Source organism: Streptomyces tauricus (assembly GCF_014650955.1).
GTDB classification, from domain to species: Bacteria; Actinomycetota; Actinomycetes; order Streptomycetales; family Streptomycetaceae; genus Streptomyces; species Streptomyces tauricus.
Genome location: NZ_BMVY01000023.1, coordinates 1 through 56837 on the forward strand (window position 1 = coordinate 1; position 56837 = coordinate 56837).

A 56837-nucleotide genomic window follows, 5' to 3' on the forward strand; every position below is an offset into this window, starting at 1 on the left:
CGGGTGCGAGGGGAGCGGCGGGCGCGCCCGCCGCGACCGGCGACCGCCCGGCACGACGGACCCGCACGGCGGCCGGCGGCTCGGCAAGCCAAACCCCGCCACCGCCCCCGCCTCCAGCGGCGTCGCCGGAGCCACCCACTCCGGTCGAGCCACGCACTCCGACCGAGCCGAAGACGCCCGCCGAGCCGAAGGCACCTGAGGCGTCCCGCGGTTCGGACGCCCCATGGCACCAGGCCCGCCCGGCTTTCGAAGAGCCGGAACAACCGGCGAGCGCACAACCGGGCAAGCCGGAGTCGGAGTCGGGTCCGGGTCCGGAGTCGGGTCCGGAGCCGGGGCCGGAGCCGAAGTCCGAGGCGACCCCGGCGCCCGAGGAACCTTCGCCCAACGCTGACGCCCCCAACGTCCCCAACGCCCCCACCGACCCCGACAAACCCGAAAGCCCCACAGGAGGCGCGCAGTGAACGACGCGCTCGACGTCGCCCTGCGACTCCTCGTCGTCTTCGTCGTGTTCCTGACGTTCCCCCTGATCGTCGGTCAGGCCGAGCACAAGGTGATGGCCCACATGCAGGGCCGCCTCGGCCCCATGTACGCGGGCGGCTTCCACGGCTGGGCCCAACTCGTCGCGGACGGCGTCAAGTTCGCCCAGAAGGAAGACGTGGTCCCGGCGGGCGCGGACCGCCGTATCTTCCAGCTCGCCCCCGCCGTGGCCCTCCTGCCGTATCTCATGGTCCTCCTCGTCATCCCGATCGGCCCGGGCGAGGGCGCGGTCGGCGAGGTCGTCGACGCGGGCGTCTTCTTCGTCCTCGCGGTGATGGGCGTCAGCGTCCTCGGCTCGCTCATGGCGGGCTGGGCCTCGGCCAACAAGTTCTCCCTCCTCGGCGGTCTGCGCACCGCCGCCCAGCTCCTCGCGTACGAACTCCCCATGCTGCTGACCGCCGCCTCGGTCGCCATGGCGGCCGGCACGGTCTCCCTCCCCGGCATCGTCGACGCCTTCGAGTGGTGGTGGCTGCCCTGGCAGATCGTCGGCGCGATCGTCTTCTTCGTGGCGGGCCTCGCCGAACTCCAGCGCCCGCCCTTCGACATGCCGGTCGCCGACTCGGAGATCATCTTCGGCGCCTACACCGAGTACACCGGCCTGCGCTTCGCCCTGTTCCTCCTCGCCGAGTACGCCGGGATCGTCGTCCTGTGCGGCCTGACCACCGTGCTCTTCCTGGGCGGCTGGCACGGCCCGTGGGGCGCCGACGGCCTCGGTTGGGTCTGGACCCTGCTGAAGGCGGCCGTCCTCGCCTTCGTCGTCATCTGGCTGCGCGTCACCTACCCCCGCCTGCGCGAGGACCAGCTCCAGAAACTCGCCTGGACCCTCCTCGTCCCTCTCTCCCTCGCCCAGATCGCCCTCACCGGCATCGTCAAGGTGGTGATCTCCTAACCGTGTCCCCCATTCCCGGCTCAGGTCTGGCCAAGGGCCTGGCCGTCACCCTGCGCACGATGACGAAGAAGACCGTCACCGCGCAGTACCCCGACGCCCAGCCCGAACTCCCGCCCCGCTCCCGCGGTGTCATCGGGCTCTTCGAGGAGAACTGCACGGTCTGCATGCTGTGCGCCCGTGAGTGCCCGGACTGGTGCATCTACATCGACTCCCACAAGGAGACGGTCCCGGCCGCCGCTCCCGGTGGCCGCGAGCGCAGCCGCAACGTCCTCGACCGCTTCGCCATCGACTTCTCCCTCTGTATGTACTGCGGTATCTGCATCGAGGTCTGCCCGTTCGACGCCCTCTTCTGGTCCCCCGAGTTCGAGTACGCCGAGACCGACATCCACGAACTCACCCACGAACGCGACAAGCTCCGCGACTGGATGTGGACCGTCCCGGCCCCGCCGGCCCTCGACCCCGGCGCCGAGGAACCCAAGGAGATCGCCGCCGCCCGCAAGACCGCCGAGAAACTGGCAGCCGCACAGGCGCAGGCCGCACCCCTGCCCGACCCCACCGACCCGCCGCAGGGAGGCGCGTCATGACTCCCGCCGCGGCCACCGTCACGGCGGCACAGGCCACGACCACCACCGCCGCCGAGGCACACGGCTTCCTCTCCCCGACCGGCGTCGAGATCGCCTTCCTCCTCGTCGGCCTGGTCACCTTCGGCGCCGCGATCGTCACGGTCACCACGAAGCAACTGGTGCACGCCGCCCTGTGGCTGGTCGTCGCCCTCGGCGGCCTCGCCGTCGAATACCTCCTCCTCACGGCCGAGTTCATCGCCTGGGTGCAGGTCCTCATCTACGTCGGTTCCGTCGTCGTCCTCCTCCTCTTCGGTCTGATGCTCACCAGGGCCCCCATCGGCCGCTCCCCGGACGCCGACTCCGCCAACCGCTGGGCCGCCCTCACCGTGGCGCTCGCCGCTGCCGCCGCCCTCGTCTGGGTGGTCGTCGACGCCTTCCGGACGACCTGGATCGACCTGGACGGCCCCGCCGCCGGCTCCACCGCGGTCACCGGCGCGAGCCTCTTCCAGAGCTGGGTGCTCCCCTTCGAGGCGCTGTCGGTCCTGCTGCTCGCCGCGCTGGTCGGCGCGATCGTCCTCTCCCGCAAGGCGAAGGAAGCGGCGAGGGGAACGGCCACCGCGAGCCCCCGGAGCGCCGCCCTCGGAAGCGCCGCCCCCCGGAGCGACAGCGACAAGGAAGGCGTCCGCTGATGCACCTCGCCTACCCGGCCGTACTCTCCGCCCTCCTCTTCTGCACCGGCCTCTACGGCGTCCTCGCCCGCCGCAACGCGATCCTGGTCCTGATGTCCGTCGAGCTGATGCTCAACGCCGTCAACCTCAACCTCGTCGCCTTCGACGTCTGGCTCAGCAAGACCGCCCAGGACACCCTGCATTCCGGCCAGGCCCTGACCCTGTTCACCATCGCCATCGCCGCCGCCGAGATCGGTATCGGCCTCGCGATCGTCCTCGCCGTCCACCGCAACCGCGGCACCGCGGACATCGACAAGCTCCGCGACACCGCCGAGCACGGCGATGACGACGACCCCGACGACGACTCCGATACCGCCCGGAGTGAACCGGCCGAGAAGGCTGAGGCCACCGCGTGACCACGACCACCCTCGCCGTCCTCGTCCCCCTCCTCCCGTTCCTGGGCGCCGTGGCCGGCCTGCTCCTGGGCCGCACCGCACCCGGCTTCGCACGTCCGCTCGCCGTCCTGCCCTCCGTCGCCGCCCTCGCACTCGCCGCGGTCGTCGCCGTACGCCAGGGCGGCGGCCAGGCCGTGGACGCGGCGACCGAACTCACCCCCACCGGTTCGGTCCCCGTCGAACTAGCCCTGCACATCAACGGCTTCGCCGCCCTCGTCGCGATCCTCGTCGGCCTGGTCGCGACCTGCGTGCAGATCTACTCGACGGGCTACCTGCGCCACGACCCGCGCTACACCTCGTACGCCGCTCTCGTCTCCCTCTTCACCTCCGCCATGCTGCTCGTCGTCTACTCCGGCGACCTGATGGTGCTGCTGGTCGGCTGGGAGATCATGGGCATCTGCTCGTACTTCCTCGTGGGCCACTACTGGGAGACCCCGGAGGCACGCGCCGCCTCCATCAAGGCCTTCCTCGTCACCAAGCTCGGCGACGTCCCCTTCCTGATCGGCCTGTTCGCGCTCGCCGCCGACACCGGTTCGTTCCGCATCACGAAGATCCTCGGCAACGTCGCGAGCGGCGGACTCGACCACCCGACCCTGATCGCCCTGCTGCTCCTCGCCGGTGTGGCGGGCAAGTCGGCGCAGTTCCCGCTCCACACCTGGCTCCCCGACGCGATGGCGGGCCCCACGCCCGTCTCCGCGCTGATCCACGCCGCGACGATGGTCGCCGCCGGTGTCTACTTCATCGCCCGGCTCCTCCCGGTCTTCGCCGCCTCCGCGGCCGCACTGGTCGTCCTCGCCGTGATGGCCGCCGTGACGATGGCCGGCTCGGCCCTCGCCGCGCTCGCCCAGGACGACATCAAGCGGGTCCTCGCCTACTCGACGATCGGCCAGCTCGGTTACATGACCGGCGCCCTCGCCGTCGGCGACCGCGGTGCCGCCGTCTTCCACCTCCTCGCTCACGGCGCCTTCAAGGCGCTCCTGTTCCTCGCGGCCGGCGTGATCATCCACGCCGCCGGCACCAACTCCCTGGCCGCCATGTCCCGGATGAAGGACCTGCGCGCCCGGGTCCCCGACGCCTACTGGACGATGACCGTGGCGCTCCTCGCGCTCGCCGCGATCCCGCCCTTCAGCGGCTTCTTCTCCAAGGAGTCCGTCCTCGGAGCCGCCGAGCACGCCGCCGTCGGCCACGCCGAGAGCGTCCCCGGAGCCGCCGGCTGGATCGTCCTCGTCTCCGGCCTGGTGACGGCCCTGCTCACCGCCGCCTACGCGATGCGCCTGTGGCTGCTCGCCTTCCACGGCCACGGCACCGAGGCCCCCGACCACGGCAAGCAGCCCGTCGCCATGAACTCCGTGCTGTGGCTGCTCGCCCTCCCGTCACTCGCCTTCGGACTCGCCACCGGGCTGCTGCCCGACTGGTTCGACGGCCGGGACCTGACCCCGACCCTCACCACCGCCGTCCTCGGTACGGGCGTCGCCCTGGTCGGCGGCATCGTCACGTACGGCGCGTGGCGGCACACCACCGCCATGGTCGGCCGGGTCCCGCTGGGCGCGGTCGCCGCCCACCCGGACGCCGACGGCGGCCTGGTCGAGGCCGAGGCCATCGCCAGCCACGAACCCGCTTACGGGAACGTGGCCTCCGCGCCCGACCCGGCGGATCCGGGACGCCTGCTGCTCGGCCCGCTGCACCGCCACGCGGCCGTCGGCTTCCACCTCGACGCCGTGTACGCGGCGCTGTTCGTCCGCCCGGTCCAGGCCGCGGCCACGCTCGTCCGGTTCCTCGACCGCGAGGTCGTCGACACCTACGTACGCGGCGCGGGCACCGCGCCCCGCTGGCTCGGCACCGCCGTCCGGCGCGCCCAGACCGGCAATCTGCAGACCTATGTGAGCGCGCTGCTCGCCGGCACCGTCGTCCTGGTGGTCGCCGTCCTCCTCGTCGCCACCGCGGGAGCGTGAGCAGGCGTGATCGATATCAGCGAGTCCGTGATGCAGTTCCTTCTGGCGTTCATCGTCGTCGCCCCGCTCATCGGGGCCGTCGCGGCTCTCCTGCCGGCGCCGCCCGGGCTGAAGGGGAAGTCGCCCGAGCAGGCCGTACTGCGGCACGGCACGACCGTCACCGGTGCCGTACTCATCGCCGCGATCGTCCTCACGCTCGGCTTCGACCACGACACTCCGGTCAAGGCACAGCAGATGCAGGCCACGACGGACATCAGTTGGATCCCCGCACTCGACGTGCGGATCCACCTCGGCGTCGACGGCATCTCCCTCCCCCTCCTCGTGCTGACCGCGCTGCTGACCTTCCTGTGCGCGCTGTACTCCTACTTCAAAATGCCGTCGGGCCCGTCCCCGAAGGCATTCGTGGCGCTCGTGCTCGTGCTGGAGTCCGGCACCCTCGCGACCTTCGCCGTCCTCGACCTGCTGCTGTTCTTCCTGGCCTTCGAGATGGTGCTCATCCCGATGTACTTCCTCATCGCCCGCTGGGGCGGTGAGCAACGAACCCAGGCGGCCTGGAAGTTCATCCTCTACACCCTGCTCGGGTCCGTCGTCATGCTGCTGGGCCTGCTAGTGATCGGAATCAAGGCGGGCACTTTCGACATGGTGGCACTCGCCACTGACAATCACCCCGCGCTGACCACATCGGTGCAGGTCATCGCCGTTCTGGCGATCGGGATCGGGCTCGCGGTCAAGACGCCGATGTGGCCGCTCCACAGTTGGCTGCCGGACGCGCACACCGCCGCCCCGACCGTCGGCTCGGTCCTGCTGGCCGGAGTCCTGCTGAAGATGGGAACGTACGGGTTCGTCCGGATCCTGCTGCCCGTCACCCCGGACGGCATGAGCACCTTCGCCCCGTATCTCGCGGCCTTCGCGGTCGTCGGGATCATCTACGGTTCGCTGGCCTGCCTGGCGCTCGCCAAGCAGGGCGCGAAGGGCGACCTCAAACGCCTCATCGCGTACTCCTCGGTCGGCCACATGGGCTTCGTGCTTCTCGGCATCGCGTCGATGACCCCGACCGGCGTGAACGGCGCGCTCTTCGCCAACATCGCCCACGGCCTCATCACCGGCCTCCTCTTCTTCCTCGTCGGCGCGCTCAAGGACCGCACGGGCACGACCGACCTCGACACCCTGGCCAAGACGACCGGGGCCGCGCTGTACGGCAGGGCGCCGCGCCTCGGCGGTCTGCTCGCCTTCGCCGCCGTCGCCTCGCTCGGACTGCCGGGCCTCGCCGGGTTCTGGGGCGAGATGCTCGCGCTGTTCGGCGCGTTCGACCCCGCCGACGGTCTCAGCCGGCCCGCGTTCCTGACGTTCATGGCGATCGCCGCGTTCGGCACCCTGCTCACGGCCGCGTACATGCTCGTCGTGGTCCGCCGCGTCTGCATGGGCGAGACCTCACAGCACTCGCCGCAGCAGGAGAGCCCGGAGCTCGCCGACGTCCGGACGTACGAGTTCGCCGCCTGGACCCCGCTCGTCGTCCTCACCGTCGTCGCCGGGCTCTGGCCCAAGGCACTTCTCGGCCTGACCGACCCGGCCGTGCAGCAGCTCCTCTCAGGAGGCACCCGATGAGCCCCCAGGCCCAGGACCAGGCCCAGTCGCTGGTCCAGTCCGTCGACTGGCTCGCGATCGCGCCGCCCACCATCGCGGCGGTCGTCGCACTCGCGGTGCTCGTGGCCGACTTCTTCGTGGACGGCAGGAAGAAGGCCCTGCTCGGCTGGGTCTCCGTCGCGGGCCTCGCCCTCGCCGCGCTCGCCCTGCTGCCCCTCCTGGACGGCGACCGCTCCACGTTCTGCCTGACGGGCGACGCGGACGTGTGCAGCTACACGGCGGACCGGTTCACGCTGGTCATCCAGTTCCTCGTCCTCGGCGGCGCGCTCCTCGCGGCACTCCTGTCGATGACCACCCTGAAGGACGCGAACAAGGAGGCGGGCAAGGACGCGGACACGAACGCGGGCAAGGACGCCGACAGGGCGCTTCCCGAGGGGGAGTTCTGGTTCCTGCTGCTCTCCTCGGCCGCCGGCGCCGCCCTGCTGCCCGCCTCGCGCGATCTCGCCACCCTGATCGTCGCCCTGGAGGTCGCCTCCCTGCCCGCCTTCGCCCTCGTCGGCATCAAGCACGGCGACCGCAAGTCGTCCGAAGCGGCCCTGAAGTTCTTCCTGTCCTCGGTCACCGCGACCGCCGTGAGTCTCATGGGCGTCAGCTTCGTCTACGCGTCGACAGGCACCCTGTACCTCACGGAGATCGCCACCAGGATCGAGGACGTCGATCCCCAACTGCACACGCTCGCCCAGGCGGGCGTCGTCCTCACCCTCGTCGGCTTCGCCTTCAAGACGGCCGCCGTGCCCTTCCACTTCTGGGTACCCGACACCTACGTAGGAGCCCCACTCCCGGTCGCCGCCTACCTGTCGGTCGTCGGCAAGGCGGTCGGCTTCTCCGGCCTCATCCTCGTCACCGTGATCGCCCTTCCGTCGTACGGGGACGTCTGGGGCCCGGCCCTCGCCGCCCTCGCCGCCCTCACCATGACGATCGGCAACGTCGGCGCCCTGCGGCAGCGGGCCACGCGCGCGTACAGCGCGGTACGGCTCCTCGCCTGGTCCTCCGTGGGACAGGCCGGCTACCTCCTGGTGCCGATCGCCGCCGCCGCGTACTCCGAGGACGCCCAGAAGGCCATCGGCTCCACCGTCGCGTACGCCCTCATGTACGCCGCGGTGAACCTCGGAGCCTTCGCGGTGGCCGCCCTGGTGGCCCGTACGAAACCGCTGAACCGGCTCAGCGACTACCGGGGCCTGTACGCCTCCCGTCCCCTCGCCGCGCTCGTCCTCGGCTTCTTCCTGCTCTGCCTGGCCGGTCTGCCGCCGGGCATCATCGGTCTCTTCGCGAAGGTCACCGTCTTCTCGGCGGCCGTCGAGGCGGGCCTCGGCTGGCTCGCCGTGGTCATGGCCGTCAACGTGGTGATCGCGCTCTTCTACTACCTGCAGTGGACGGCCCTGCTGTTCCGCGCCCCCGAGGGCGAACCGGAGTCCCACCGCGTCCCGGCCCCCCTGACCGTGGCGATCGCCCTGACCGCCGTCCTGGGCGTCGCGCTCTCCGGGGCGCCTCAGCTCATCCTGCGCTTCTCGAACACCGGTCTTTTCTGACGCCGCTCCCGCGCCCTTCACGCGCGTGTGCGGATCGGCGGCCCCGCACACGCGCGTGCCTGCCGCCGTCACATCACCCGGACAGCCGACGCGCGCGCCCGTGCGCACAAGGGAACTAGTGCTCCCCGCCTGGCGTTGACCAGTGAGGGAGGGTCCACTGGACCGTGGAGTCACGGAACCAGTGACGTCAGAGATCGACAAGCAAGGGTTCCCCTGCCGCACCATTTGGAGGGCGTACCGTGCACCGCCGGCACAACGGGCTCAGGACCGCCGTACTCCTCGGGGGACTGTCCGCACTCATCATCGTCATCGGCAGTTTCTTCGGACGTATGGGCCTCGTCGTCGCACTGGTCATCGCGATCGGCACGAACGCGTACGCGTACTGGAACAGCGACAAACTGGCTCTACGCGCGATGCGCGCGCGCCCGGTGAGCGAGTTCGAGGCCCCGGCGCTCTACAAGATGGTCCGCGAGCTCTCCACCCAGGCCCGCCAGCCCATGCCCCGCCTCTACATCTCCCCGACGGAAGCACCGAACGCGTTCGCCACGGGCCGCAACCCGCGCAACGCGGCGGTGTGCTGCACCGAGGGCATCCTGCGCATCCTGAACGAGCGGGAGCTGCGCGGCGTCATCGGCCACGAACTGAGCCACGTCTACAACCGCGACATCCTCATCTCGTCCGTCGCGGGCGCCCTGGCCTCCGTCATCATGTTCCTGGTCAACTTCGCCTGGCTGATCCCGATCGGCCGCTCCAACGACGACGACGGCCCCGGCCTCCTCGGCATGCTGATGATCATGATCCTCGGCCCGCTCGCCGCGTCGGTCATCCAGCTCGCCATCAGCCGCTCCAGGGAGTACGAGGCGGATGCGTCCGGCGCGCAGCTCACCGGCGATCCGCTGGCCCTCGCGAGCGCCCTGCGCAAGCTGGAGGCGGGCACGAAACAACTGCCACTGCCTCCGGAGCCGCGCATCGAGACCGCGAGCCACATGATGATCGCCAACCCCTTCCGCCCGGGCCAGGGACTCTCCAAGATGTTCTCAACGCACCCGCCCATGGCGGAGCGCATCGCCCGGCTCGAACAGATGGCAGGTCGCCACCAGTGAAGACACTTCTCAACATCATCTGGCTCGTCCTGAGCGGCTTCTGGCTGTTCCTCGGCTACCTGCTCGCGGGCGTGCTGCTGTGCATCACGATCATCGGAATCCCGTTCGGCGTGGCCGCGTTCCGTATCGGCACCTACGCGCTCTGGCCGTTCGGCCGGACGACGGTCGAGCGCCATGACGCGGGGGCGCCGTCCTTCGTCGTCAACATCCTCTGGCTGATCCTCGCCGGCTGGTGGCTGGCCCTCGCGCACATCGTCACGGGCCTCATCCAGTGCGTCACGATCATCGGCATCCCCCTGGGCATCGCCAACTTCAAGCTGATCCCGGTCTCGCTGTTCCCCCTGGGACGCGAGATCGTGCGTACGGACCAGCCGTTCACAGCGTCGGTCAGGTAGGGCGGCGCCGGGGGTGCGGCGGCCGAAGTACGCCCTGACGGCGTACGACGCCGACGCCGAGGACGACGAGATCTGGGCGCTGTGCGCGGACGCCCAGGACCTCTTCGGCGATCCGCCGGCTCCCGCACGCGGCACGTACGAACTGCTCGGCTGCGTCCCCGAGGGAGAGCTGGGCAAAGCCCTCCTACGCGCGCGTGCCGACGGATCGGCGCCTCTGGGCACCCTCGTCCTGGAAATCCTCGACAAGGACGCCGAGCGGGCCGAAACCTGGTCCCTGGAGGACGTACGCGTCCTCGGTGACCGCCCGTGCGCGCGTGACCTGTCGCTGCGCGACCTCACCGTCGAGGCGCGCGAGTCCGCGCACAACCCGTTCGACTATCCCCAGTGCCCACCGCTCTCCCCGGGCTACCGGCTGCTCGGTGCCGAGGACGAACCCTGGGGCGGCTGCCGGGACCTGGCACACGTCTTGGACCCGCAGCCGGACCTTCTCGAACCACCCGTGCGGCTGCTCGGCTGCTCCCCGCGCGGAGCCCTCCGCACGGCCCTGGACGCGGGCGAGGAGGACCTCGGGCACGCCAAGCTGATACGTCTCGACACGACAGGCGCCCCTGTCCAGTCCGCCGTCGAGGGTGAACTCGTCGCGTGGATCCCTTCGGCGCGCGGCCCCGGCCTGGTGGACCTCACGCTGGAGCCCTGGTCGGACCGGCCGCCGACCGCCGCCGAGGAGGTCTGGAAGCTGTGGGACGACGGCCGGCCCGCCGAGCCCGGCCTCTGGGCCCGGTGCGGAGCGGAGGGACGCCGCCACTGGCTGATGACGGCGCTGGAACGTCGAGAGACCGGCAGACCCGACGCGGAGCCCGGCGGTACGTATCACCTCGACGGCCGTCACATCGTGGACGAGCCGGGCTTCTTCTGCGCGCTGGGCGAGGCGGTCAACGGACCGGGCGGCTACTTCGGGTGGGGCCTCGACGCCCTCAACGACTGCCTCCGCGGGCGCTGGGGCGCCCGGCGGCCCTTCACCCTGGTCTGGCACGACGCGGAGACCGCCCGCGCCTGCCTCGGCCTGGTCCCGCGCACCGACCGCCGCCCGTGGACGTTCGAGGAACTTCTCGCCTTCCTCGCGGACAAGGGCGTCGACGTCCGTCTCGCCTGACAGGTCCTCGACGAGGGTTATCCACAGGCCGCCCCGAATGTCAGTGGCCCGCTGCATCATGAACGCATGACCGAGATCGAGCAGCTGCTGGTACGTGTCCTCGCGGAGGCACGCAACTCCCGGCCGTGGGGCTGGCCTTCGCTCCCCGAGCCCGTGGACGCCGCCACGCTCGCCCGCGCCGAGTCCGCCCTCGGTTTCTCCGTCCCGCCACTGCTCGCCGCGCTCTATCTGCGGATAGGGGACGGAGGATTCGGCCCGGAGTACGGTCTGCTGCCCCTGCTCGACAGCCCGCCCTCAGGAGAGCCGGCCGTCGTCGCGCAGTACCTCGCCCACCGGGAGAGCGGCCGCAAGGACCCCGAGTGGCCCTGGCCGGAAGGCATCCTGCCGATATCCCACTGGGGCTGCGGCATGTACGCGTGCGTGGACTGCCGCACCCCGGACGCCACGGTGCTCCTGTTCGAGCCGAACGCCGACGACGCCGACCACGCCTGGTATGTGGACGCCCCCACCCTCACGGTCTGGCTCGACGCGTGGCTCCAAGGAACTGGCTGGTACGACGAACTGAACGACGACACGGACCTGGAACCCTGGGACGACTTCCGCACCCGAACGGAACCGGCACAAGCGTCATAGCGACGACCTCCGCCCCTCTGGGGGAGGGGCGCGGGGAGAACGGCGCATCTAACCCCCACTGACCCGCACGATGCCCACTGCCGCAAGCCCTTCCCACCAAGGGGCGCGGGGAACGGCGCACCCAGCCCCTACCGACCTGCACGATGCACACCAACCCAAACCCGTTCCCCCCTAGAGGCGCGGGGAACGGCGCCCCCAGCCCCTACCGACCCGCACGATGCACACCGCCCCCCCCGGCACCCCCACGCCCGAGGGCGACCGCGGCCCCGCCGCGAGGGCAACCGCGCACGGTCAACGCGCGCGAAACCGCTGGCGCACCCTGTACGCGACCGCTCCGAGCCCTAGCACACCGATCCCCACCGCCACGGACATCCACGGCAGGGCGAAGGCCAGCGTCAGGCACCCCGCCAGCCCCACCACGGGCAGGACCCGCGACACGGTCGCCGAATCCAACGTCCAGGCCGAGGCGTTGGCGATCGCGTAGTACACCAGCACCCCGAAGGAGGAGAAGCCGATCGCACCCCGTACATCCACCGTCGCGGCCAGCACCGCGACCACCGCGCCGACGGCGAGCTCCGCCCGATGGGGCACCTGGAAGCGAGGGTGCACGGCGGCCAGTCCACCCGGCAGATGCCGGTCGCGGGCCATGGCCAGCGTCGTCCGCGACACCCCCAGGATCAGCGCGAGAAGGGAGCCGAGTGCCGCCACCGCGGCACCCACCCGTACGACCGGAACGAGCCCCGGTGCCCCGGCGGCGCGCACCGCGTCGGCGAGCGGCGCTGTCGCCTGCCCGAGCCCCGTCGGCCCCAGCACGGAGACGACAGCCACCGCTACAGCCGCGTACACGACCAGCGCGATACCCAGGGCGAGCGGGATCGCGCGCGGAATGGTGCGTGCCGGATCTCGTACCTCCTCGCCGAGGGTCGCGATCCGCGCGTATCCGGCGAAGGCGAAGAACAGCAGACCGGCCGCCTGAAGCACTCCTCCGGCGCCCCCGGAGACGCCCACGCCGAGCCGCCCGGCATCGGAGTTCCCCGAGGTCAGGCAGACGACCACGACGGAAGCGAGGACCGCGAGGACCACCGCGACGATCACCCGCGTCAGCCACGCGGATTTCTGCACCCCGCCGTAGTTCACCGCGGTCAGCGCCACCACCGCCCCGACGGCCACCGCGTGCGCCTGCCCCGGCCAGACGTACGTGCCCACGGTGAGCGCCATCGCCGCACACGAGGAGGTCTTGCCCACGACGAACGACCAGCCCGCCAGATATCCCCAGAACTCGCCGAGCCGCTCGCGGCCGTACACGTACGTCCCGCCCGACGCGGGATAACGGGCGGCGAGGCGGGCCGAAGCGGTCGCGTTGCAGTAGGCGACGACGGCGGCGATCCCCAGCGCGAGGAGCAGTCCTGATCCCGCGGCCCGTGCCGCGGGCCCCAGTGCGGCGAAGATGCCCGCGCCGATCATCGAGCCGAGCCCGATGACCACGGCGTCCCCGACGCCGAGCGTTCGCCGCAGCTGCGCCGTGCTGCTCGCGGATGCGGAACCGGACCCGGACGAACCCGGCAGGGCGGGATCGGACTGTGTCATGAACCGCACCCTACTGATCAGGTGCAACCGGTCACGGTCGCGTCGACGTCCTCCACAGCAACAAGGCGCGAACAGAAGAGCCAAACACAGAACGACAAGAAGCAGTCGAGAGCGGTATGACCACAGCCTTGTGCGAGCAGGATCACAGCACAGGGACAGCACGAAGGGGCAGGTTCACGGCATGGGCATCATCAGCTGGATCATTCTGGGGCTGCTGGCCGGAGCCATCGCCAAGTTCCTGCTTCCCGGACGTGATCCGGGTGGCTTCATCGGCACGACACTGATCGGCGTCGCGGGCGCGTTCATCGGCGGCTGGATATCCGCCCGTTGGCTGGACCACCCGATCGCCAAGGACTTCTACGACGGAGCCACCTGGGCCGCCGCGATCGGCGGCGCGCTGGTTCTGCTGATCGGCTACCGCATCCTGTTCGGCAACTCGCGCGACTGAGTGCGCGCCCTCAAGGCCGCAGCCATGCGCGCCCTCAAAGCCGCAGCCAGCAGGCGAGAAGGGTGGGCACCCGAGGTGCCCACCCTTTCTCGTACGCGCGGCCGGCGTCCGTGGAACGACCGGCAGGTCACCGGTAGTTGACGAACTGCAGTGCGAAGTCGAAGTCCTTGCCCTTGAGCAGGGCCTGCACGGCCTGGAGGTCGTCACGGCTCTTCGAGCTGACCCGCAGCTCGTCGCCCTGCACCTGCGCCTTCACGCCCTTCGGGCCCTCATCGCGAATGATCTTCGCGACCTTCTTCGCGTTGTCCTGGGAGATGCCCTCCTCGATCGAAGAGAAGATCTTGTACTCCTTGCCGGAGAGCTGCGGCTCACCGGCGTCCAGCGCCTTCAGCGAGATACCGCGCTTGATCAGCTTGGTCTCGAACACGTCGAGGATGGCCTTCACCCGCTCCTCGGAGTTCGCCTCCATGAGGATCTTCTCGCCGGACCAGGAGATGGAAGCGCCCACGTTCTTGAAGTCGTAGCGCTGCGAGATCTCCTTGGCGGCCTGGTTGAGGGCGTTGTCGACCTCCTGCCGCTCGACCTTCGAGACGATGTCGAAACTGGAGTCGGCCATGTCCTGTGGCTCCTTGTATCGGGGTGCGTAGTGGCGGCCGTCGAACCCGCTTCGGTCCCGGGCCGCATCCGCATAAGCCTAGCCACCCCCTCCCCGCCTAGCACCGATCAATCGAGTGGCGAAGCACCCCCGAGCATCGGGTATCGTTTACGTCGTTGCCACGGAGCGCCGCCGAAAGACGGTTCGAATGGCAGCAACCCCGGCGGTGTGCCCGAGCGGCCAAAGGGAGCAGACTGTAAATCTGCCGGCTCAGCCTTCCCAGGTTCGAATCCTGGCGCCGCCACGCTGAGAGAAGAAACCCTCTCCGAACTGCGCATAAGCAGTTCGGAGAGGGTTTCTTCGTGTTTTGGTGACCCTGTTTCGGGCGACCTCGTGTTCGGGCGACTGCGGGCCCACAGCGCGCCGTCCTCGCCGACGGCTGGCAGTCGGCAGCGGCAGCCGGTGGCCCGCCTGTTCCGACGCCCGTCCGTACGAGGCCCAGAACCCGGGGAACGCGGAGCGCCCCCGCAGCGGCGTCCGGCGTTCTCTCCGTACCCTGAACCCATGTCCTCACGTCGCCGGATCTGCCCCGAGTGCCGTCGCGAGATCGCTGTCGTCGCCGGGCGGTTCGCCCGGCACGACCCCGCGGGGGCGCGGGGGAGCGGGGAACTCGTGTCCTGCCCGGGGTCGCGCAGGCACGCGGAGCTCGGGGCCTCCCAGCCGGCGCTGGACGGGTACGTCGTGGCGGACTTCCCCGGCCAGCTTCCGCTCTTCTGACTCTCGCGGTCTCCCGGCTGCCGGGCGGCCCGGGTCCGCCGGGCCCGGGCCTCTCCGGCGCCGCGCCCGGTTCAGTCCCGGCCCACCTGCCTGTCTGTGCCCCGTCAGTACCTCGTCAGCACGCCGTCAGTTCCCCGCCACCGACTTGACCGCCACCGACACCGGTGTGGAACCGCTGATCAGTTCCAGGGTCAGGCCCGCCGTCGCCGGGGTGTCCACCAGCTCCGCGAGGACCGCGGCCACGTCGTCGCGCGGGACCGGTCCACGGCCCGTGGCGGCCTCCAGGCGGACCAGGCCCGTGCCCGCGTCGGTCGTCAGCATTCCGGGGCGCAGGATCGTCCAGTCCAGGCCGCGGTGAGCGCGTACGTACGCGTCGGCCTCGCCCTTGGCGCGCAGATACGCGTCGAAGACCTCGTCCCCGGGGTGTTCCGGGTCCGCGCCCATGGAGGAGACGACCACATGGCGTCGTACCCCGGCCCGGGCCGCCGCGTCCGCGAAGAGCACCGCGGCGCCCCGGTCCACGGTCTCCTTGCGGGCCGCCCCGCTGTCCGGGCCCGCGCCCGCCGCGAAGATCGCGGCGTCCGCGCCCCGCAGATGCGCGGAGACCTCCTCCTCCGAAGCGGACTCCAGATCGCACAGGACCGGCTCGGCGCCGGCCGCCCGCAGATCGTCGCCCTGTTCGGCTCGGCGGATGATCCCCGCGACCTCGTCACCGCGCGCGGAGAGCAACCGCTCAAGCCGCAACGCGATCTGACCATGACCTCCAGCGATAACAATGCGCATGTTTCCGACCGTACGCCCGGATGGAGACACTCGCCGCACAACCCTGTGGATAACTCGTGAGTCTCTTGAGAGATCACGTTGTACGAGGGGGACGCCGTCAGGCGTCATAAGGAGACCGTCATCACCGCCACACGCAAGAGCCCCGCCACCAGCAAGAGCCCTGTCATACGCAGGACTCTCACCGCGGTCGGCTGCACCACCGCCCTGCTCTCCGGAGTGGCCGCCTGCGGCACGGTGGAGAACCTCACCGCCGGTCAGAAGGTGGACCAGGCCGTCGGAGGGCTCGGCGAAAAGAAGTCACTCGCCTTCGAGTTGGGGCTCGACGCCAAGCCCTCGGCACTCGTGAAGCTGGCCGGAGGAGCCGAGGCCGAGGACGAGATGCCGGTCGAGCTCGCGAAGGTCTTCACCGAACTGCGGGTCAAGGTGTCCGTCGAGTCGCGCAAGCCGCTCGCCGACTCGGGTGAGAAGGACCTCGTCGGTACAGGTATGTCGGTCTCGGGGCCCGACGGCGTCCTGGCCGAGTACCGCCTCGTCGACGGCTACACGTACTACCGGGCCGACATGAAGGCGTTCGGCGAGGCGATGGGCTTCCCCCTGCCGACCGCCGACGAGCTCCCTGAGAGCGAGAAGGAGCTCAAGCCGGTCCTTGAGGGCAAGTGGGTCAAGGTCGACAACCGCGAACTCGACCGCGCCGCGAAGGACGCCACCGGCAAGGGCGGCGAGGACGGCAAGGACGGCAAGGGCAAGGGCGGCGAGGCCGATCCGGCTGAGGAGATCGACAGCAGGACCCAGCAGAAGATCCTCAAGGCGGTGCGCTCGGTCGTCGCCCGCGAGGTCACCTTCAGCGACAAGGGAGGCAGCGACGGCGTCGAACGGATCGTCGCCAAGGCCTCGTTCCGCGACCTGCTCACCGGCATCCTCGACAAGCTGCGGCCGCTGGCCGACGAACTCCCGGCGGGCGCCGAACTGCCCACCAAGGAGGACCTGAAGGAAGCTCCGGACGAGAAGGTAGCCGTCAACTTCTCCCTGAAGGACGGTGACCTGACCCGCGTCTCCGTCGACCTCGCCACCCTGGCCGACGACCCGAAGGGCGCCAAGCTCCCGCTGGTCATCAAGTTCGGCGAAGCCGGGGACGTCAGTGTCCCGTCCGGCGCCACGAAGCTGCCCGCGGGAGAGTTCGGCGGTCTGGGCAACCCGCTCACCAGCGGTCTGCTGGGCGGCTTCTGACCCCCTGTTCGCCACCGCATTCGTCACACCAGCGGACGACCGCGCGCGCGGGCAGGCCAACCACCCTCACGCGCGCGTGAGGCCCAACAGCCTCCACGCGCGCGTGCCGCGCACCTCACCACGACCCGCCACCCGCCACCCGCAACCCACGCCGAGCGCCCCGCGGTTCACGACTGCCCCGTCCGCCCCTGCCGTGGCAGGTCCAGTGCCACGGCCACCGCCGAGTTGCAGTACTCCCGCACCGCGCTCGTCCGCGCCACCACGCGCCCCCGGTGCACCACGATCCGGCTGTACGCCAGCGACAGCGCACCGTCGAGCCGGTCCCCGCGCACCGCGAGCAGCTCCGCCGGGAAGCCGGCCTCCACGCGCACCTCGGGCAGCCCCAGTACCGCCCGCGCCGACGAACTCACCGCGTCGTACGCGTCGGCCGACCGCAGCCCGTACCGCGAGGCCAGCAGATACGCCGCCTCCAGCGGGTCCCCGCGTCCCACGGGGTTCGACATGTCCCGCAGGGCGCCGCTCCCGGCCGCGACCCGCACCCCGGCCGCCCGCAGCAGCCGTACCGGAGCCGTGCCGCGGCGGTCCACGCCCGAACAGCCGCCCTGGGGCAGGCAGACGACGGTCACCCCGGCCGCGGCGAGCTGGTCGGCCGACCGCGCGGCCACCTCGGCGGGCAGCCGGCTCAGCCCTCCGCAGGGGCCGAGTGTCACCCCGGGCCGCAGCCCGCCCGCCATCGCCGCGAGGCGCCCGAGCCGGGCCGGATCGTCACTGTCCGTATGCAGATCGACCGGGCAGCCCTGCTCCGAGGCGACCTCCAGGACCGCCTCCACGTATCCCGTCGGATCCGGGTCCAGATCCGGACAACCGCCCACTACGGAGGCGCCCATCTTCACCGCGTCCCGCAGCATCGCCAGCCCGTCGGCCCCGGCGAGTCCGGTGAGTACCCGGGGCATCGCCACGACCGTCAGCTCGACGAGCCCGCGCAGCGCGCGCCGCGCCTGGAGCACCGCCGCCATCGGGCCCAGCCCTTGGACGTCCCCCACGCGCACGTGCGAGCGGACGGCGGTCGCCCCGTGCCCGAGCTGCAGGAGCGCGGCCTCGGTCGTACGGCGCTGGACCTCCTGACCCTCGTACGAGGCCGGGCCCTCGCCGTCGGCCGACAGGGCCGTGTCGCCGTGGGTGTGGGGCTCCGCCGGGGCCGGCAGGAGCAGATAACCGGAGAGGTCCACGCGCGCGGTGTGCGCGGTGAGGCTGCCCGCCGTGCCGACCGCCTCGATGCGTCCGTCCGCCAGCCGTACGTCCACGAGCCGGCCGTCGGTGAGCCGCGCACCGCAGAGCAGCAGGTCGGACCCGTTGGCCCGGCCGGACGAGTCGGAGGAACCCGCGGAGCCCGACGAGGACGAGGAGCCCGACGAGGAGTGGTGCGGCTGCGGCTGGCTGTCTGGCATCGCGCTCCTGGGGCTCGGCGGCTGCGCAGGAGAGGCACAAGATCACGCAGCGTGAGTCGAGCCTAGGGTGACGATCGGCACACATCGAGGAGGAGCGAAATAGTCGTACCGGTGTGGTCAGCCGTGCCGGAGAGGCGGGTGGAACAGCCGGTGAGGGCCCAAGAACAGGCCGGGACCGGTGCCGCGAAACGGATTTGGGCGATCGGCCGCCGAGCGTGTAATGTCTTCATCGCTCGCCCCAATAGCTCAGTCGGTAGAGCGTCTCCATGGTAAGGAGAAGGTCTACGGTTCGATTCCGTATTGGGGCTCTGGTGTGGGAGGTTCCCGTCGAAAGGCGGGAACTGATCACATCAAAGCGGTGTAGCTCAGTCGGTAGAGCAAGCGGCTCATAATCGCTGTGTCACCGGTTCAAGTCCGGTCACCGCTACTGACGGTAGCCGATTGCGGGGTCGGTCCTTCGATCGGTTACTCTCGTATGCGTTAATCCATGTCCCATCCGTCCGGCAAGGAGCACTCACGTGGCTGCCACCGACGTCCGCCCGAAGATCACGCTGGCCTGCGTGGAGTGCAAGGAGCGGAACTACATCACCAAGAAGAACCGGCGTAACAACCCGGATCGCATGGAGATGAAGAAGCACTGCCCGCGTTGCAACTCGCACACTGCGCACCGCGAAACGCGATAAAAAAGGCTCGTTCACGAGGCCGCCCCCTGTAATCGGGGGGCGGCCTCGCGTCGTTGAACACCAGTTGCGAACCAGTGCGAACCAGGAGGTGCCGAGCCGATGGCGCTCGACCAGTCCTTCGTAGGGCGGTCCTACCCGCCCACCGACCCGTACGAGGTCGGCCGGGAGAAGATCCGTGAATTCGCGGAAGCGGTGGGAGACCCCAATCCCGCCTACACGGACCCGGAAGCGGCCAAGGCCCTCGGCCACCCCGATGTGATCGCGCCGCCGACTTTCGTGTTCGCGATCACTTTCAAGGCCGCGGGACAGGTCATTCAGGACCCGCAACTGGGTCTCGACTACAGCCGGGTCGTGCACGGTGATCAGAAGTTCGTCCACCGGCGCCCGGTGCGCGCGGGGGACCGGCTGACGGTCACGTCCACCATCGAGGCGATCAAGTCGATGGCGGGCAACGACATCCTGGACATTCGCGGCGAGGTCCGCGACGAGGCCGGTGAGCACGTGGTGACCGCCTGGACCAAGCTCGTGTCCCGTGCGGCCGAGGAGGCGTGAACCGATGACCGCGAAGATCGCGTACGACGACGTCGAGGTCGGCACCGAGCTGCCGGCCCAGACCTTCGGAGTGACCCGCGCCACGCTCGTGCAGTACGCGGGCGCCTCGGGAGACTTCAACCCGATCCACTGGAACGAGAAGTTCGCCAAGGAGGTCGGCCTCCCGGACGTCATCGCGCACGGCATGTTCACCATGGCCGAGGCGATCCGGGTCGTCACCGACTGGACCGGGGACCCGGGCGCGGTCGTCGAGTACGGCGTCCGCTTCACCAAGCCCGTCGTCGTCCCGAACGATGACGAGGGCGCCACGATCGAGGTCAGCGGCAAGGTCGCCGTCAAGCTCGACGACAACACCGTGCGCGTCGACCTCGTCGCGATGAGCGCCGGCCAGAAGGTACTGGGCATGTCCCGGGCCGTCGTACGACTGGCCTGACGACCGGCCTGACGGCGGCTCGGACAGCAGCACCGTGAGTAAGGGGCGCCCGCAATTGCGGGCGCCCCTTACCTGTACGCGCTTACCCGTACGCACTCGTGCGCGCCCTCCCTCCCGCGGGCCGTCGGAACCACCCCTTGACGTAGTTAGTGATTGAGTACTAACTTCGTCGCATGGTCAGGATGAGTGCAGAGGAAAGGCGTGAGAGCGTCATTCGCGCGGCGATGAGCGAGTTCGCCCGGGGCGGCTATAACGGCACGTCCACCGAGGTGATCGCCAAGCGCGTGGGGGTCTCGCAGCCGTACCTCTTCCGGCTCTTCCCGGGCAAGAAGGCGATCTTCCTGGCGGCCGCCGAACGCTGCCTGGACGACAGCATCCGTACGTTCGAGAAAGCGTCCGAAGGGCTGCGGGGCGAGGAGGCCCTGCACGCCATGGCGGACGCGTACACCAGGGTCATCGCCGAGGAGCCCGAGCGGCTGCTCATGCAGATGCAGATGTACGTCGCGGTGGCGGCGGCCGAGCAGGCCGGTGACCGCGAACTCGGCGAGGCGGTGCGGGCCGGCTGGATGCGGCTGTGGGACGCCGTCCACCTGCCGCTCGGCGCCGACATGGAGGAGACCACGACCTTCATGGCCTACGGCATGCTCATCAACTGCCTGTTGGCCATGGGGTTCCCGCCCCAGCACCGGGTGTGGGAAGGGCTCTACCCGTCGGCCCGGGTCAAGGGCCGGCTCGAACACTGAAGCGGAACACTGAAGCGCGACGCCGGAGCGGAACGGCACAACCGAACAGTGCGACGGAAGGCGGCGGAGAACGGCGCCTTCTCATGACCTCAAAAGTTAGTCATCAATAACTAACCGACAGCTAGCGATCACCCGCTGGGGGAGCGATGTCACAGCAGACGCCAGGGCAGAAGCCACAGCAGACCGAACGTCGCGGGGGAGCCGTCTGGGCCCTCGTCATCACCAGCGTCGCCGGATTCATGGCGGCCCTCGACAACCTCGTCGTCACCACGGCCCTGCCCTCGATCCGCGAGGACTTCGGGGGAGCGCTCGACGACCTGGAATGGACTGTGAGCGCGTACACGCTCACCTTCGCCGTGCTGCTGATGTTCGGCGCGGCCCTCGGCGACCGGTTCGGCCGCCGCCGGCTCTTCCTCGTCGGCATCACCGTCTTCACCGGAGCGTCCGCCGCGGCGGCCATGGCCCCCGGCATCGACTCACTGATCGCCGCCCGCGCGGTCCAGGGCGTCGGCGCGGCCATCATGATGCCGCTGACCCTGACCCTGCTGACGGCCGCCGTGCCGGCCGCCAAGCGCGGGATGGCGTACGGGATATGGGGTGCCGTCAACGGTCTCGCGGTCGCCTCGGGGCCGCTCATCGGAGGCAGCCTCACCGAGCACCTGTCCTGGCAGTGGATCTTCTGGCTGAACGTTCCGCTGGGCCTCGCCCTCCTGCCGCTCGCCCGGCTGCGCCTCTCGGAGTCGTTCGGCGCCGGTGCCCCGCTCGACATCCGCGGCACCCTGCTCGCCAGCGGCGGCCTCTTCGGAATCGTCTACGGGCTGGTCCGCGCGCCTGTCGTCGGCTGGAGCGACGGTGTGGTCCTGCTCGCCCTGTTCGGGGGTACGGCTCTGCTCACCGGCTTCGTGTTCCACGGCATGCGGGCCAAGAACCCGATGCTGCCGATGCGGCTCTTCCGTAGTCGCGCCTTCGCCGGGATCAACGCGGCGAGCCTGCTGATGTTCCTCGGGATGTTCGGCTCGATCTTCCTGCTCAGCCAGTACATGCAGGGCGTCCTCGGCTACTCGCCCACCGAGGCGGGGCTGCGCATGCTGCCGTGGACCGGTATGCCGATGCTCGTCGCGCCGATCGCGGGCTACCTGTCCGACCGCATCGGCGGCCGTCCCGTCGTCGCCGCGGGCCTGTTCCTCCAGGCCGTCGGGCTCGGCTGGTTCGCCGTCGTGGTCGAGGCCGACACCTCGTACTCCGCGCAGCTGCCCGCCCTGATCATCAGCGGCATCGGGATGTCCCTCTTCTTCGCTCCCGCCTCCAGCCTGGTCATGTCCAGTGTCCGGGCACAGGAGCAGGGGATCGCGTCCGGCGCCAACAACGCGCTGCGCGAGGTCGGCGGGGCGCTCGGTATCGCGGTGATGGCCTCGATCTTCTCCGCCCAGGGCGGCTACGAGAGCGCGCAGACCTTCGTGGACGGCATCCGGCCCGCTCTGTGGGTCGGCTCGGTGGCGGTCGCTGTGGCCGGGTTCGCGGCGCTGTACATCCCGAGTCGCCGGCGGGGGGCGGCCGGGCCGGAGGAGGGCGTGAAGGCCCCGGCGCCCGTGCTGGAGACGGTGGCGCACTGAGTCCGCGGGCCGGTGGGGGCGGGCCGCACAGTTCCCCGCGCCCCGCCCCCACCGGCCCGCACGGACCACGCGGCTTCCTGAGAACGGCCCCGCCCGACCCGGCGGGGCCGTTCTCGTACTCTGGGGGCGTGCAGGAACTCCACGACACCCCCCTCGCCCCGCTGACCACCTTCCGGCTCGGCGGTCCCGCGGCCCGGCTGATCACCGCGACCACCGACGACGAGGTGATCGCCGCCGTCCGCGAGGCCGACGACTCCGGTACGCCGCTGCTGGTGATCGGCGGCGGATCCAACCTGGTCATCGGCGACAAGGGCTTCCCGGGCACCGCCCTGCGCATCGCCACGCGCGGCTTCGAGCTGAACGGTACGAAGCTGGAGCTGGCCGCAGGCGAGGTGTGGACCGACGCGGTCGCCCGTACCGTCGAGGCCCGTCTCGCGGGCATCGAGTGCCTCGCCGGGATCCCGGGCTCGGCCGGTGCGACACCGATCCAGAACGTGGGCGCGTACGGCCAGGAAGTGTCGTCGACGATCACCGAAGTGATCGCCTATGACCGGGAGAGCCGCGAGACGGTCACCATGTCGAACGCCGAGTGCGCCTTCTCGTACCGGCACAGTCGTTTCAAGAGCGATCCCGAGCGGTTCGTCGTGCTGCGTGTCCGCTTCGAGCTGGAGGACGCCGCCGGGCTGTCCGCGCCGCTGAGGTACGCCGAGACGGCCCGCATGCTCGGCGTCGGACCCGGCGACCGCGTGCCCGTGGACGCGGCCCGCGAGACCGTCCTGAAGCTGCGCTCCGGGAAGGGCATGGTGCTCGACCCCGAGGACCACGACACCTGGTCGGCCGGCTCGTTCTTCACCAACCCGATCCTCACGCGCGAGGAGTTCGCCGCGTTCCACGCGCGCGTGGCGGAGCGCCTGGGTGAGGGAGTGGTCCCGCCCGCCTACCCCGCGGACGACGAGCACACCAAGACCTCCGCGGCCTGGCTGATCGACAAGTCGGGCTTCACCAAGGGGTACGGCACCGGTCCCGCCCGTATCTCCACCAAGCACACCCTGGCCCTCACCAACCGGGGCGGGGCCACCACGGAGGACCTCCTCGCGCTCGCCCGCGAGGTCGTCGCAGGGGTCCACGACGCCTTCGGGATCACGCTCGTCAACGAACCGGTGACGGTGGGCGTCAGCCTCTGAGACCGCCGCCCCACGCCCGCCCCGCGTCCGCCCGGTGCCTGCTTCAGGCGGCCGGGGCGGTCAGCCAGTCGTCGATCCCGGACAGCAGCTTCTCCTTGATGCCCTGCGGGGCCGCCGAGGCGCGTACCGACTGCCGTGCCAGTTCGGACAGTTCGGCGTCGGTGAAGCCGTGGTGGCGGCGCGCGATGTCGTACTGGGCGGCCAGCCGGGAGCCGAACAGCAGCGGGTCGTCGGCGCCGAGCGCCATGGGCACGCCCGCCTCGAAGAGCGTGCGCAGGGGGACGTCCTCCGGCTTCTCGTAGACGCCCAGGGCGACGTTCGACGCCGGGCAGACCTCGCAGGTGATGCCGCGGTCCGCGAGCCGCTTCAGCAGCCGCGGGTCCTCGGCGGCCCGTACCCCGTGCCCGATCCGCGAGGCGTGCAGGTCGTCCAGGCAGTCGCGCACGGACGCGGGGCCCGTCAGCTCACCGCCGTGCGGCGCCGCCAGCAGCCCGCCCTCCCGGGCGATCGCGAAGGCCCGGTCGAAGTCCCGCGCCATGCCCCGCCGCTCGTCATTGGAGAGCCCGAACCCGACGATGCCGCGGTCCGCGTACCGCACGGCCAGGCGGGCCAGCGTGCGGGCGTCCAGGGGGTGCTTCATCCGGTTCGCGGCGACCAGGACCCGCATACCGAGCCCGGTCTCGCGCGAGGCCGTGTCCACCGCGTCCAGGATGACCTCCAGGGCGGGGATCAGACCGCCCAGGCGCGGCGCGTACGACGTGGGGTCGACCTGGATCTCCAGCCACCCCGAGCCGTCCTTGAGGTCCTCCTCGGCGGCCTCGCGCACGAGCCGCTGAATGTCCTCGGGATCTCTGAGGCACGACCGCGCCGCGTCGTACAGACGCTGGAAGCGGAACCAGCCGCGCTCGTCCGTCGCCCGCAGCTTGGGCGGCTCGCCGCTCGTCAGCGCGTCGGGCAGATGGATCCCGTGCTTGTCGGCCAGTTCCAGCAGGGTGGTGTGCCGCATCGAACCGGTGAAATGCAGGTGCAGATGAGCCTTGGGCAGCTCAGAGACCTTACGTACGTGCTCCATTCAAGGATCCTGCCGCACGCCGGCGCCGTATCGGTAGCGCTTTCCCTGAACGTGGTCTTGCTCGCACGAAGAAACGAAGAAGTGGGGGACAGAAACGAAGAAGTGGGGGGACACGAAGAAGCGGGCCGCCTCCCGGAGGAAGCGGCCCGCCTCACCCGCTGACGTGAGCGGGCTCAGTACTTACTGTCGTGCGTGCGTTCAGTCCTTGGCCTCCGCCAGGAGCTTCTGGATCCGCGAGACGCCCTCGACGAGGTCCTCGTCACCCAGCGCGTACGACAGCCGCAGATAACCCGGCGTACCGAAGGCCTCGCCCGGGACAACCGCGACCTCGGCCTCCTCCAGGATCAGCGCGGCCAGCTCGACGGAGTCCTGCGGGCGCTTGCCGCGGATCTCCTTGCCGAGGAGCGCCTTCACCGAGGGGTACGCGTAGAACGCGCCCTCGGGCTCCGGGCAGAGCACGCCGTCGATCTCGTTGAGCATGCGCACGATCGTCTTGCGGCGGCGGTCGAAGGCCTCGCGCATCTCGGCGACGGCCGTCAGGTCGCCCGAGAGGGCGGCGACGGCCGCGGCCTGGGCGACGTTCGACACGTTCGACGTGGCGTGGGACTGCAGGTTGGTCGCGGCCTTCACCACGTCCTTGGGGCCGATGACCCACCCGACCCGCCAGCCGGTCATCGCGTACGTCTTCGCGACGCCGTTGACCACGATGCACTTGTCGCGCAGCTCAGGAAGTACTGCGGGCAGCGAGGTGAACTTCGCGTCCCCGTAGACCAGGTGCTCGTAGATCTCGTCCGTCATCACCCACAGACCGTGCTCGACGGCCCAGCGGCCGATGGCCTCGGTGTCCTCGGCGCTGTAGACGGCGCCGGTCGGGTTGGAGGGCGAGACGAAGAGGACGACCTTGGTCTTCTCCGTACGGGCCGCCTCCAGCTGCTCGACCGAGACGCGGTAGCCCGTCGTCTCGTCCGCGACGACGTCCACCGGGACACCGCCGGCGAGACGGATCGACTCGGGGTACGTCGTCCAGTACGGGGCCGGGACGATGACCTCGTCGCCCGGGTCGAGGATCGCGGCGAACGCCTCGTAGATGGCCTGCTTGCCGCCGTTGGTCACCAGGACCTGGGAGGCGTCCACCTCGTAGTGGGAGTCACGCAGCGTCTTGGCGACGATCGCCGCCTTCAGCTCGGGAAGGCCGCCGGCCGGCGTGTAGCGGTGGTACTTCGGGTTCTTGCATGCCTCGATGGCGGCCTCGACGACGTAGTCCGGGGTCGGGAAGTCGGGCTCACCGGCGCCGAAGCCGATCACCGGACGTCCGGCGGCCTTGAGGGCCTTGGCCTTGGCGTCCACGGCGAGGGTGGCGGACTCGGAGATCGCGCCGACTCGGGCGGAGACCCGGCGCTCGGTGGGAGGGATTGCAGCGCTCATGGGGCCCATCGTTTCAGACCGGAAACGTCCCCGGCACACTGGTTTCACGGACTGGGCAACGCCGGACGAACCGGGGGCCCGGTACGCGCAAAGTCCGTACGGACACTTTCTGTTCGACGACCGGCCGCCGACCACGTACACTCTCACCTCGTTGGCCTTCACCGGCCGCGCTCTTCCGGTGCACTCCGAGCACCCGGTCGGATGCGGTACGTTGTGGGGGAAGCAAAGGGTCGTAGCTCAATTGGTAGAGCACTGGTCTCCAAAACCAGCGGTTGGGGGTTCAAGTCCCTCCGGCCCTGCTACACACTCCTTTCACCAGGATGTGTGCACATGTACGTACTGCATTGCACCGCCGTGCGGCTCACACCGGGCGCGGCACGGCCACGACCCGGAATCAGGTGAGGACGAGTGACGGACGCCGTGGGCTCCATCGACATGCCTGATGCCCAGGATGAGGCGCCGGAGTCCCAGAAGAAGGGCCGCAAGGGCGGTAAGCGTGCCAAGAAGGGCCCGCTGAAGCGCCTCGCCCTCTTCTACCGCCAGATCGTCGCGGAGCTCCGCAAGGTTGTCTGGCCGACCCGCAATCAGCTGACGACGTACACCACAGTGGTGATTGTGTTCGTTGTCATCATGATCGGTCTGGTGACTGTGATTGACTTCGGACTCGACAAGGCCGCCAAGTACGTCTTCGGCTAGGCCAAGCGCGAAGGGCGCCGTACCCGGCGCCCGTTTTCGCGTGTTCCACCCCCATGATCCAGGAAGAAGCAGCCACCGTGTCTGACCCGAACCTGAACGATGCCGTCGAGTCGGTCGAGTCCCGTGACGACGAGCTCGACATCGTCGAGGGCGCGGACGTCGAGGACGAGGTCGAGGCTGCCGACGCCGCGGCGGGCGAGCCCGCCGAAGAGGCCGCGCTGCACGGCGAGGACGAGTCCGACGAGGACGACACCGCCCCGGCCGCCGAGTCCGACGAGGACGAGTCCGATGAGGACACGACCGACGAGGACGTAGCCGCCGAGTCCGACGAGGAGGAGGCGGAGGAGGCCGAGCCGGTCGACCCCGTCACCGCCCTTCGCGAGGAACTGCGCGCGCTGCCCGGCGAGTGGTACGTCATCCACACGTACGCCGGTTACGAGAACCGCGTGAAGACCAACCTCGAACAGCGTGCCGTCTCGCTGAACGTCGAGGACTTCATCTTCGCGGCCGAGGTGCCGCAAGAAGAGGTCGCGCAGATCAAGAACGGCGAGCGCAAGACCATCAAGCAGAACAAGCTCCCCGGCTACGTGCTGGTGCGCATGGATCTGACGAACGAGTCCTGGGGTGTCGTCCGCAACACCCCCGGCGTCACCGGCTTCGTGGGCAACGCCTACGACCCGTACCCGCTGACGCTGGACGAGATCGTCAAGATGCTCGCCCCCGAGGCCGAGGAGAAGGCGGCCCGCGAGGCCGCCGAGGCCGAGGGCAAGCCGGCGCCGTCCCGCAAGCTCGAGGTCCAGGTGCTGGACTTCGAGGTGGGCGACTCGGTCACCGTCACCGACGGCCCGTTCGCGACGCTGCAGGCGACCATCAACGAGATCAACGCCGACTCGAAGAAGGTCAAGGGCCTCGTCGAGATCTTCGGCCGCGAGACTCCGGTGGAGCTCAGCTTCGACCAGATCCAGAAGAACTGACGTTCTTTCGGACCGCACGCTTCCGACCAGGTCAGACAGGCTCTCGCTGGGGGTATCTCCCGCTTGCGGGGGACCGTCTGACCTGCTCGGTTTTAGGCTGCGCACCGATACCCGTTATCGTTGTGCGGTATGCCTCCATCCGGATGATCCGGAATGGATGGCCGGAAACTCTCACTAGGACCCGGAGAGAGCAATGCCTCCCAAGAAGAAGAAGGTCACGGGGCTTATCAAGCTCCAGATCCAGGCCGGTGCGGCCAACCCGGCGCCGCCGGTCGGCCCCGCACTGGGCCAGCACGGCGTCAACATCATGGAGTTCTGCAAGGCCTACAACGCGGCGACCGAGTCGCAGCGCGGCTGGGTCATCCCGGTGGAGATCACGGTCTACGAAGACCGCTCCTTCACCTTCATCACCAAGACCCCGCCGGCCGCGAAGATGATCCTCAAGGCCGCTGGTGTCGAGAAGGGCTCCGGCGAGCCCCACAAGACCAAGGTCGCCAAGATCAGCCAGGCCCAGGTCCGCGAGATCGCCACCACCAAGATGGCCGACCTCAACGCCAACGACCTGGACGCCGCGTCGAAGATCATCGCCGGCACCGCCCGTTCCATGGGCATCACGGTCGAGGGCTGATCCCCACCCTTGTAGAACACCGTGGCAGGGCCTGCTCGGCCCCTACCACGACTCCTCAGAGCACACAGGAGCAGTAGTGAGCAAGCGCAGCAAGTCTCTCCGCGCTGCGGACGCGAAGATCGACCGGGAGAAGCAGTACGCCCCGCTCGAGGCCGTCCGTCTCGCCAAGGAGACCTCCACCTCCAAGTTCGACGGCACCGTCGAGGTCGCCTTCCGTCTGGGTGTCGACCCGCGCAAGGCCGACCAGATGGTCCGCGGCACCGTGAACCTCCCGCACGGCACCGGCAAGACCGCCCGGGTCCTGGTCTTCGCGACCGGTGACCGTGCCGAGGCCGCGACTGCCGCCGGCGCCGACATCGTCGGTTCCGACGAACTCATCGACGAGGTGGCGAAGGGGCGTCTGGACTTCGACGCCGTCGTCGCCACCCCGGACCTCATGGGCAAGGTCGGCCGCCTGGGCCGCGTCCTCGGCCCGCGTGGTCTGATGCCGAACCCGAAGACGGGCACCGTGACCCCGGACGTGGCCAAGGCCGTGACCGAGATCAAGGGCGGCAAGATCGAGTTCCGCGTCGACAAGCACTCGAACCTGCACTTCATCATCGGCAAGGCGTCGTTCGACGACACGCAGCTGGTGGAGAACTACGGCGCCGCGCTCGACGAGATCCTTCGTCTGAAGCCGTCGGCCGCCAAGGGTCGCTACATCAAGAAGGCCACGATCAGCACCACGATCGGCCCCGGCATCGCTGTCGACTCGAACCGCACCCGCAACCTCCTCGTCGAGGAGGACCCGGCCGCCGTCTGAGCCTGACGCTCACCGGTAGCCGCGTCGCAGACGCGATTTCAGGACGGGCCCCGCAACCTTTCGAGGTGCGGGGCCCGTCTTTGCGTCTGCGCCCGGTGTTCGGTGCCTGATGCCTGATGCCCGATGCCTGGCGTCCCGGGTTTGTTTCCGGGTCGGATGTCGGTGGCCTGCGCTAGCGTGCGGGGCACAGGAATCGCATAGGGGGACGAATGATGAGCTCGATCGTGCGCCGGGTGGCCGTCTCGATAGCGGTGGCCGCCTCTCTGACCGGAGTCGCGGCCTGTAGCGGCTCGGACTCCGACGGGGGTTCCGGAGGAGACAGCAAGAGGTCCGCGGGGGACGGCAAGGACGACGGCGGGGCCGTGACTCGGACGGACGCGATCGCGGCCCTGCGTTCCGTGGAGAAGAGCACCGACGGCGCGGACTCCGCCAAGGTCGAGTCCACCACGACCATGGGCACGATGATGTCGATGGAGGCGGACGGCGCCCTCGGCTGGGCCGACGGACTCACCGGCAACCTGACGATCACGTACACCGGCGGCACGATGGCCGACCAGATGCGCCAGCTGGGCACCACCTCCATGGAGGCCCGCTATCTGCCGGACGCCTACTACGCGAAGATGGGCGACAAGTTCGCCGAGCAGTCCGGCGGCAAGCACTGGATCAAGTACGACTACGACGACCTGGCGGAGCTGGCCGGCGGATCGGGCGCGTACATGAAGGACCAGATGCAGAACACCACGCCGAACCAGTCGGTGAAGCTGCTGCTGGCCTCCGGGGACGTCGAGAAGGTCGGCGAGGAGAAGGTGCGCGGCGAGGACACCACGCACTACTCGGGCACGGTCGACGTCGCGGATCTCGCGGGCCGCAGCTCGTCCCTCTCCGCGAGTCAACTGGCCGATCTGAAGAGCCAGTTGGAGCAGGCGGGGGTGACCACCGAGACCATCGACATCTGGGTGAACGACAAGGACCTGCTGGTCAAGAAGGCCGAGAAGGGCAAGCTGGCGACCGGCTCGATGTCCTCGACGGCGTACTACAGCGACTACGGCGTCGACGTCTCCGCCGAGGAGCCCGCGGCGGACGACACCGCGGACTTCAAGGACCTCATGCGGAGCCAGCCGGCAGGCTGAGGCACCCCGGCCCCCGGCCCCCGGGCCGCCCGGATCGGGGCGTCCCGCCGTCCCGATCCGGCCCCGCATCCGGTCCCGTACCGAGCCCCCTTCGGCCTCGCTCCCGGAAGTCACAGGAGTCACAGGCGTCACACAGGTCACGTTGCAACTCGCAGGACTGCCTGAACCCCGCTGGGATACGCTCGCGGCTTCTGTGAGTCGCTCATCTGTTCCTTGGGGGGAACCATGAAGCTTTCTGTGCGCACGCCTGTACGTCGTAGGGCGACGGGCGCGGTCGTCGCCGCGCTCGTCCTCGGTGGGGGAGCCGTCGGCTGTTCCAAGGGGGACGAGGAGTCCCCCGAGATGACGCCCGCCGCGGCTGTGGCCAAGGCGGCGAAGAACACCGAGGACATCACCTCCATCAGCTACCGGATGACCGGCAGGACACCGGAGGAGGGGCGCATCAAGGCCGAGGCCCAGATGCGTATGAAGCCCGACGTCGCCATGAGCATGAAGATGACCGCCCTCGACCAGGGCGCGGACGGCAAGGCCGAGATCCGACTGGTCGACAAGGCGATGTACATCGGCGGGGGCGCCGCGGCGGCCAAGGAGATGGACGGCAAGAGCTGGATCAAGTTCGACATGTCCACGCTGGGTGACGACGCGCTGGGCGGAGGCGGGGCCCCGGGCGCCGGGACGGCCGACAAGAACCCGGCGCAGGAGTCCACCTTCCTCACCGGCTCCAAGGACGTGAAGAAGGTCGGCACCGAGAAGGTCGAGGGCGTCGAGACCACCCACTACAAGGGCACGGTCACCCTCGACGAGTTCCGCAAGACCCTCAAGACCGAGAGCAAGGCCACCCGGGAACAGCGGGAGAAGAGCCTGGAGCAGTACGAGAAGCTGGGCCTGGACGCGCTCACGATGGACATGTGGGTCGACGGCGAGGACCACACCAAGCAGTTCCGTATGCAGGGCGACGCCGACAAGGGCAAGCTCGACATGACCATCACCTTCCTCGACTACAACAAGCCCGTGACTGTCGAGGCCCCGCCGGCCAAGGACGTCATGGACCTGGCCGAGATGATGGGCGACCTGAAGGGCTGATCCGCCCAGCGGAGCCGTGCCGGCCGGGGTGTGGAGACCGGCCGGTGCGCGGCCCCGGTGCACGGATTTGCTTGACAGTGCCCCGTTCACGTAATCTTCCACAGAAGCCAAAGACCGCTGGTCGTTGCTGTGCTCTCGTCAGAGGACGCGGTGACCGAAGGATCCGCTGAATTGCGGACGACCCGCGCAGGTGACCGTGGATAAGCTCCCGGACAGTCCCGTACCTTCGTACGGATTTCAGTCTGGTAGAGCTACGCCCCGTGCGCCTGCGCCGGGGCGTTTCGTTTTCCCAGTCTCCTTCTGAGCGGTCCTCATCACCCGGAAGGAGGCCACGCTTATGGCAAGGCCCGACAAGGCTGCCGCGGTAGCCGAGCTCGCGGACCAGTTCCGTAGCTCGAACGCCGCTGTGCTGACCGAGTACCGGGGTCTCACCGTGGCGCAGCTCAAGACGCTGCGTCGTTCGCTCGGTGAAGACGCCCAGTACGCCGTGGTGAAGAACACGCTGACCAAGATCGCGGCCAACGAGGCCGGGATCTCCACGCTCGACGACCTGTTCAACGGTCCGACAGCGGTTGCCTTCATCTCCGGTGACCCGGTGACGTCGGCGAAGGGTCTTCGTGACTTCGCCAAGGACAACCCGAACCTCGTCATCAAGGGCGGTGTCCTTGACGGCAAGGCGCTGTCCGCCGACGAGATCAAGAAGCTCGCGGACCTCGAGTCCCGCGAGGTTCTGCTCTCCAAGCTGGCGGGTGCCATGAAGGGCAAGCAGTCTCAGGCTGCCTCCCTCTTCCAGGCGCTCCCGTCGAAGTTCGTCCGCACCGCGGAGGCGCTTCGCGTCAAGCTCGAAGAGCAGGGCGGTGCCGAGTAACTCGGCTCGCGCATTGACCGCCGCCTGAGGCGACGGTCGTAGCGGGCCGAACGTACGCCCGCCTCACCAGTACATCCCGGCACCTGCCGAATTAGTGGAAGGACGCCATCATGGCGAAGCTGTCCCAGGAAGAGCTGCTCGCGCAGTTCGAGAACCTCACCCTCATCGAGCTCTCCGAGTTCGTGAAGGCCTTCGAGGAGAAGTTCGACGTCACCGCCGCCGCCGCGGTCGCCGCCGGCCCCGCCGCCGCTGCCGCCCCGGCCGAGGCCGAGGCCGAGCAGGACGAGTTCGACGTCATCCTCACGGGTGCCGGCGAGAAGAAGATCCAGGTCATCAAGGTCGTGCGTGAGCTCACCTCGCTGGGTCTGAAGGAGGCCAAGGACCTCGTCGACGGCGCTCCGAAGCCCGTCCTGGAGAAGGTCGACAAGGCCGCCGCGGAGAAGGCTGCCGAGTCCCTCAAGGGCGCCGGCGCCTCCGTCGAGGTCAAGTGACCCGACGAGTCCGCCAGGACTCCTGCGAGCCGCGTAGAGCCGCTTTCGTAGCGGTGTAACGCTGACGCACCGAAGAGCGATCACCCATCTGGGTGGTCGCTCTTCGGCGTTCGAGGGGGCCGTGCGGCGACTGCCTTGCGCTGTCGGTCGCGACGAGTATGGTGATCTTCGTTCGTGCCTCCAGCCGCCCGTGACGGGCTGCGAGACAGGTTGCAAGTGACGGTGGCAGCACCCGGTTCGGGCATGGGGGGCCTTGACGAACCGCACGCAGCGCGCAATTCTCAGGACGCGTCGTCACAACGATCCGGATCCGAGGCATGGATCGGCGGCGAAGAGGGCAGTATCGATGTGCATCGAGGGCGTGGCTTGCAGCAGGGGTTGAGAACAACGAGGGTCTTCAAAAACCCGCACTGGACATCAGTGGGCCTAGTGGCTACACTGACCCTTTGCGCTGCCTGTTAGCTGCCTCCTGCCCGTCACCAGGGGCATACCCTCGCTTGAGCACCGCGGAACGAACTGATCCTGACCTGGTCTTATGTCGACCGGCTCGGGGAAGGTCCGTCCCGGTGCCCCGCTTGGGACCGGTACGCGCGTAGTGAGTCCGAGCCCTCGGAAGGACCCCCTCTTGGCCGCCTCGCGCACTGCCTCGACCGCGAATACGAACAACGGCGCCAGCACCGCCCCGCTGCGCATCTCCTTTGCAAAGATCAAGGAGCCCCTCGAGGTTCCGAACCTTCTTGCGCTGCAGACCGAAAGTTTTGACTGGCTGCTCGGCAACGACGCGTGGAAGGCTCGTGTCGAGGCGGCTCTGGACAGTGGACAGGACGTCCCCACGAAGTCCGGTCTGGAGGAGATCTTCGAGGAGATCTCCCCGATCGAGGACTTCTCAGGGTCGATGTCCCTGACGTTCCGCGACCACCGCTTCGAGCCTCCCAAGAACTCGATCGACGAGTGCAAGGAGCGCGACTTCACGTTCGCCGCGCCGCTCTTCGTCACCGCCGAGTTCACCAACAACGAGACCGGCGAGATCAAGTCCCAGACCGTCTTCATGGGTGATTTCCCGCTCATGACGAACAAGGGCACCTTCGTCATCAACGGCACCGAGCGTGTCGTGGTGTCGCAGCTGGTCCGTTCGCCGGGTGTCTACTTCGACTCCTCCATCGACAAGACGTCCGACAAGGACATCTTCTCCGCGAAGGTCATCCCGTCCCGGGGTGCCTGGCTGGAGATGGAGATCGACAAGCGCGACATGGTCGGTGTCCGCATCGACCGCAAGCGCAAGCAGTCCGTCACCGTCCTGCTCAAGGCTCTCGGTTGGACGACCGAGCAGATCCTCGAGGAGTTCGGCGAGTACGAATCCATGCGCGCCACCCTGGAGAAGGACCACACCCAGGGCCAGGACGACGCACTGCTCGACATCTACCGCAAGCTGCGTCCGGGCGAGCCGCCGACCCGTGAGGCCGCGCAGACGCTGCTTGAGAACCTCTACTTCAACCCCAAGCGCTACGACCTCGCCAAGGTCGGCCGCTACAAGGTCAACAAGAAGCTGGGCGGCGAAGCGCCGCTCGACGCCGGGATCCTGACCGTCGAGGACATCATCTCGTCGATCAAGTACCTGGTGAAGCTGCACGCCGGTGAGACCGAGACCGTCGGGAACAACGGCACCCAGATCGTCGTCGAGACCGACGACATCGACCACTTCGGCAACCGCCGTCTGCGCAACGTGGGCGAGCTCATCCAGAACCAGGTCCGTACGGGTCTGGCGCGTATGGAGCGAGTCGTCCGCGAGCGCATGACGACCCAGGACGTCGAGGCGATCACGCCGCAGACCCTGATCAACATCCGGCCGGTCGTCGCCTCCATCAAGGAGTTCTTCGGCACCAGCCAGCTGTCGCAGTTCATGGACCAGAACAACCCGCTGTCGGGTCTCACCCACAAGCGCCGTCTGTCGGCGCTTGGCCCGGGTGGTCTCTCCCGTGAGCGGGCCGGCTTCGAGGTCCGTGACGTACACCCCTCGCACTACGGCCGCATGTGCCCGATCGAGACCCCCGAAGGCCCGAACATCGGCCTGATCGGCTCGCTCGCCTCCTACGGCCGGGTCAACGCGTTCGGCTTCGTCGAGACGCCCTACCGCCGGGTCACCGACGGTGTCGTCACCGACGAGGTCGACTACCTGACCGCCGACGAGGAGGACCGCTTCGTCATCGCGCAGGCCAACGCCGTGCTCAACGACGACATGCGGTTCAACGAGGCCCGCGTCCTGGTCCGCCGCCGTGGCGGAGAGGTCGACTACGTCCCCGGTGACGACGTCGACTACATGGACGTCTCGCCGCGCCAGATGGTGTCCGTCGCAACCGCGATGATCCCCTTCCTGGAGCACGACGACGCCAACCGTGCCCTCATGGGCGCGAACATGATGCGCCAGGCCGTGCCGCTGATCACCGCCGAGGCCCCCCTCGTCGGTACGGGCATGGAGTACCGCTGCGCCGTCGACGCCGGTGACGTCATCAAGGCCGAGAAGACCGGTGTGGTCCAGGAGGTCTCCGCGGACTACGTCACGGTGGCCAACGACGACGGCACCTACACCACCTACCGGGTGGCCAAGTTCTCCCGCTCCAACCAGGGGACCTCGGTCAACCAGAAGGTCGTCGTCGACGAGGGCGACCGGGTCGTCGAGAACCAGGTTCTCGCCGACGGTCCGGCCACCCAGGAAGGCGAGATGGCGCTGGGCAAGAACCTGCTCGTCGCCTTCATGCCGTGGGAGGGTCACAACTACGAGGACGCGATCATCCTGTCGCAGCGCCTCGTGCAGGACGACGTCCTCTCCTCGATCCACATCGAGGAGCACGAGGTCGACGCCCGTGACACCAAGCTCGGCCCCGAGGAGATCACCCGGGACATCCCGAACGTCTCCGAGGAGGTCCTCGCCGACCTCGACGAGCGCGGCATCATCCGCATCGGTGCCGAGGTCGTCGCCGGTGACATCCTGGTCGGCAAGGTCACGCCCAAGGGTGAGACCGAGCTGACCCCGGAGGAGCGCCTGCTCCGCGCGATCTTCGGTGAGAAGGCGCGAGAGGTGCGCGACACCTCGCTGAAGGTGCCGCACGGCGAGATCGGCAAGGTCATCGGCGTCCGCGTCTTCGACCGTGAAGAGGGCGACGAGCTGCCGCCGGGCGTGAACCAGCTGGTTCGTGTCTACGTGGCGCAGAAGCGCAAGATCACGGACGGCGACAAGCTCGCCGGCCGGCACGGCAACAAGGGTGTCATCTCCAAGATCCTTCCGATCGAGGACATGCCCTTCCTCGAGGACGGCACGCCGGTCGACATCATCCTCAACCCGCTGGGTGTCCCGTCCCGAATGAACCCGGGACAGGTCCTGGAGATCCACCTCGGCTGGCTCGCCAGCCGCGGCTGGGACGTCTCCGGGCTCAGCGAGGACTGGGCGCGTCGACTGCAGTCCATCGAGGCCGACCAGGTCGCCCCGGGGACCAACGTCGCCACCCCCGTCTTCGACGGTGCGCGTGAGGACGAGCTCGCGGGTCTGCTCCAGCACACGATCCCGAACCGTGACGGCGACCGCATGGTCCTCCCGTCCGGCAAGGCGCGGATGTTCGACGGCCGCTCCGGCGAGCCGTTCCCGGAGCCGGTCTCGGTCGGCTACATGTACATCCTCAAGCTCCACCACCTGGTCGACGACAAGCTGCACGCCCGCTCGACCGGTCCGTACTCGATGATCACCCAGCAGCCGCTGGGTGGTAAGGCCCAGTTCGGTGGCCAGCGCTTCGGTGAGATGGAGGTGTGGGCGCTGGAGGCTTACGGCGCCGCATACGCCCTCCAGGAACTGCTGACCATCAAGTCCGACGACGTGACCGGCCGCGTGAAGGTCTACGAGGCCATCGTCAAGGGCGAGAACATTCCTGAGCCCGGCATTCCCGAGTCCTTCAAGGTGCTCATCAAGGAAATGCAGTCGCTCTGCCTCAACGTGGAGGTGCTGTCCTCGGACGGCATGTCCATCGAGATGCGCGACACGGACGAGGACGTCTTCCGCGCCGCGGAGGAGCTCGGTATCGACCTGTCCCGGCGTGAGCCGAGCAGCGTCGAAGAGGTCTGACGGGTCTGGCCGGGGCTCGCTGAACACGAGCCCCGGCTAACCAACCCCGGACCCCAGTCAGACCAGTGAAGAATCGACCCCGAAAGAGGGATTGACGACAAGTGCTCGACGTCAACTTCTTCGACGAGCTGCGGATCGGCCTTGCTACCGCTGACGACATTCGTCAGTGGTCCCACGGTGAGGTCAAGAAGCCGGAGACCATCAACTACCGCACCCTCAAGCCCGAAAAGGACGGACTCTTCTGCGAGAAGATCTTCGGTCCGACCCGGGACTGGGAGTGCTACTGCGGTAAGTACAAGCGCGTCCGCTTCAAGGGCATCATCTGCGAGCGCTGCGGTGTCGAGGTAACTCGCGCCAAGGTGCGTCGTGAGCGGATGGGCCACATCGAGCTGGCCGCTCCCGTCACCCACATCTGGTACTTCAAGGGCGTTCCGTCGCGTCTTGGCTACCTGCTCGACCTCGCCCCGAAGGACCTCGAAAAGGTCATCTACTTCGCCGCGTACATGATCACGTACGTGGACGACGAGCGTCGTACGCGTGACCTGCCCTCGCTGGAGGCGCACGTCTCCGTCGAGCGTCAGCAGGTCGAGAACCGTCGCGACTCCGACCTGGAGGCCCGCGCCAAGAAGCTCGAGACCGACCTGGCCGAGCTCGAGGCCGAGGGCGCCAAGGCCGACGTGCGCCGCAAGGTGCGCGAAGGTGCCGAGCGCGAGATGAAGCAGCTGCGCGACCGTGCGCAGCGCGAGATCGACCGTCTCGACGAGGTGTGGACCCGCTTCAAGAACCTCAAGGTCCAGGACCTCGAAGGTGACGAGCTGCTCTACCGCGAGCTGCGTGACCGCTTCGGCACGTACTTCGACGGATCGATGGGTGCCGCGGCGCTGCAGAAGCGCCTGGAGTCCTTCGACCTCGACGAGGAAGCCGAGCGGCTCCGCGAGATCATCCGTACCGGCAAGGGCCAGAAGAAGACCCGTGCGCTGAAGCGGCTGAAGGTCGTGTCTGCCTTCCTGCAGACCTCCAACAGCCCCAAGGGCATGGTCCTCGACTGCGTCCCGGTCATCCCGCCGGACCTTCGCCCGATGGTGCAGCTGGACGGTGGCCGCTTCGCGACCTCCGACCTGAACGACCTGTACCGCCGTGTGATCAACCGCAACAACCGCCTGAAGCGGCTTCTCGACCTCGGCGCGCCCGAGATCATCGTGAACAACGAGAAGCGCATGCTCCAGGAGGCCGTGGACGCCCTCTTCGACAACGGTCGTCGTGGTCGCCCGGTCACCGGTCCCGGCAACCGCCCGCTGAAGTCCCTGAGCGACATGCTCAAGGGCAAGCAGGGTCGTTTCCGCCAGAACCTCCTCGGCAAGCGCGTGGACTACTCCGCGCGTTCCGTGATCGTCGTCGGTCCGCAGCTCAAGCTGCACCAGTGCGGTCTGCCGAAGGCGATGGCGCTGGAGCTCTTCAAGCCGTTCGTGATGAAGCGCCTGGTGGACCTGAACCACGCGCAGAACATCAAGAGCGCCAAGCGCATGGTGGAGCGCGGCCGCACGGTCGTGTACGACGTCCTCGAAGAGGTCATCGCCGAGCACCCGGTTCTGCTGAACCGTGCGCCCACCCTGCACCGCCTCGGCATCCAGGCCTTCGAGCCGCAGCTGGTCGAGGGCAAGGCCATCCAGATCCACCCGCTCGTCTGCACCGCGTTCAACGCGGACTTCGACGGTGACCAGATGGCCGTGCACCTGCCGCTCTCCGCGGAGGCGCAGGCCGAGGCCCGCATCCTGATGCTGTCCTCGAACAACATCCTCAAGCCCGCCGACGGCCGTCCGGTGACGATGCCGACCCAGGACATGGTCCTCGGTCTGTTCTTCCTCACCACCGACGGCGAGCTGCGGGACGTCAAGGGCGAGGGCCGGTCGTTCGGTTCCACGGCCGAGGCGATCATGGCGTTCGACGCCGGCGAGCTCTCGCTGCAGTCGCGCGTGGACATCCGCTTCCCGGTGGGCACCATCCCGCCGCGCGGCTGGACCCCGCCGGCGCGTGAGGAGGGCGAGCCGGAGTGGCAGCAGGGTGACACCTTCCGCCTGAACACCACTCTGGGCCGCGCGCTCTTCAACGAGCTGCTGCCCGAGGACTACCCGTTCGTCGACTACGAGGTCGGCAAGAAGCAGCTCTCCGAGATCGTCAACGACCTCGCCGAGCGGTACCCCAAGGTCATCGTGGCGGCGACGCTCGACAACCTGAAGGCCTCCGGCTTCTTCTGGGCGACCCGTTCCGGCGTCACCGTGGCCATCTCCGACATCGTCGTTCCCGACGCGAAGCGCGCGATCGTCAAGGGTTACGAGGACCAGGACGAGAAGGTCCAGAAGCAGTACGAGCGCGGTCTGATCACCAAGGACGAGCGCACGCAGGAGCTCATCGCGATCTGGACCAAGGCGACCAACGAGGTTGCCGAGGCGATGAACGCGAACTTCCCGAAGACCAACCCGGTCTCGATGATGGTGAACTCCGGTGCTCGCGGAAACATGATGCAGATGCGTCAGATCGCGGGTATGCGTGGTCTGGTGTCGAACGCCAAGAACGAGACGATCCCCCGTCCCATCAAGGCGTCCTTCCGTGAGGGCCTGTCCGTGCTGGAGTACTTCATCTCCACGCACGGTGCCCGTAAGGGTCTGGCGGACACCGCCCTGCGTACCGCCGACTCGGGTTACCTCACCCGTCGTCTGGTGGACGTCTCGCAGGACGTCATCATCCGCGAGGAGGACTGCGGCACCGACCGCGGTCTGCGCCTGGAGATCGCCGAGGTCGGCGCCGACGGCGTGCTGCGCAAGGCGGAGAACGTCGAGACCAGCGTGTACGCACGTGCGCTGGCCGAGGACATCACCGTCGACGGGCGGGTGCTGGCCCCGGCCAACACCGACCTCGGCGACGTCCTCATCGACGAGCTGGTCAAGCACGGCATCAAGGAGGTCAAGACCCGTTCGGTCCTGACCTGCGAGTCCGCCGTCGGTACCTGCGCCATGTGCTACGGCCGTTCGCTGGCCACCGGCAAGCTGGTCGACATCGGTGAGGCGGTCGGCATCATCGCCGCCCAGTCCATCGGTGAGCCCGGCACGCAGCTGACGATGCGTACCTTCCACACCGGTGGTGTGGCCGGTGACGACATCACCCAGGGTCTGCCCCGTGTCGTCGAGCTCTTCGAGGCTCGTACGCCCAAGGGTGTCGCCCCGATCTCCGAGGCCTCCGGCCGCGTGCGGATCGAGGAGACCGAGAAGACCAAGAAGCTCGTCGTCACCCCGGACGACGGCAGCGACGAGACGGCGTTCCCGATCTCGAAGCGTGCCCGACTCCTGGTCAGCGAGGGCGAGCACGTCGAGGTGGGCCAGAAGCTCACCGTGGGTGCCACCAACCCGCACGACGTGCTGCGCATCCTGGGTCAGCGTGCCGTCCAGGTCCACCTGGTCGGAGAGGTCCAGCGGGTCTACAACTCGCAGGGCGTGTCGATCCACGACAAGCACATCGAGATCATCATCCGGCAGATGCTGCGCCGTGTGACGATCATCGAGTCGGGCGACGCGGAACTGCTGCCCGGCGAGCTCGTCGAGCGGTCGAAGTTCGAGACCGAGAACCGTCGTGTGGTGCAGGAAGGCGGCCACCCGGCCTCCGGCCGTCCGCAGCTGATGGGTATCACCAAGGCCTCGCTCGCCACCGAGTCGTGGCTGTCGGCGGCGTCCTTCCAGGAGACGACCAGGGTTCTGACGGACGCGGCGATCAACGCCAAGTCCGACTCCCTGATCGGCCTCAAGGAGAACGTCATCATCGGTAAGCTCATCCCGGCCGGTACGGGTCTGTCCCGCTACCGCAACATCCGGGTCGAGCCGACCGAGGAGGCCAAGGCCGCGATGTACTCGGCCGTCGGCTACGACGACATCGACTACTCGCCGTTCGGCACGGGCTCCGGCCAGGCCGTTCCGCTGGAGGACTACGACTACGGTCCGTACAACCAGTAGGCAGGTCGCCTGAACAAGGCGCCTGATCGAGTCAGAGGGGCGGTCACCTTTCGGGGTGACCGCCCTTCGGCGTTCCCGGGCCGGCCCGCCGTCGCCGCGTCGGGAATTTCTGATATGGGCTCGGCGGGAACCTGTGCCCGTATTGCCGCGTTGGAGCATGATGGAGATCCGTGGAGAGCCAGTCGTCGGGGGAGGTGCTCCCGTGTCGTATCCGTCGCCGTGGCAGCCGGGGCAGTCCGGGCCGGGGTGGAATCAGCCGCGTGCCTGGCAGGAGCCGCAGGCCGCCGGCCACTCGATGCTCGCGTCCACCGCCGACCGGGAGCGGGCCGTGGACGTCCTCAGAGCCGGGTTCGGTGAGGGGCGGATGCAGCAGCCCGAGTTCGAGAAGCGGGTGGCGCGGGCCTACGCGGCCCGTACGGTGGGCGAGCTGGCCCTCCTGGTGGCAGACCTCCCGCAGGGGCCCGTACCGCTTCCGGCGGTCTCTGGGCCCGTGCCACGGACCTTCCTGCCCGTCGCCGCGCCGCCCAAGACGAACGAGAAGGCGATCGGGGCGGCGATCTGCGGTGTGCTCTGTCTGGTGACCGCCGGGCTCACGGGTGTTCCCGCGGTGATCCTGGGCCACAGCGCCCGCTCCGAGATGCGGCGCACCGGCGAGGGTGGCGAAGGTCTCGCGCTCATGGGACTGGTCTTCGGCTGGCTGTCCACGGTGGGCTGGGCGCTGTTCGTGACCTTGCTGTTCGTGGCTGTGCTGGCGTCCTGACGAAGATCGTTGAAGGACCTGCGGCTTGGCATGGTCCGCTCAGGGATGCCAGTGCGGTCCATTTGTTTTGACCGCAGCCTATGAGGTAGGTACGCTCAGACCTTGTGCCTGGGGTGTGCCCTGGCTCCCGTGCGTGCCTTCAACCGCACTAGGGGAGTCATCACCGGCCACCGCAATCTGCGCCCCTCCCGCCTCGCGGCGGGAATCTGCAGTGTTCGACACACCCGACCGCGTGGGTCGGCGGTGTTCCAGGTTAGCTTCACCATTCGGCACACAGAAACCGGAGAAGTAGTGCCTACGATCCAGCAGCTGGTCCGGAAGGGCCGGCAGGACAAGGTCGAGAAGAACAAGACGCCCGCACTCGAGGGTTCGCCCCAGCGTCGCGGCGTCTGCACGCGTGTGTTCACGACCACCCCGAAGAAGCCGAACTCGGCCCTGCGTAAGGTCGCGCGTGTGCGTCTGACCAGCGGGATCGAGGTCACTGCTTACATTCCGGGTGAGGGACACAACCTGCAGGAGCACTCGATCGTGCTCGTGCGCGGCGGCCGTGTGAAGGACCTGCCCGGTGTTCGCTACAAGATCATCCGCGGTTCCCTCGACACCCAGGGTGTCAAGAACCGCAAGCAGGCCCGCAGCCGCTACGGCGCCAAGAAGGAGAAGTAGAAATGCCTCGTAAGGGCCCCGCCCCGAAGCGCCCGGTCATCATCGACCCGGTCTACGGTTCCCCTCTGGTGACCTCCCTGATCAACAAGGTGCTGCTGAACGGCAAGCGCTCCACCGCCGAGCGCATCGTCTACGGCGCCATGGAGGGCCTGCGCGAGAAGACCGGCAACGACCCGGTCATCACGCTCAAGCGCGCTCTGGAGAACATCAAGCCGACCCTCGAGGTCAAGTCCCGCCGAGTCGGCGGTGCGACGTACCAGGTCCCGATCGAGGTCAAGCCCGGTCGCGCCAGCACGCTCGCCCTGCGGTGGCTCGTCGGTTACTCCCGCGCCCGTCGCGAGAAGACGATGACCGAGCGTCTGCTCAACGAGCTTCTCGACGCCTCCAACGGCCTTGGTGCCGCTGTGAAGAAGCGCGAGGACACCCACAAGATGGCCGAGTCCAACAAGGCCTTCGCGCACTACCGCTGGTAGTCGCTACCCCCATCGAGACCGAGAGAAGACCGAAGCCTTATGGCTACCACTTCACTTGACCTGGCCAGGGTCCGCAACATCGGGATCATGGCCCATATCGACGCGGGCAAGACGACCACCACCGAGCGGATCCTCTTCTACACCGGCGTCAGCTACAAGATCGGTGAGGTCCACGACGGCGCTGCGACCATGGACTGGATGGAGCAGGAGCAGGAGCGTGGCATCACGATCACCTCTGCTGCGACCACCTGTCACTGGCCGCTCGACGACAACGACTACACCATCAACATCATCGACACCCCGGGGCACGTGGACTTCACGGTCGAGGTGGAGCGTTCGCTCCGCGTCCTCGACGGTGCCGTCACGGTGTTCGACGGTGTCGCGGGCGTTGAGCCGCAGTCCGAGACGGTGTGGCGTCAGGCCGACCGCTACGGCGTGCCGCGCATCTGCTTCGTCAACAAGCTCGACCGGACCGGCGCGGAGTTCCACCGCTGCGTCGACATGATCTCGGATCGCCTCGGTGCGCAGCCGCTGGTCATGCAGCTTCCGATCGGCGCCGAGGCCGACTTCAAGGGTGTCGTCGACCTCGTCACCATGAAGGCGTTCGTCTGGTCCGCCGAGGCCGCCAAGGGCGAGATGTACGACGTCGTCGACATCCCGGCCACGCACGCCGAGGCTGCCGAGGAGTACCGCGGCAAGCTGATCGAGGCCGTCGCGGAGAACGACGAAGAGATCATGGAGCTGTACCTGGAGGGCGAAGAGCCTTCCGAGGAGCAGCTGTACGCCGCGATCCGTCGCATCACCATCGCGTCCGGCAAGTCCAGCGACACCACGGTCACCCCGGTGTTCTGTGGCACCGCGTTCAAGAACAAGGGCGTCCAGCCCCTGCTCGACGCGGTCGTGCGCTACCTCCCGACCCCGCTTGACGTCGAGGCCATCGAAGGCCACGACGTGAAGGACCCCGAGGTCGTCGTGAAGCGCAAGCCGTCCGTGGACGAGCCGCTCTCCGCCCTCGCGTTCAAGATCATGAGCGACCCGCACCTGGGCAAGCTCACCTTCGTCCGGGTGTACTCGGGCCGCCTGGAGTCCGGCACTGCCGTGCTGAACTCCGTCAAGGGCAAGAAGGAGCGCATCGGCAAGATCTACCGCATGCACGCGAACAAGCGTGAGGAGATCGAGGCGGTGGGCGCCGGCGACATCGTCGCCGTGATGGGTCTGAAGCAGACCACCACCGGTGAGACGCTCTCCGACGACAAGAACCCGGTCATCCTGGAGTCCATGGACTTCCCGGCGCCGGTCATTCAGGTCGCCATCGAGCCCAAGTCCAAGGGTGACCAGGAGAAGCTGGGTGTAGCCATCCAGCGTCTCGCGGAGGAGGACCCCTCCTTCCAGGTTCACTCGGACGAGGAGACCGGCCAGACCATCATCGGTGGTATGGGCGAGCTGCACCTCGAGGTGCTGGTCGACCGTATGCGCCGTGAGTTCAAGGTCGAGGCCAACGTCGGTAAGCCGCAGGTCGCGTACCGTGAGACGATCCGCAAGGCCGTCGAGCGCGTGGACTACACCCACAAGAAGCAGACCGGTGGTACCGGTCAGTTCGCCAAGGTGCAGATCGCGATCGAGCCCATCACCGAGGCCGACGGCCCGGCGTACGAGTTCGTGAACAAGGTCACCGGTGGCCGTATCCCGCGGGAGTACATCCCGTCGGTGGACGCCGGTGCGCAGGAGGCCATGCAGTTCGGCATCCTCGCCGGGTACGAGATGACGGGTGTCCGCATCACGCTTCTCGACGGTGCCTACCACGAGGTCGACTCCTCCGAGCTGGCGTTCAAGATCGCCGGTTCGCAGGCCTTCAAGGAGGCTGCCCGCAAGGCCAGCCCCGTGCTCCTCGAGCCGATGATGGCCGTCGAGGTCACCACGCCCGAGGACTACATGGGCGAGGTCATCGGCGACATCAACTCCCGCCGTGGCCAGATCCAGGCCATGGAGGAGCGTGCCGGTGCCCGCGTCGTGAAGGGCCTCGTGCCCCTCTCGGAGATGTTCGGCTACGTCGGCGACCTCCGCAGCAAGACCTCGGGTCGCGCAAGCTACTCGATGCAGTTCGACTCCTACGCCGAGGTTCCCAGGAACGTCGCCGAGGAGATCATCGCGAAGGCCAAGGGCGAGTAACACACACCGTTTACACGCTTTAGGCTTGACACCGACCGCCAGGGCCACGAACCGGCGGGGACGAGGGATCGTCCCGGCCCCGTGGACCTCGGCGGGCGGCATCCCAGCAAAGATCACCCTGGCGCCGATGAGTAAGGCGTACCAGAACCACTCCGCAGGAGGATTCAGTGGCGAAGGCAAAGTTCGAGCGGACTAAGCCGCACGTCAACATCGGCACCATCGGTCACATCGACCACGGTAAGACGACCCTCACGGCCGCCATTACCAAGGTGCTGCACGACGCGTACCCGGACCTGAACGAGGCCTCGGCCTTCGACCAGATCGACAAGGCTCCCGAAGAGCGCCAGCGCGGTATCACGATCTCGATCGCGCACGTCGAGTACCAGACCGAGACGCGTCACTACGCCCACGTCGACTGCCCCGGTCACGCGGACTACATCAAGAACATGATCACGGGTGCGGCGCAGATGGACGGCGCCATCCTCGTTGTCGCCGCCACGGACGGCCCGATGCCGCAGACCAAGGAGCACGTGCTCCTGGCCCGCCAGGTCGGCGTTCCGTACATCGTCGTCGCGCTGAACAAGGCCGACATGGTGGACGACGAGGAGATCCTGGAGCTCGTCGAGCTCGAGGTCCGTGAGCTCCTCTCCGAGTACGAGTTCCCGGGCGACGACCTTCCGGTCGTCAAGGTCTCGGCGCTCAAGGCTCTTGAGGGCGACGCCGAGTGGGGCAAGTCCGTCCTCGACCTGATGAAGGCCGTCGACGAGTCGATCCCGCAGCCCGAGCGTGACGTCGACAAGCCGTTCCTGATGCCGATCGAGGACGTCTTCACGATCACCGGTCGTGGCACCGTCGTCACCGGCCGTATCGAGCGTGGTGTCCTCAAGGTCAACGAGACCGTCGACATCGTCGGCATCAAGACCGAGAAGACCACCACCACGGTCACCGGCATCGAGATGTTCCGCAAGCTGCTCGACGAGGGCCAGGCCGGTGAGAACGTCGGTCTGCTCCTCCGTGGCATCAAGCGCGAGGACGTCGAGCGCGGCCAGGTCATCATCAAGCCGGGCTCGGTCACGCCCCACACCTCGTTCGAGGCGCAGGCGTACATCCTGTCCAAGGACGAGGGCGGCCGTCACACGCCGTTCTTCAACAACTACCGTCCCCAGTTCTACTTCCGCACGACGGACGTGACTGGTGTGGTGACCCTCCCCGAGGGCACCGAGATGGTCATGCCGGGCGACAACACTGAGATGACCGTTGAGCTCATCCAGCCCGTCGCCATGGAGGAGGGCCTCAAGTTCGCCATCCGTGAGGGTGGCCGGACCGTCGGCGCCGGCCAGGTCACCAAGATCAACAAGTAGTCTCGGCTGCCTGTTGGGCTTGAACGCCTGGTAGCTCCACAGCGGTATCGCTCCGCGAAGAGCTCCTGAAGGGGCCCGTACGACTTCGGTCGTACGGGCCCCTTTGCTGTGCCCGGGTGGGGTAGGGGGTGGTCGTCGAAATGATTCGTCACGAAAGTGTTCGGCGGTGACGACCCGTTCCCCCTCAGGGGTCACTCCCGTCACCGTTTGTCATGCCGACATTCGCTACGGGGACGGTCGAGGGGTGACGCATGTCCGGAGGGGTCAGTCGTAGAGCCGTGCTGGGGGCCGGGGCGGGGGCCGGGCTGCTGGGGTTGCCGGGGGCCGGGGCCGCGTGGGCGGAGGGTGCGCCGCGGGCCGCTGCCGGTACCGCTTCGGACCCGGGGGCGTACATCTCCTTCTCGCCGGAGCCCGGGGCCTTTCGGCTCGTGGGTGCCCCGGTCGTAGTGAGCACCGACGACCACTCCGGAGTCGTACGCGTGGCAGGGGATCTGCGGGACGACATCGAGCGCGTCACGGGGGTGCGGCCGGGGTCGTCGCTGTCGGCGCGGGAGGTCGTGCTGGTCGGGACGATCGGGCGCAGTCCGCTGATCGACGGGCTGGTCGCCGCCGGGAAGCTCGACGTCGGCGGGGTCCGCGGCAGATGGGAGACCTCGCTGCAGACCGTGGTCGAACGGCCGATGCCCGGGGTGGACCGGGCGTTCGTGATCGCCGGCAGCGACCAGCGCGGCACGATCTTCGGGGCGTACGACGTCTCGTACGGGATCGGGGTCTCGCCCTGGTACTGGTGGGACGACGTGCTGCCGGTGCGGCGCGGCGAGGTGTATGTGCGGCGGGGGCGCTTCAGTCAGGGGACGCCGGCCGTGAAGTACCGGGGTGTCTTCATCAACGACGAGAATCCGGCGCTGGGGACCTGGGCGCCCGGGTACTTCGGGCCGGGGAAGGCTCCCGGTCACCCCGGCGGCTTCACCGCGGACTTCTACGCGAAGGTCTTCGAGGTCCTGCTGCGGCTGAAGGCGAACTATCTGTGGCCGGCGGTGTGGGGGCGGGCGTTCGCGGAGGACGACCCGGGGAACCACGCGCGGGCGAAGGCGTATGGGATTGTCATGGGCACGTCTCATGAGGCGCCGATGATGCGGGGCATCGAGGAGTGGAACCGCCATGCCGTGCCGGCCGTGCGGGACAGCGCGGGGAACATCGTGACGCCGGGGCGGGACCCGTACGGCGGCACCGGCGAGTGGTCGTTCCGGCGGAACGCGGACGCGGTCAAGGCGTACTGGCGCGACGGCATCGAGCGCATGGTCGACCAGGGCTTCGAGGGCGTCGTCACCCTCGGCATGCGGGGCAACGGCGACACGAGCCTGCCGGACGGCGACGGCATCGAGCTGATGCGGGAGATCATCGCGACGCAGCGGTCGATCATCGAGGACGTCACCGGTCGGGCGGCCGCCGAGACCCCGCAGGTCTGGACGCTCTACAAGGAGGTCCAGCGGTACTGGGACCGCGGCCTGCGGGCGCCGGACGATGTCACGGTCGTGCTGACGGATGACAACTGGGGCAACATCCGTAAGCATCCGGATCCGGCGGAGGGGGAGCGGGGTGGCGGTTACGGCCTGTACTACCACTTCGACTATGTGGGCGTCGGCCGCAACTACAAGTGGGTGGACACCGCGTCGCTGCCGAACCTGTGGGACCAGCTCCACCAGGCGATCGCGTACGGGAACCGGGAGCTGTGGGTCACGAACGTCGGCGATCTGAAGGGCAACGAGCTGCCGACGCAGTTCTTCCTCGACTACGCCTGGGATCCGGGGCGTTGGCCGCTGGAGCGGCTCGGGGAGTGGGAGCGGCGGTACGCGCGGCAGAACTTCGGCCGGACGCCCGGTCAGGTGGAGGCGATCGCCGAACTGCTGGCGGCGTACGGACAGCTCCAGTCGCGGCGCAAGCCCGAGTTGCTGAACCGCAGGATCACGCTGGTGGACGGGCGGGTCGTGTACGACGACCAGCAGACGCCGTTCTTCTTCGGCCACCGTGAACTGGAGCGGGTCACCGAGGAGTGGCGGCGGCTGGGCGCCGATGCCGAGCGGATCGGACGGCGGCTTCCGGCCCGTGACCAGGACGCGTGGTTCGAACTGGTCGGGTACGAGGTGGCGGCGACGGCCAACCTGTACGGGCTGCGGGCGGCGGAGTTCACCAACCTGCTGTACGCCGGGCAGGGGCGGGCCGCGACGAACGGCCTCGCGGCCGAGGCGGAAGCGGGCCTTGCCCGGGACCTCGCACTCGCCGAACGCTTCAACTCGCAGGTGGCGGGCGGCAAATGGCGCGGCTTCCAGACACAGCCGCACATCGGGTACGGGGATGTGGAGCGCTACGGCCCGAACGCGCCCTGGCAGCAGCCCGAGCGGGACAACGTGGCGCTGCCGGACGAGATCTTCCCGGCGGTACGGCGGATCGAGGTGGCCTCGGGGGCGGAGCTGGGGGTGGCGGTGGACGGGGCGGAGGAGTGGTGGCCGGGGGGTGGTTCGCCCGGAGGGGCTGTGCTGCCGGTTCTCAGTCCGTTCCAGACGCGGCCCGATCAGTACATCGAGGTGTTCAACCGGGGGCGTACGGCCTTCGACTACCGGATCACGCCGTCCGTGCCGTGGCTCGTGGCCGACCGGCCGCGGGGGCGGGTCCAGGAGCAGGTACGGGTCGTCCTGACGGTGGACTGGGCGAAGGCCCCGCGGGGTCGGACGGAGGCGTCGGTGACCGTGGAGGGGGCGGGGGAGACGGTGGAGGTCGGAGTGATCGCCGAGCAGCCGTCGGTACGGGCGTCGCGGGGGCTGCGGGGGTTCGTGGAGGCGGGCGGTTACGTCGCCGTCGACGCCGAGCACTTCGCGCGCTCGGTGGGGACGTGGCGGCGTATCGACGGGATCGGGCGTACGGAGGCGGGGGTGACGCCGTGGCCGGTGACGGCTCCGAGCCGGACCCCGGGGGGTTCGTCACCTCGGCTGGAGTACGAGGTGAGTCTGCTGGCGGCGGGGACGGTGACGGTGTGGGCGTATCTGTCGCCTCGTAACCCGACTCTGCCGACGGGCGGGCTGAGATACGGGGTCTCGTTCGACGGGGACGCGCCGCAGATCGTCGACATCCAGGCGGCGACCGGGGCCGACGACGGGCTGATGAACATGGAGTGGGCCCGCAACACATCGGACAACGTCAACCGCACGTCTACGCGCCACATGATCGGGGCCGCGGGGGTGCACCGGCTGAAGTTCTGGATGGTCGATCCGACGGTGGTGGTGCAGCGGCTCGTGATCGACACGGGTGGGTTGACGGCGACGTATCTGGGGCCGCGAGAGAGTCGGCGTCTGCTCTGAGCCGTCTGATCTGAGTCGCCTGCTTTGAGCCATCTGCTCTGAGATCGTCTGCTCTGAGTCCAGAGCTTTGGGTCAGGGCTGGGAGCCGTGAGTCTTGATCGACTGCTCGATCGTGTAGGCGGACGCGGTGAACGCCTCGATCTGCTCCGCTGTCAGCTCCCGGACGGAGATCTCCTCCAGCGTCCGCCACATGTCGGCGATGGGGGCGCGCAGGGCGCGGCCGGCGTCGGTCAGCCGGACGACCAGGACGCGCCGGTCGTGTTCGGCGGGTTCTCGGGTGAGGAGCCCGGCGTCCTGCATGCGGCGCAGCGACTTGGAGACGGTGGAGTGGTCGAGGCCGACGCCTTCCAGGAGTTCGGACTGTGTCTGGCCGTCGCGGTCGAAGAGCTGCATCAGCAGCAGTTCCTGACCTGGGTGCAGGTTCATGGCGCGGAGCATGGCGGCGGCGTGGCCGCGGTGGGTGCGGGCGAGTACGAATATGGCGTAGCTGAGGCGTCCGTCGCGCGCCGTGCTCGGGGGGTCGGACACGGGGTGGGTCATTGCTGCTCCTGGGCGGGGCGCTGGCTGCGGGCGGGTGGGCGGGTGGGCGGGTGGGTCGGGTGGGGTGGGGTGGGCGGCGGCGGTCCGGAGCGTATCCGGTCGGCCGGGGCGGGGGTGGCGGGGGTCGGCGCCGTTCCCCGCGCCCCTGAGGGGCGAAAAGATTGCGTCGTTGGCCGCGGCCCTTGGGGGAGGGGGCTGGAGGTTAGTTGATGGTGAGGATCAGTTTTCCGCGGGTGTGGCCTGCGTCGCTGGACTGTTGGGCCTTTGCCGCGTCGGCCAGCGGGTGGGTCGCGCCGACGGTGAGTACCAGGTCGCCGTCGGCGGCCTGTTGAGCGAGTTCGGCCAGCCTGGTGGCTGAGCGGCGCTGGGGGCCCTCGGCGAAGACGATGCCGAGTTCGCGGGCCCGGAAGTCGGCGGTGGTGACGATCCGGTCGGTGCCGCCGCGCAGGGTGATGGAGTCCTCCAGCGCGCCCTTGCCCGCGGCGTCGAACACCGCGTCCACACCGCTCGGGGCGAGCGCGCGGACCCGCTCGACCAGGCCGTCCCCGTAGACCAGGGCGGTGGCGCCGAGCGAGGTGACGTACTCCTGGTTGGCCGGGCCTGCGGTGCCGATGACACGGGCGCCGCGGGCGACGGCGAGCTGCACGGCGACCGTGCCCAGCGCGCCGGACGCGCCGTGGATCAGCAGCGTTTCGCCGGCCTTCACGTCGAGCAGGTCCAGGACCCGGTCGGCGCCGTCGCTCGCCACGGGCAGTGCTGCCGCGTGGGTCCAGTCCAGGCCGGCGGGCTTGAGGGCGATGACGGTCGCGTCGGCCAGCGCGTACTCGGCGTAGGAGCCGGTCTCGGACCAGCCCAGTACCTCGTCGCCCACCTTGAAGCGGTCGACGCCTTCGCCGAGGGCGTCGACGATGCCGGCGATCTCGCCACCGGGGACGGCGGGCAGGGTGGTGGGGAAGATGGCCTCCATGATCCCGGAGCGGATCTTTCCGTCCACCGGGTTGACGCCGACCGCCCGGACCTGGACGCGGACCTGGCCGGGCCCGGGCTGCGGCACCTCGATCTCGGCCTCGTGCAGGACCTCGGTACCGCCGAACGCGTCGAAAACGATGGCCTTCATGACAGCTGTCTCCTTCGGTGAGCCGATCTGGCGACACGCATTTACGTGGCCAGCCACATAAAAAGTAGCACCGATTATGTGGCTAGCCAAGTAGTTGGCCGAGGAGGCTCGGATGCTCGAAGGAGTGCTGATCGCCGAGAGTCTGCGGACCGGGCTCGCGCCTCAGTGTGTGAGGCGTGGGCCCAGTACCGGTAGGAGGCGGTCCCGCAGGAGGCGGCGGGTCGGTTCGAAGGTGTTCCACAGGAGTTTGTGGTGGGTGCCGTCGGTCATGTGGGCGGTCAGGCCGGACGTGGTGACGCCGCCGTGCAGACGCGCGTGGTCGATCCCGGCGAGGTCGATCACCTTGTTCGTGCGGTGGCCGGCCAGGATCGCCTCGGGGTCGTACGCCATGACCGTGTACGGGTCGCGGGGCATCGCGATGGAACCGCTGACTGAGTTCACCGTCGAGTCCAGCAGGCCGCTGCGGACGCGGACCAGGGCGTCAGGGAGCAGCCACAGTTCCCCGTGGATCCAGTCCAGCCAGCCGGTCGTGCATGTACGGGCCAGCAGCCTGGCGGGCTGCAGCCGGATGCGGGACGCCCGGGCGGCGGCCTCGTCGAGCAGGGTGCCCCACGCGTCCGCGGAGGCGATCCGGCGCCGTTCGCGCACGGTGTGCGTCGGCGAGACGAAGTGGAGGTCCGTCCAGCGGCCCTCGTCCGCCACGGCGACCAGCCGTATGTGCCAGGAGGGGGAGGTGAACCGTACGACCAGGTACTCGCCGGTCTCGCCCTCGCGGGTGGAGGAGGTCTCGATCCCCTGGGTCCGCCAGTGCGGACCGCGTAGTTCCGCCCGGGCCGCGGCCTGCTCCAGGTCCAGTCGTCTGCTCACGCCGCCGATCATGGCGGAGGCGACACGATCAGGGTAGGGGCGGCCCGTGTTTGACGCGCGTCCCCCCGGGGGTATCCTCTGGGGCTCGATTCGCCAGCTCCCCGCCCCGTATGGCAGACTGTCGGGGTTGCTCGGTTGAGTGCCGATGCTGCGCGCCTCCCGCCGGGAGGACCGGAAGCGAGTCCCACAGTACTCGTCGCGCCAACTGCCGAAAGGCAGCGCTGGAGCGGACGTACGGGAATCTTCCGGGAAGTGTCAGCGGGGTGCAGACCAGGCACCCGGTGGGTGTTCGGCCCCCGGTTCCGCGGTCGTCTTTGGGATGGGCCGTGTCCCTGGCAGGGAAATCCGCTTATGGATATCTCTGCGGTGAGGATGCGACACACCCGACCGCGTGGGTCGGAGGCGGGGACGCGAACCCGCGGGTTGCAGAGCGTTTCACTAGACAAAGGACTACTGAGTAGCCATGGCGGGACAGAAGATCCGCATCCGGCTCAAGGCCTACGACCACGAGGTCATCGATTCCTCGGCGAAGAAGATCGTCGAGACGGTGACGCGCACTGGTGCGTCGGTCGCGGGCCCGGTGCCGCTGCCCACTGAGAAGAACGTGTACTGCGTCATCAAGTCGCCGCACAAGTACAAGGACTCGCGCGAGCACTTCGAGATGCGCACGCACAAGCGCCTGATCGACATTCTCGACCCGACCCCCAAGACCGTTGACTCTTTGATGCGACTCGACCTCCCGGCCGGTGTCGACATCGAGATCAAGCTCTAAGGGATGTGGTCTGAGAATGGCTAAGCAGATCAAGGGCATCCTGGGCGAGAAGCTCGGCATGACGCAGGTGTGGGACGAGAACAACCGTGTTGTTCCGGTCACCGTCGTCAAGGCCAGCCCCAACGTCGTGACCCAGGTCCGTACGAATGACGTCGACGGCTACGAGTCGGTCCAGATCGCCTTCGGCGAGATCGACCCGCGCAAGGTGAACAAGCCCCTCAAGGGCCACTTCGCCAAGGCCGACGTCACTCCCCGCCGTCACCTCGTCGAGATCCGTACCGCTGACGCCAGCGAGTACATCCTCGGCCAGGAGATCACCGCTGAGACCTTCGAGTCCGGCGTCAAGGTGGACGTGACCGGTACGAGCAAGGGCAAGGGCTTCGCCGGTGTCATGAAGCGTCACAACTTCAAGGGACTCGGCGCCGGTCACGGCACCCAGCGCAAGCACCGCTCTCCCGGCTCCATCGGTGGCTGCGCCACCCCGGGCCGTGTGTTCAAGGGCCTCCGCATGGCGGGTCGCATGGGCAACGAGCGCGTCACCACCCAGAACCTGACCGTCCACGCCGTTGACGCGGAGAAGGGTCTGCTGCTCATCAAGGGCGCGGTCCCCGGTCCGAACGGCGGCCTCGTCCTGGTCCGCACAGCGGCCAAGGGGGCCTGAGGTACCGATGAGCACTGTTGACATCATTTCGCCGGCAGGCGACAAGACCGGGACGGTCGAGCTCCCCGCGGAGATCTTCGACGTCGAGAAGATCAGCATCCCGCTGCTTCACCAGGTCGTAGTCGCCCAGCTGGCCGCTGCCCGCCAGGGCACGCACAAGACCAAGACCCGCGGCGAGGTTCGTGGTGGCGGTAAGAAGCCTTACCGTCAGAAGGGCACCGGCCGCGCACGCCAGGGCTCGACCCGCGCCCCGCAGTTCGCCGGTGGTGGCGTCGTCCACGGCCCGCAGCCGCGTGACTACTCGCAGCGGACCCCGAAGAAGATGAAGGCCGCGGCCCTGCGCCACGCCCTCACCGACCGGGCCCGCAACGCTCGCATCCACGTCGTCTCCGGCGTGATCGAGGGCGACAACCCCTCCACCAAGGCCGCGAAGGTCCTGCTCGGCAAGATCTCGGAGCGCAAGAACCTGCTCCTGGTCATCGACCGTGCCGACGAGGCCGCGCTGCTCTCCGCGCGCAACCTGCCCCAGGTCCACATCCTGGAGCCGGGCCAGCTGAACACGTACGACGTTCTCGTCTCGGACGACGTGGTCTTCACCCAGGCCGCTTTCGAGTCCTTCGTGTCTGGCCCCCAGGCCGCTGACACCGAAGGGAGCGAAGCCTGATGGCTACGCGTCACCCGAGCATTGCCCCCAAGGCGGCCAAGGCCGCCAAGGCCGCGCGCATCGCCAAGGCGAAGCGCCACGAGGCCGAGGGCAAGAACACCGTAGAGACGCCGATCAGCAAGAGCTTCACGGACCCCCGTGACGTCCTCATCAAGCCGGTCGTCTCCGAGAAGAGCTACGCGCTGCTCGACGAGGGCAAGTACACCTTCGTCGTCGCGCCGGGCGCCAACAAGACCCAGATCAAGCAGGCCGTCCAGGCGGTCTTCTCGGTCAAGGTCACCGGGGTCAACACGATCAACCGCCAGGGAAAGCGCAAGCGGACCAAGAGCGGCTTCGGCAAGCGTGCTGACACCAAGCGCGCCATCGTGACCCTCGCTGAGGGCGACCGTATCGACATCTTCGGCCAGGCCTCCTAACGGAGCGCCCTGGTCCGAATATCGGACGAGGACTGAGAAATGGGAATCCGCAAGTACAAGCCGACTACGCCGGGCCGTCGTGGCTCCAGCGTCGCCGACTTCGTCGAGGTCACGCGGTCCACGCCGGAGAAGTCGCTGGTCCGCCCGCTGCACAGCAAGGGCGGCCGTAACAACGCCGGTCGTGTGACCGTTCGCCACCAGGGTGGCGGACACAAGCGCGCCTACCGAGTGATCGACTTCCGTCGGCACGACAAGGACGGCGTGCCGGCGAAGGTCGCGCACATCGAGTACGACCCCAACCGCACCGCGCGCATCGCGCTGCTTCACTACGCGGACGGCGAGAAGCGCTACATCCTCGCCCCCCGCAACCTGTCGCAGGGCGACCGCGTCGAGAACGGTCCCGGGGCCGACATCAAGCCGGGCAACAACCTGGCGCTCCGCAACATCCCGGTCGGTACCACGATCCACGCGATCGAGCTCCGTCCCGGTGGCGGTGCCAAGTTCGCCCGCTCCGCCGGTGCCTCCGTGCAGCTGCTCGCGAAGGAGGGCCAGATGGCCCACCTGCGCATGCCGTCCGGAGAGATCCGCCTGGTCGACGTGCGCTGCCGCGCCACCGTCGGCGAGGTCGGCAACGCCGAGCAGTCGAACATCAACTGGGGCAAGGCCGGCCGCAAGCGCTGGCTGGGCGTCCGCCCGACCGTTCGCGGTGTGGCGATGAACCCGGTTGACCACCCGCACGGTGGTGGTGAAGGCAAGACCTCCGGTGGACGTCACCCGGTCTCGCCGTGGGGTCAGAAGGAGGGTCGTACTCGTTCGCCGAAGAAGGCATCGAACAAGTACATCGTCCGCCGCCGCAAGACGAACAAGAAGCGCTAGGAGCGGGTTTAGATGCCGCGCAGTCTCAAGAAGGGGCCCTTCGTCGACGACCACCTGATCAAGAAGGTGGACGTACAGAACGAAGCCGGTTCCAAGAACGTCATCAAGACCTGGTCCCGTCGCTCGATGATCATCCCGGCCATGCTCGGCCACACGATCGCGGTGCACAACGGCAAGACCCACATTCCGGTGTTTGTCACCGAGTCGATGGTCGGCCACAAGCTCGGCGAGTTCTCGCCGACGCGCACCTTCCGGGGTCACGTCAAGGACGACCGGAAGTCGAAGCGCCGCTAACGCGGGGTGGAATGACCATGACAGACACTGGAAGGACAACCATGGAAGCCAGGGCCCAGGCGCGGTACATCCGCGTCACGCCCATGAAGGCCCGCCGTGTGGTGGACCTTATCCGTGGCATGGATGCCACGGAGGCTCAGGCGGTCCTGCGTTTCGCCCCGCAGGCCGCGAGCGTGCCCGTCGGCAAGGTGCTTGACAGCGCCATCGCCAACGCCGCACACAACTACGACCACACCGACGCCGACAGCCTCGTCATCTCCGAGGCGTACGTCGACGAGGGTCCGACCCTGAAGCGGTTCCGTCCGCGCGCCCAGGGCCGCGCCTACCGGATCCGCAAGCGGACCAGCCACATCACCGTGGTCGTCAGCAGCAAGGAAGGAACCCGGTAATGGGCCAGAAGGTTAACCCGCATGGGTTCCGGCTCGGCATCACCACGGACTTCAAGTCCCGCTGGTACGCCGACAAGCTGTACAAGGACTACGTCAAGGAAGACGTCGCCATCCGTCGGATGATGACGTCCGGCATGGAGCGCGCCGGCATCTCGAAGGTGGAGATCGAGCGCACCCGTGACCGCGTCCGTGTGGACATCCACACCGCGCGCCCGGGCATTGTCATCGGCCGCCGTGGCGCCGAGGCCGACCGCATCCGCGGTGACCTGGAGAAGCTGACCGGCAAGCAGGTCCAGCTGAACATCCTTGAGGTCAAGAGCCCGGAGACGGACGCTCAGCTGGTGGCCCAGGCCGTCGCCGAGCAGCTGTCCTCCCGCGTCTCCTTCCGTCGCGCCATGCGTAAGAGCATGCAGGGCACGATGAAGGCCGGCGCCAAGGGCATCAAGATCCAGTGTGGTGGCCGTCTCGGCGGCGCCGAGATGTCCCGCTCGGAGTTCTACCGCGAGGGCCGCGTGCCCCTGCACACGCTCCGCGCGAACGTCGACTACGGCTTCTTCGAGGCCAAGACGACCTTCGGCCGCATC

General features: G+C 68.6%; 54 protein-coding genes and 4 tRNA genes (1 of these 58 running past the window's edge). 49 read left to right on the forward strand and 9 right to left on the reverse strand.

All coding sequences use genetic code 11. From position 1 onward, the window contains the following. The 12 genes from IE278_RS41865 to IE278_RS28205 form a co-directional block, all read left to right on the forward strand. Positions 1–199: hypothetical protein (locus IE278_RS41865; RefSeq protein WP_213089749.1), on the forward strand; the 199-nt coding region annotated here is incomplete at its 5' end. Positions 200–457: 258 nt separating this feature from the next. Continuing rightward, the gene (locus tag IE278_RS28155; RefSeq protein WP_189776086.1) at positions 458–1426 is read left to right on the forward strand and encodes a complex I subunit 1/NuoH family protein; all 969 of its coding nucleotides are present in this window, start codon (positions 458–460) and stop codon (positions 1424–1426) included. Positions 1427–1428: 2 nt separating this feature from the next. Continuing rightward, positions 1429–2010: a NuoI/complex I 23 kDa subunit family protein gene (locus tag IE278_RS28160; RefSeq protein ID WP_189776087.1), complete on the forward strand. Its 582-nt coding sequence runs from the start codon at positions 1429–1431 to the stop codon at positions 2008–2010. Next, positions 2007–2678 (forward strand): NADH-quinone oxidoreductase subunit J family protein, encoded by a 672-nt coding sequence (locus tag IE278_RS28165; RefSeq protein ID WP_189776088.1) that lies wholly within the window; start codon positions 2007–2009, stop codon positions 2676–2678. Before IE278_RS28160 ends, IE278_RS28165 begins: the two co-directional genes overlap by 4 nt. Beyond that, positions 2678–3073, forward strand: coding sequence for an NADH-quinone oxidoreductase subunit NuoK (gene nuoK / locus IE278_RS28170; RefSeq protein ID WP_189776089.1), 396 nt, complete (start codon positions 2678–2680; stop codon positions 3071–3073). Before IE278_RS28165 ends, nuoK begins: the two co-directional genes overlap by 1 nt. Further along, positions 3070–5064 (forward strand): NADH-quinone oxidoreductase subunit 5 family protein, encoded by a 1995-nt coding sequence (locus IE278_RS28175; protein WP_189776090.1) that lies wholly within the window; start codon positions 3070–3072, stop codon positions 5062–5064. The genes nuoK and IE278_RS28175 overlap by 4 nt, the downstream gene beginning before the upstream one ends. 6 nt (positions 5065–5070) lie before the next feature. Further along, positions 5071–6669 carry an NADH-quinone oxidoreductase subunit M gene (locus IE278_RS28180; protein WP_189776091.1) on the forward strand — a complete coding sequence of 533 codons (1599 nt, stop codon included), beginning with the start codon at positions 5071–5073 and terminating at the stop codon, positions 6667–6669. After that, positions 6666–8237, forward strand: coding sequence for an NADH-quinone oxidoreductase subunit N (locus tag IE278_RS28185; RefSeq protein ID WP_189776092.1), 1572 nt, complete (start codon positions 6666–6668; stop codon positions 8235–8237). The genes IE278_RS28180 and IE278_RS28185 overlap by 4 nt, the downstream gene beginning before the upstream one ends. A 239-nt stretch (positions 8238–8476) precedes the next feature. Continuing rightward, positions 8477–9340 carry a zinc metalloprotease HtpX gene (gene htpX / locus IE278_RS28190; RefSeq protein ID WP_107020964.1) on the forward strand — a complete coding sequence of 288 codons (864 nt, stop codon included), beginning with the start codon at positions 8477–8479 and terminating at the stop codon, positions 9338–9340. Continuing rightward, complete coding sequence (locus tag IE278_RS28195; protein ID WP_189776093.1) at positions 9337–9735, forward strand: YccF domain-containing protein; 399 nt, start codon at positions 9337–9339, stop codon at positions 9733–9735. Before htpX ends, IE278_RS28195 begins: the two co-directional genes overlap by 4 nt. Positions 9736–9748: 13 nt before the next feature. Beyond that, a complete protein-coding gene (locus tag IE278_RS28200) occupies positions 9749–10888 on the forward strand; it encodes a barstar family protein (protein ID WP_189776094.1) in 1140 nt (379 codons plus the stop codon). 66 nt (positions 10889–10954) lie between these two features. After that, positions 10955–11521, forward strand: coding sequence for an SMI1/KNR4 family protein (locus tag IE278_RS28205; RefSeq protein WP_189776095.1), 567 nt, complete (start codon positions 10955–10957; stop codon positions 11519–11521). 291 nt (positions 11522–11812) lie between these two features. On the opposite strand, the gene IE278_RS28210 is transcribed toward IE278_RS28205, so the two are convergent. Further along, a complete protein-coding gene (locus tag IE278_RS28210) occupies positions 11813–13108 on the reverse strand; it encodes an APC family permease (RefSeq protein ID WP_189776096.1) in 1296 nt (431 codons plus the stop codon). Positions 13109–13289: 181 nt separating this feature from the next. Between IE278_RS28210 and IE278_RS28215 the strand changes: the two genes are divergently transcribed. Continuing rightward, on the forward strand, positions 13290–13556 hold the full coding sequence (locus IE278_RS28215) for a GlsB/YeaQ/YmgE family stress response membrane protein (RefSeq protein WP_189776097.1): 267 nt from the start codon (positions 13290–13292) through the stop codon (positions 13554–13556). 127 nt (positions 13557–13683) lie between these two features. Here IE278_RS28215 and IE278_RS28220 read toward each other — a convergent pair whose 3' ends face one another. Further along, a complete protein-coding gene (locus IE278_RS28220) occupies positions 13684–14172 on the reverse strand; it encodes a YajQ family cyclic di-GMP-binding protein (protein WP_107020968.1) in 489 nt (162 codons plus the stop codon). A 201-nt stretch (positions 14173–14373) separates the two neighbouring features. Between IE278_RS28220 and IE278_RS28225 the strand changes: the two genes are divergently transcribed. Together IE278_RS28225 and IE278_RS28230 are read left to right on the forward strand one after the other, a co-directional pair. Beyond that, positions 14374–14455, forward strand: a tRNA-Tyr gene (locus IE278_RS28225). Positions 14456–14715: 260 nt separating this feature from the next. Further along, positions 14716–14928 (forward strand): hypothetical protein, encoded by a 213-nt coding sequence (locus tag IE278_RS28230; protein WP_189776098.1) that lies wholly within the window; start codon positions 14716–14718, stop codon positions 14926–14928. 126 nt (positions 14929–15054) lie between these two features. Here IE278_RS28230 and IE278_RS28235 read toward each other — a convergent pair whose 3' ends face one another. Further along, the gene (locus IE278_RS28235) at positions 15055–15711 is read right to left on the reverse strand and encodes an NAD(P)H-binding protein (RefSeq protein ID WP_189776099.1); all 657 of its coding nucleotides are present in this window, start codon (positions 15709–15711) and stop codon (positions 15055–15057) included. A 78-nt stretch (positions 15712–15789) separates the two neighbouring features. Between IE278_RS28235 and IE278_RS28240 the strand changes: the two genes are divergently transcribed. Further along, a complete protein-coding gene (locus tag IE278_RS28240) occupies positions 15790–16938 on the forward strand; it encodes a hypothetical protein (RefSeq protein WP_246570768.1) in 1149 nt (382 codons plus the stop codon). A gap of 167 nt (positions 16939–17105) precedes the next feature. On the opposite strand, the gene IE278_RS28245 is transcribed toward IE278_RS28240, so the two are convergent. Continuing rightward, positions 17106–18386, reverse strand: a complete 1281-nt coding sequence (locus tag IE278_RS28245; protein ID WP_189776100.1) for an amidohydrolase family protein — start codon at positions 18384–18386, stop codon at positions 17106–17108. 235 nt (positions 18387–18621) lie between these two features. Between IE278_RS28245 and IE278_RS28250 the strand changes: the two genes are divergently transcribed. The 8 genes from IE278_RS28250 (at position 18622) to IE278_RS28285 (ending at position 23594) form a co-directional block, all read left to right on the forward strand. Continuing rightward, positions 18622–18694 (forward strand) — tRNA-Thr (locus IE278_RS28250). Positions 18695–18740: 46 nt separating this feature from the next. Beyond that, a tRNA-Met gene (locus IE278_RS28255) sits at positions 18741–18813 on the forward strand. A gap of 91 nt (positions 18814–18904) precedes the next feature. Continuing rightward, positions 18905–19069 (forward strand): 50S ribosomal protein L33, encoded by a 165-nt coding sequence (gene rpmG, locus IE278_RS28260; protein WP_007265873.1) that lies wholly within the window; start codon positions 18905–18907, stop codon positions 19067–19069. A 99-nt stretch (positions 19070–19168) separates the two neighbouring features. Further along, on the forward strand, positions 19169–19621 hold the full coding sequence (locus IE278_RS28265; protein WP_189776101.1) for a MaoC family dehydratase N-terminal domain-containing protein: 453 nt from the start codon (positions 19169–19171) through the stop codon (positions 19619–19621). 4 nt (positions 19622–19625) lie between these two features. Continuing rightward, positions 19626–20054, forward strand: a complete 429-nt coding sequence (locus tag IE278_RS28270) for a MaoC family dehydratase (RefSeq protein WP_189776102.1) — start codon at positions 19626–19628, stop codon at positions 20052–20054. Between the two features lie 173 nt (positions 20055–20227). Further along, positions 20228–20797 carry a TetR/AcrR family transcriptional regulator gene (locus IE278_RS28275; protein WP_189776103.1) on the forward strand — a complete coding sequence of 190 codons (570 nt, stop codon included), beginning with the start codon at positions 20228–20230 and terminating at the stop codon, positions 20795–20797. 146 nt (positions 20798–20943) lie between these two features. Beyond that, a complete protein-coding gene (locus IE278_RS28280; RefSeq protein WP_189776104.1) occupies positions 20944–22410 on the forward strand; it encodes an MFS transporter in 1467 nt (488 codons plus the stop codon). Positions 22411–22538: 128 nt separating this feature from the next. After that, complete coding sequence (locus IE278_RS28285) at positions 22539–23594, forward strand: UDP-N-acetylmuramate dehydrogenase (protein WP_189776105.1); 1056 nt, start codon at positions 22539–22541, stop codon at positions 23592–23594. 43 nt (positions 23595–23637) lie between these two features. Here IE278_RS28285 and IE278_RS28290 read toward each other — a convergent pair whose 3' ends face one another. After that, positions 23638–24666, reverse strand: coding sequence for an adenosine deaminase (locus IE278_RS28290; RefSeq protein WP_189776106.1), 1029 nt, complete (start codon positions 24664–24666; stop codon positions 23638–23640). A gap of 198 nt (positions 24667–24864) precedes the next feature. Beyond that, complete coding sequence (locus IE278_RS28295; protein ID WP_189776107.1) at positions 24865–26091, reverse strand: pyridoxal phosphate-dependent aminotransferase; 1227 nt, start codon at positions 26089–26091, stop codon at positions 24865–24867. 226 nt (positions 26092–26317) lie between these two features. On the opposite strand from IE278_RS28295, the gene IE278_RS28300 reads away from it, so the two are divergent. From IE278_RS28300 to IE278_RS28380, 17 genes are all read left to right on the forward strand, one after another. Further along, a tRNA-Trp gene (locus tag IE278_RS28300) sits at positions 26318–26390 on the forward strand. Positions 26391–26499: 109 nt separating this feature from the next. Next, entirely contained in the window at positions 26500–26787 is a 288-nt protein-coding gene (gene secE / locus IE278_RS28305) for a preprotein translocase subunit SecE (protein ID WP_055610500.1), read from the forward strand. Between the two features lie 77 nt (positions 26788–26864). Further along, entirely contained in the window at positions 26865–27761 is an 897-nt protein-coding gene (gene nusG / locus IE278_RS28310) for a transcription termination/antitermination protein NusG (RefSeq protein ID WP_189776108.1), read from the forward strand. Between the two features lie 193 nt (positions 27762–27954). After that, a complete protein-coding gene (gene rplK, locus IE278_RS28315) occupies positions 27955–28389 on the forward strand; it encodes a 50S ribosomal protein L11 (RefSeq protein WP_189776109.1) in 435 nt (144 codons plus the stop codon). 76 nt (positions 28390–28465) lie between these two features. Further along, the gene (rplA, locus tag IE278_RS28320) at positions 28466–29191 is read left to right on the forward strand and encodes a 50S ribosomal protein L1 (RefSeq protein ID WP_189776110.1); all 726 of its coding nucleotides are present in this window, start codon (positions 28466–28468) and stop codon (positions 29189–29191) included. 209 nt (positions 29192–29400) lie between these two features. Then, positions 29401–30321, forward strand: coding sequence for an SCO4651 family lipoprotein (locus IE278_RS28325; protein WP_189776111.1), 921 nt, complete (start codon positions 29401–29403; stop codon positions 30319–30321). Positions 30322–30546: 225 nt separating this feature from the next. Beyond that, entirely contained in the window at positions 30547–31404 is an 858-nt protein-coding gene (locus IE278_RS28330) for an SCO4651 family lipoprotein (RefSeq protein ID WP_189776112.1), read from the forward strand. 337 nt (positions 31405–31741) lie between these two features. After that, entirely contained in the window at positions 31742–32272 is a 531-nt protein-coding gene (rplJ, locus tag IE278_RS28335; RefSeq protein WP_107020985.1) for a 50S ribosomal protein L10, read from the forward strand. A 110-nt stretch (positions 32273–32382) separates the two neighbouring features. Beyond that, positions 32383–32763, forward strand: a complete 381-nt coding sequence (gene rplL / locus IE278_RS28340) for a 50S ribosomal protein L7/L12 (protein WP_107020986.1) — start codon at positions 32383–32385, stop codon at positions 32761–32763. Between the two features lie 625 nt (positions 32764–33388). After that, the gene (gene rpoB, locus IE278_RS28345) at positions 33389–36874 is read left to right on the forward strand and encodes a DNA-directed RNA polymerase subunit beta (RefSeq protein ID WP_189776113.1); all 3486 of its coding nucleotides are present in this window, start codon (positions 33389–33391) and stop codon (positions 36872–36874) included. Between the two features lie 101 nt (positions 36875–36975). Further along, the gene (locus IE278_RS28350) at positions 36976–40875 is read left to right on the forward strand and encodes a DNA-directed RNA polymerase subunit beta' (protein ID WP_189776114.1); all 3900 of its coding nucleotides are present in this window, start codon (positions 36976–36978) and stop codon (positions 40873–40875) included. A gap of 202 nt (positions 40876–41077) precedes the next feature. After that, positions 41078–41635: a DUF1707 and DUF4190 domain-containing protein gene (locus tag IE278_RS28355; protein ID WP_246570770.1), complete on the forward strand. Its 558-nt coding sequence runs from the start codon at positions 41078–41080 to the stop codon at positions 41633–41635. A 291-nt stretch (positions 41636–41926) separates the two neighbouring features. Further along, positions 41927–42298 carry a 30S ribosomal protein S12 gene (rpsL, locus tag IE278_RS28360; protein WP_003948652.1) on the forward strand — a complete coding sequence of 124 codons (372 nt, stop codon included), beginning with the start codon at positions 41927–41929 and terminating at the stop codon, positions 42296–42298. Positions 42299–42300: 2 nt separating this feature from the next. Further along, positions 42301–42771, forward strand: coding sequence for a 30S ribosomal protein S7 (gene rpsG, locus IE278_RS28365; RefSeq protein WP_081218873.1), 471 nt, complete (start codon positions 42301–42303; stop codon positions 42769–42771). A 39-nt stretch (positions 42772–42810) separates the two neighbouring features. Continuing rightward, positions 42811–44940 carry an elongation factor G gene (fusA, locus tag IE278_RS28370; RefSeq protein ID WP_189776115.1) on the forward strand — a complete coding sequence of 710 codons (2130 nt, stop codon included), beginning with the start codon at positions 42811–42813 and terminating at the stop codon, positions 44938–44940. A gap of 167 nt (positions 44941–45107) precedes the next feature. Further along, a complete protein-coding gene (gene tuf, locus IE278_RS28375; protein ID WP_107020991.1) occupies positions 45108–46301 on the forward strand; it encodes an elongation factor Tu in 1194 nt (397 codons plus the stop codon). 251 nt (positions 46302–46552) lie between these two features. Continuing rightward, a complete protein-coding gene (locus tag IE278_RS28380; protein WP_189776116.1) occupies positions 46553–49657 on the forward strand; it encodes a glycosyl hydrolase 115 family protein in 3105 nt (1034 codons plus the stop codon). A 72-nt stretch (positions 49658–49729) separates the two neighbouring features. Here IE278_RS28380 and IE278_RS28385 read toward each other — a convergent pair whose 3' ends face one another. The 3 genes from IE278_RS28385 to IE278_RS28395 form a co-directional block, all read right to left on the reverse strand. After that, on the reverse strand, positions 49730–50197 hold the full coding sequence (locus IE278_RS28385) for a MarR family winged helix-turn-helix transcriptional regulator (protein ID WP_189776117.1): 468 nt from the start codon (positions 50195–50197) through the stop codon (positions 49730–49732). Between the two features lie 202 nt (positions 50198–50399). Continuing rightward, positions 50400–51314 (reverse strand): NADP-dependent oxidoreductase, encoded by a 915-nt coding sequence (locus IE278_RS28390; RefSeq protein WP_189776118.1) that lies wholly within the window; start codon positions 51312–51314, stop codon positions 50400–50402. Positions 51315–51476: 162 nt separating this feature from the next. Then, positions 51477–52181, reverse strand: coding sequence for a hypothetical protein (locus IE278_RS28395; RefSeq protein WP_189776119.1), 705 nt, complete (start codon positions 52179–52181; stop codon positions 51477–51479). 463 nt (positions 52182–52644) lie between these two features. On the opposite strand from IE278_RS28395, the gene rpsJ reads away from it, so the two are divergent. The 8 genes in view from rpsJ to rpsC are tightly spaced (at most 41 nt apart) and all read left to right on the forward strand, a layout consistent with a single transcriptional unit that may run on beyond the window. Further along, positions 52645–52953 (forward strand): 30S ribosomal protein S10, encoded by a 309-nt coding sequence (gene rpsJ / locus IE278_RS28400; RefSeq protein WP_003948644.1) that lies wholly within the window; start codon positions 52645–52647, stop codon positions 52951–52953. 16 nt (positions 52954–52969) lie between these two features. After that, positions 52970–53614 carry a 50S ribosomal protein L3 gene (gene rplC, locus IE278_RS28405; RefSeq protein ID WP_189776120.1) on the forward strand — a complete coding sequence of 215 codons (645 nt, stop codon included), beginning with the start codon at positions 52970–52972 and terminating at the stop codon, positions 53612–53614. A 7-nt stretch (positions 53615–53621) separates the two neighbouring features. Next, complete coding sequence (rplD, locus tag IE278_RS28410) at positions 53622–54278, forward strand: 50S ribosomal protein L4 (protein WP_189776121.1); 657 nt, start codon at positions 53622–53624, stop codon at positions 54276–54278. Then, a complete protein-coding gene (gene rplW / locus IE278_RS28415) occupies positions 54278–54694 on the forward strand; it encodes a 50S ribosomal protein L23 (protein ID WP_189776122.1) in 417 nt (138 codons plus the stop codon). The genes rplD and rplW overlap by 1 nt, the downstream gene beginning before the upstream one ends. Before the next feature lie 39 nt (positions 54695–54733). After that, on the forward strand, positions 54734–55570 hold the full coding sequence (rplB, locus tag IE278_RS28420) for a 50S ribosomal protein L2 (RefSeq protein ID WP_028805741.1): 837 nt from the start codon (positions 54734–54736) through the stop codon (positions 55568–55570). Between the two features lie 12 nt (positions 55571–55582). Beyond that, the gene (gene rpsS, locus IE278_RS28425) at positions 55583–55864 is read left to right on the forward strand and encodes a 30S ribosomal protein S19 (RefSeq protein ID WP_006376029.1); all 282 of its coding nucleotides are present in this window, start codon (positions 55583–55585) and stop codon (positions 55862–55864) included. 41 nt (positions 55865–55905) lie between these two features. Beyond that, positions 55906–56253, forward strand: coding sequence for a 50S ribosomal protein L22 (gene rplV / locus IE278_RS28430; protein WP_030619142.1), 348 nt, complete (start codon positions 55906–55908; stop codon positions 56251–56253). Next, positions 56253–56837, forward strand: partial view of a 30S ribosomal protein S3 gene (rpsC, locus tag IE278_RS28435; RefSeq protein ID WP_107022196.1) — the 5' portion only. 267 nt of this gene lie beyond the right edge of the window; 585 of the gene's 852 nt are visible here — the first part of the coding sequence; its start codon is at positions 56253–56255; its stop codon lies off the right edge, out of view. Before rplV ends, rpsC begins: the two co-directional genes overlap by 1 nt.

Bases quoted from the DNA above. Each gene is read 5' to 3' on its own strand.
- IE278_RS28235 (WP_189776099.1), bottom strand. From the start codon at position 15,711: ATGCGCATTGTTATCGCTGGAGGTCATGGTCAGATCGCGTTGCGGCTT.
- IE278_RS28325 (WP_189776111.1), top strand. From the start codon at position 29,401: ATGATGAGCTCGATCGTGCGCCGGGTGGCCGTCTCGATAGCGGTGGCC.
- IE278_RS28295 (WP_189776107.1), bottom strand. From the start codon at position 26,091: ATGAGCGCTGCAATCCCTCCCACCGAGCGCCGGGTCTCCGCCCGAGTC.
- IE278_RS28290 (WP_189776106.1), bottom strand. From the start codon at position 24,666: ATGGAGCACGTACGTAAGGTCTCTGAGCTGCCCAAGGCTCATCTGCAC.
- IE278_RS28390 (WP_189776118.1), bottom strand. From the start codon at position 51,314: ATGAAGGCCATCGTTTTCGACGCGTTCGGCGGTACCGAGGTCCTGCAC.
- IE278_RS28265 (WP_189776101.1), top strand. From the start codon at position 19,169: ATGGCGCTCGACCAGTCCTTCGTAGGGCGGTCCTACCCGCCCACCGAC.
- IE278_RS28270 (WP_189776102.1), top strand. From the start codon at position 19,626: ATGACCGCGAAGATCGCGTACGACGACGTCGAGGTCGGCACCGAGCTG.
- IE278_RS28210 (WP_189776096.1), bottom strand. From the start codon at position 13,108: ATGACACAGTCCGATCCCGCCCTGCCGGGTTCGTCCGGGTCCGGTTCC.
- IE278_RS28185 (WP_189776092.1), top strand. From the start codon at position 6,666: ATGAGCCCCCAGGCCCAGGACCAGGCCCAGTCGCTGGTCCAGTCCGTC.
- rplK (WP_189776109.1), top strand. From the start codon at position 27,955: ATGCCTCCCAAGAAGAAGAAGGTCACGGGGCTTATCAAGCTCCAGATC.
- nuoK (WP_189776089.1), top strand. From the start codon at position 2,678: ATGCACCTCGCCTACCCGGCCGTACTCTCCGCCCTCCTCTTCTGCACC.
- IE278_RS28165 (WP_189776088.1), top strand. From the start codon at position 2,007: ATGACTCCCGCCGCGGCCACCGTCACGGCGGCACAGGCCACGACCACC.
- rplB (WP_028805741.1), top strand. From the start codon at position 54,734: ATGGGAATCCGCAAGTACAAGCCGACTACGCCGGGCCGTCGTGGCTCC.
- fusA (WP_189776115.1), top strand. From the start codon at position 42,811: ATGGCTACCACTTCACTTGACCTGGCCAGGGTCCGCAACATCGGGATC.
- IE278_RS28280 (WP_189776104.1), top strand. From the start codon at position 20,944: ATGTCACAGCAGACGCCAGGGCAGAAGCCACAGCAGACCGAACGTCGC.
- rplW (WP_189776122.1), top strand. From the start codon at position 54,278: ATGGCTACGCGTCACCCGAGCATTGCCCCCAAGGCGGCCAAGGCCGCC.
- IE278_RS28245 (WP_189776100.1), bottom strand. From the start codon at position 18,386: ATGCCAGACAGCCAGCCGCAGCCGCACCACTCCTCGTCGGGCTCCTCG.
- rpsG (WP_081218873.1), top strand. From the start codon at position 42,301: ATGCCTCGTAAGGGCCCCGCCCCGAAGCGCCCGGTCATCATCGACCCG.
- IE278_RS28220 (WP_107020968.1), bottom strand. From the start codon at position 14,172: ATGGCCGACTCCAGTTTCGACATCGTCTCGAAGGTCGAGCGGCAGGAG.
- rplL (WP_107020986.1), top strand. From the start codon at position 32,383: ATGGCGAAGCTGTCCCAGGAAGAGCTGCTCGCGCAGTTCGAGAACCTC.
- IE278_RS28380 (WP_189776116.1), top strand. From the start codon at position 46,553: ATGTCCGGAGGGGTCAGTCGTAGAGCCGTGCTGGGGGCCGGGGCGGGG.
- rplJ (WP_107020985.1), top strand. From the start codon at position 31,742: ATGGCAAGGCCCGACAAGGCTGCCGCGGTAGCCGAGCTCGCGGACCAG.
- rpsS (WP_006376029.1), top strand. From the start codon at position 55,583: ATGCCGCGCAGTCTCAAGAAGGGGCCCTTCGTCGACGACCACCTGATC.
- IE278_RS28275 (WP_189776103.1), top strand. From the start codon at position 20,228: ATGGTCAGGATGAGTGCAGAGGAAAGGCGTGAGAGCGTCATTCGCGCG.
- IE278_RS28215 (WP_189776097.1), top strand. From the start codon at position 13,290: ATGGGCATCATCAGCTGGATCATTCTGGGGCTGCTGGCCGGAGCCATC.
- IE278_RS28330 (WP_189776112.1), top strand. From the start codon at position 30,547: ATGAAGCTTTCTGTGCGCACGCCTGTACGTCGTAGGGCGACGGGCGCG.
- rplV (WP_030619142.1), top strand. From the start codon at position 55,906: ATGGAAGCCAGGGCCCAGGCGCGGTACATCCGCGTCACGCCCATGAAG.
- rplC (WP_189776120.1), top strand. From the start codon at position 52,970: ATGGCTAAGCAGATCAAGGGCATCCTGGGCGAGAAGCTCGGCATGACG.
- IE278_RS28385 (WP_189776117.1), bottom strand. From the start codon at position 50,197: ATGACCCACCCCGTGTCCGACCCCCCGAGCACGGCGCGCGACGGACGC.
- rpsJ (WP_003948644.1), top strand. From the start codon at position 52,645: ATGGCGGGACAGAAGATCCGCATCCGGCTCAAGGCCTACGACCACGAG.
- IE278_RS28230 (WP_189776098.1), top strand. From the start codon at position 14,716: ATGTCCTCACGTCGCCGGATCTGCCCCGAGTGCCGTCGCGAGATCGCT.
- rplD (WP_189776121.1), top strand. From the start codon at position 53,622: ATGAGCACTGTTGACATCATTTCGCCGGCAGGCGACAAGACCGGGACG.
- IE278_RS28205 (WP_189776095.1), top strand. From the start codon at position 10,955: ATGACCGAGATCGAGCAGCTGCTGGTACGTGTCCTCGCGGAGGCACGC.